This window comes from Suipraeoptans intestinalis (assembly GCF_034091795.1).
Lineage (GTDB): Bacteria > Bacillota > Clostridia > Lachnospirales > Lachnospiraceae > Suipraeoptans > Suipraeoptans intestinalis.
On the sequence record NZ_JAXFXH010000027.1, the window covers coordinates 1 to 57,671 of the forward strand.

Genomic DNA, 57,671 nt, shown 5'->3' on the forward strand with positions numbered 1-57,671 from the left:
CTTCCGTCCGGAGTGTTTTATGAACATACCACAAGTATCATAGGCAATGGTGTGGCTCTGGATATTCCCGTATTGTTTGGAGAGATCCAGTCCATCGTGGAGCAGGGGGTTCCCATGCCAAAGATTCTGGTATCGGACAGAGCCCAGATGGTCATGTCCTACCACAAGGCGCTGGACGCCTATGAGGAGGAGAGGCTGGGAGGCAAATCTTTTGGATCCACCAAGTCCGGGATCGCGCCTTTCTATTCGGATAAATATGCAAAAACAGGATTTCAGGTCAGCGAGCTGTTTGATGAGGAGCTGCTGAAAGAAAAAGTGGTCCGTGTGGCAGAGCAGAAAAATGTACTGCTGGAAAACCTGTATCACAAACCGGCGATCACACCGGAGGATCTGCTGGAAGAACTCAAAGGATACAAAAAGATGATAGAACCCTATGTGTGCAATACGTCTTTGTATCTGCATGAAGCGCTGAAGGAAGGAAAGGAAGTTTTGCTGGAAGGACAGCTGGGTTCCCTGAAGGATACAGATCACGGGATCTATCCTATGGTGACTTCCTCTTCTACACTGGCAGCCTACGGAGCGATCGGAGCGGGAATCCCTCCCTATGAGATCAAGCAGATCATCACGGTATGCAAAGCCTATTCCAGTGCAGTAGGAGCAGGGGCATTTGTCAGCGAGATCTTTGGAGAAGAAGCAGACGAGCTGAGAAGACGCGGCGGAGACGGCGGAGAGTACGGAGCGACCACAGGACGTCCCAGAAGGATGGGGTGGTTTGACTGTGTGGCCTCCAAGTACGGGTGCAGACTTCAGGGCACCACAGACGTAGCGTTTACGGTGCTGGATGTCTTGGGATATTTGAAAGAAATCCCTGTTTGCGTCGGCTATGAGATCAATGGAGAGGTGACCACCGAATTTCCTACCACACATTTGCTGGAAAAGGCAAAGCCTGTCTGGAAGGTGCTGGAGGGATGGAACTGTGACATCAGCGGCATCCGGGAATATGAAAAGCTTCCCAGACTCTGCAGAGAGTACATTGAATTTGTGGAGGAGCAGATCGGGTATCCGATCACCATGGTATCCAACGGACCGGGAAGGAACGACATTATTTACAGAAAATAGATGAAAGGAGATACGGCAGGCGACCGCCGCCGTAGAAAAAGCGATGAGCAAGACACTATTGGAGCAATGGAGAGGCATTGCCTATGACGAGACGGCAGATAAGGGACAGCTTCAGAATTTCTGGGGATCCTATTTTCAGATAGAAAAGGAGATCTACGAAAAGCTGCTGGAGCATCCGGAGGAGGAAGTCGAAGGAAGCGTAAAGGAACTGGCAGAAAAATACGGGCAGGAAGTGCTGACCATGGTAGGTTTTTTGGATGGGATCAATGAAAGTCTGAAAACGGAAAATCCGATCGAGACCATGGACGAGGATACAAAAGTCAGCCTGGCATTTGACACGGAAAAGCTGTATAAGAATATGGTGGCAGCAAAGGCAGACTGGCTGTATGAACTGCCCCAGTGGGAAAGGATCTATACAGAGGAAGAACGGAAGAAACTGTACAAGGAACAGAAGGAGTCCGGCACTATTCGCAAGGAAAAGAAGGTGGGAAGAAATGAACCATGTCCCTGCGGCAGCGGAAAGAAATATAAGAAATGCTGCGGAAAATAAGGTGTTGACAATTATGGGAACGGTGCTATAATGAGTCCTATATAATCCTGTATAAAAGAAAACACGTTGAAGAGCGAAGAGTAGGATGGGAAATCTTTACAGAGAGAAGAAGCCGCAGGCTGAGAGCTTCTTAGGCAGGAACCATTTGAAAACCACCTCTGAGTGGCTGCAAAACAGCCCGGCGGCACCGTTATCGTCACAATGAAGAGGCACCGGAATTTCCGGTGCAAGCAGGGTGGAACCGCGAGAAGTCAACTCGTCCCTTACGGCAGTATGCTGTAAGGGGCTTTTTTGTTTTATAAGAAAGAGAGACCCTGTGAAACAAGAAAGCTTCCGGTGGGAACGATATTTTGCGGAAGGAAGCTAAAGCAGACATTACAGGACGGCGAAGGATCAGATTCCAGACAGCCGAACACATAAAAAGAAAGAGAGGAAGAAGCCATGAAAGTACAATTAAAAGGCGGAGAAGTAAAAGAATATGCGCAGAGCATGTCCGTGCTGGAGATCGCAAAGGATATCAGCGAGGGACTGGCAAGGGCAGCGACAGCAGGGAAGAAAGACGGAGAGATCGTGGATCTGCGGACAGAGATCCGGGAAGACTGTCAGCTGGAGATCCTGACATTTGAACAGGAAGAAGGAAAAGGAGCATTCTGGCATACTTCTTCTCATATTCTGGCACAGGCGATTAAACGGCTGTATCCGGATACCAGGCTGGCTATCGGACCTTCTATTGAGAATGGATTTTATTATGATGTAGACAGAGAGATTCCCTTTGTAGCGGAGGATCTGGAAAAAATAGAAGCCGAAATGAAAAAGATCGTAAAGGAAAATCTCCCGATCCGGCGGTTTACAAAGCCGCGGGAGGAAGCGGTCGCATATTTTGAAGAAAAGGGAGAAAACTACAAGATAGAACTGGTTCAGGATCTTCCGGAAGGAGAGGAGATCAGCTTCTACCAGCAGGGAGAATTTGTAGATCTGTGCGCAGGGCCTCATCTGATGTCAACAAAGGCAGTAAAGGCAGTAAAGCTTACCAGTCTGGCAGGGGCCTACTGGAGAGGCAGTGAAAAGAATAAAATGCTGACTCGTATCTATGGAATCTCCTACCCAAAGAAGGCGCAGCTGGAAGAATACCTTCACCGGCTGGAGGAGGCCAAAAAGAGAGATCACAGAAAGCTAGGAAAAGAGCTGGGGCTGTTTATGATGTGTGAGGAGGGACCGGGCTTCCCCTTCTTCCTTCCCAAGGGAATGGTGCTGAAAAACACTTTGCTGGATTACTGGAGACAGTTGCATAAGGACAACGGATATGTGGAGATTTCCACTCCGGTGATCCTAAGCAGACATTTGTGGGAGACTTCAGGACACTGGTATCATTACAGAGAAAACATGTACACCACTCAGATCGACGGAGAAGACTTTGCCATCAAACCGATGAACTGTCCCGGCGGAATGCTGGTCTACAAATCGGAACCCCGCTCCTATAAGGATCTTCCGCTGCGTGCAGGAGAACTGGGACTGGTGCATCGTCATGAAAAGTCGGGAGCCCTTCACGGTCTGTTCCGTGTACGCTGCTTTACACAGGATGACGCCCATATTTTCATGACTCCGGAGCAGATCCGAGAGGAGATCAAGGGAGTGGTCAGGCTGATCGACGAGGTTTACAGTCTGTTTGGATTTAAATACCACATCGAGCTTTCCACAAGGCCGGAAAACAGCATGGGAGACGACAGGGATTGGGAGATCGCAACAGAAGGATTACAGGGAGCGTTAGACGACCTGGGACGGGACTATGTCATTAATGAAGGAGACGGAGCTTTTTATGGACCGAAGATCGACTTCCATCTGGAGGATTCTATCGGAAGGACCTGGCAATGCGGAACCATCCAGCTGGATATGCAGCTGCCCCAAAGATTTGAACTGGAATACACCGGAGCGGACGGAGAAAAGCATCGTCCCATCATGATCCACCGAGTGGCGTTTGGATCCATTGAACGGTTTATCGGAATCCTGACAGAGCATTTTGCAGGAGCCTTTCCTACCTGGCTGGCGCCGGTGCAGGTGCGGGTTCTGCCGATCTCGGAGAAGTATGTGGAATACGGAAGAAGCGTGCTGGAGCAGCTGAACCGGGCAGGCATTCGTGGAGAGATCGACGAGAGAGCAGAAAAGATTGGCTATAAGATCCGGGAGACACAGATGAACAAGGTTCCGTACATGCTGGTGGTGGGAGCCAAGGAAGAGGAAGAAGGTCTGGTAGCAGTAAGAAGCCGGTTTGCCGGAGACGAGGGACAGAGATCAACAGAAGCTTTTATATCCGGGATCCTGGAGGAAATTGAAGGAAAGATCCAAAGAGAAGTTCAGAAGGACGAATAGAGAAGAACGGAGATGATATGCAGGAAGATAAAAAAATGACGGAACAGACACAGGAGGAGCAAAAGGCTTATTATACGGCAAAGCCGAAGCTGGGAGGGGGAAAACCTTCCAAGCTTCGGCAACAGTTTGCCAGAGGTATGACCTATTTTCTGGTGATCGCAGCCAGTATCCTGTTTTATTTTGCGCTGCTTAGATTTACCAATATTTCAGATCTGACCAGAAAAATTGCAGAAGTATTAAAGCCGGTCATTTACGGATGTGTGGTGGCATATTTGCTCAATCCCATCGTAAAGCAGACGGACAAGTATTTGCTTCCCGTTCTGGAAAAGACGATGAAAAACAAAAAGAGGGCAGAAAAGCTTTCCAGGGGGACCGGAATCTTTTTGGCGCTGCTGATCATGGTAGTGGTGGTGATTACGCTGTTTAACCTGTTGATCCCGGAGCTTTACAGGAGTATCCTGAAGCTGGCTTATAATCTCCCGGGGCAAATGAACCTGCTGGTCAGGAAGGTCAGTGAGATCCAGCTGGACGATTCTACCACGGGAAAACTGCTGAAGACGGGGATCACAGAAGGAACGCAGATGTTCCAGAAGTGGATCCGGACGGATCTTCTCAGCCGTGCCAATGCCGTGATGTCCAATTTAACGGTAGGAGTTTTCAACATCCTCAACGAAATCTTTAAGTTTTTAGTGGGAGTCATTATCTCTGTATACCTATTGTCCGGAAAAGAAACATTTGCGAAGCAGTCCAAAAAAGCAGTGTATTCCATTTTCCCGTTCAGACAGGCGAACCTGATCCTGCACATCACAACAAAAAGTAATGAGATCTTCGGAGGATTTATTATCGGTAAGGTAATTGATTCTGCCATTATAGGGGTCTTGTGTTTTATCGGACTGAGCGTATTGAAGATGCCCTATGCTATACTGGTAAGTGTGATCGTGGGAACTACCAATGTGATCCCCTTTTTCGGACCTTATATCGGAGCGATCCCCAGCGCCTTTTTGATCATGCTGGAGGATCCCATGAAGGGACTGTATTTTATCATTTTCATTCTGGTACTCCAGCAGTTTGACGGAAATATCCTGGGGCCCAAGATCCTGGGAGATTCTACCGGCCTGTCGGCTTTTTGGGTGGTGGTATCCATTCTTCTGGGAGGCGGAATGTTTGGATTTGTAGGAATGATCATGGGAGTGCCCACCTTTGCGGTATTGTACTACATTGCCGATATGTGGATCAAAGGGCGGCTGGAAAAGAAGGAACTGCCTTTGGATTCTAACTATTACGATATGAAAAGCTATGTGGATGATTCCGGACAGTATTTTCATGAAGAAGGAAAAAAAGGACTGCACTTAGAAGCAGACGGCAAAGACAAAAAGGACAGCAAAATGGAGGAATAGGAAAACATGCCAATTCGAGTACAGAACGATTTGCCCGTCAAAGAGATTTTGGAACAGGAAAACATTTTTGTGATGGATGAACACCGTGCCGTCCATCAGGATATTCGTCCTATCCGGATCGGACTTTTGAATCTGATGCCATTGAAGGAGGACACGGAGCTGCAGATTCTTCGTTCCCTTTCCAATACACCCTTGCAGGTGGACGTGGTGTTTGTCAACGTGGCAAGCCATAAGTCGAAGAACACTCCTACCAGTCATCTGAATAAGTTTTATCAGCGTTTCTATGAGATCCGGGAAGAAAAGTTTGACGGCTTTATCATTACGGGAGCGCCGGTAGAGCAGATGCCCTTTGAGGAAGTGAACTATTGGGAAGAATTAAAGGAGATCATGGAGTGGACCAATGAGCATGTGACCTCTACCCTGCATCTTTGCTGGGGCGCGCAGGCAGGCTTATATTACCACTACGGGATCCAGAAGGTTCCGCTGAAAGAGAAAATGTTTGGCGTATTTCAGCACAGGGTCCTAAATCGAAAAATCCCTCTGGTCAGAGGCTTTGACGATGTATTTTTTGCGCCGCATTCCCGGCATACGGAGGTTCCCATGGAGGAAATCAGAAAGGATGAAAGGCTGACGGTGCTGGCAGAATCAGAAGAAGCGGGGCTGTTTATTGCCACGGCGAAGGAAGGACGGCAGATCTTCGTTATGGGACATCCGGAGTATGACAGAGTGACGCTGGATGCAGAATATAAAAGGGATCTGGAGAAAGGGCTGGCTATTCAGATGCCGGTGAACTATTACCCCAAGGATGACAGCAGGGAAAAACCGCTGCTCACCTGGAGGGCGGCGGCCAACAATCTGTATACGAACTGGTTGAATTATTATGTGTATCAGGCGACGCCCTACGATTGGAGCGGAACGCTTTAAGGAGGAAAGAGCCTACCGGTGTAGGCTCTTTTGTCATATCACAGAAAATACTCTGTCAGGACCGCGCTGCAGCGGTATGAAACCGTGTGGCAAAAGCGATCCGCCGCAGCATGATACGTTAAAACGAAAAACAGGATATAGAAGCAGGATAAAAACCGGAAACGGGATAGAAGAGACCGGGTACGAGAGAACAGACAGAACAGAAGGAGGAGAGAAAGTGGAAGAATTTGTAATGACATGCACCGCCTGTAGAAATCAGTGTGAAATGCGGGGAAAGGCGGAAAAGGGAGAAGTGGTGGAGCTATTGGGAAACGGCTGCATGAGAGGGCTTGCCCGGGCATCAGAGCGTGCAAAACAGATGGAACATATTGATAAAAATGAATAAAAAAACCTTCGGTTTTATGGACATTTCTATAAAAATATACTAAAATAATAAAGATGAAATCAGAAAATACAGGAAAAGAAGGAAGGGAGTTTGTCATGAAGAGAAATGTGATCGTAGGACAGTCGGGCGGACCGACTGCCGCCATTAATTCCAGTCTGGCGGGAGTGTACCGCACAGCAAAGGACAGAGGTGCAAACAAGGTATACGGGATGCTGCACGGGGTGCAGGGACTTCTTCAGGAAAAGTATATAGATCTGTCAGATCATATTAAAACGGAGCTGGATGCAGAGCTTCTGAAGCGTACACCGGCGGCTTTTTTGGGATCCTGCCGCTATAAGCTTCCGGAGATCCATGAAAACAGGGAGGTTTATGATAAGATTTTTGAAATTCTGGACAGGCTGGATATAGAAGCCTTTATCTATATCGGAGGAAACGATTCCATGGATACCATCAAAAAGCTGTCGGATTATGCCATTATCACCGGACATTCCACACGCTTCGTAGGGTGTCCCAAGACGATTGACAATGACCTGGCGTTGACGGATCATACGCCGGGATACGGAAGTGCAGCAAAATACATCGGAACCTCCATGAAGGAGATCATCCGGGATGGATTCTGTCTGGAATATGAAAAAGGTGTGGTGACGATCGTAGAGATCATGGGACGCAATGCCGGCTGGCTGACGGGTGCAACGGCGCTTTCCAAGGGAGAGGATTGCGAAGGACCGGATCTGATCTATCTTCCGGAGATCGTATTTGACCTGGAAGAATTCTGCGGGAAGGTGAAGAAGCTTCTCCAGGAAAAAACGTCTATTGTGGTTGCCGTATCCGAAGGGATTCGTGTGGCAGACGGAAGGTATGTCTGCGAGATGGGAAGCAGCATTGACTTTGTAGACGCTTTTGGGCACAAGCAGTTATCCGGAACCGCTTCCTATCTGGCAAGCTTTATCGCGGGAGAAGTAGGATGCAAGACCAGAGCTATCGAGCTTAGCACCCTGCAAAGATCAGCCTCCCATGCGGCGTCCAGAGTGGATATCCTGGAGGCGTATCAGGTGGGCGGAGCAGCGGTAAAGGCGGCGGATGAAGGAGACTCCGGAAAAATGGTAGTATTGCAGAGACTTTCAGACGATCCGTACCAGTGCGGTACAGAGGTCAAGGATGTCCACAAGATCGCCAATGACGAAAAACTGGTTCCCAGAGCATGGGTCAATGAGGAAGGAACCTACGTGACCGGAGAATTTATATCCTATGTAAGACCGCTGATTCAGGGAGACGTTTCTCCTGTTATGGTAGACGGGATCCCCAGACACCTGTATACTCCCAAGGAATTAAGTCACAGATAGAGAAGAAACAGGACGGATCGAAAGCAGTCATTTCAGAAAGTCCTGACGTTGACGGATCAATTGCCCCTCAAAGTGCACATGGCATTTGGGGGGCGACCTATTTAGAGGGATCGGGTTGCTTTGGGAGAAGGAGCTTTTTTTACAAAATCAATGTCGATTCCTTTTTTATATCCTTTGTAAAACATTCATAAAAATTGACAAATCCTGGAATTCCCTTGTGTTTTTACAAAAAATCATATACTATGAATTCATTCTTAGCAGGGAAACCTGCGTCTATCTGTTTGTCAGCAGATCCTGCCGTATGATCCATCGAAGCGGCACATCATTGTTCCCATTGCATGATCTTAATGAAGAGGTATAGCTGGTTCCCCTTGTATTGGGTTGGCGAAACGGCGTACAGTTGTTCCTATCACAGTGTTTTGGCGAAGCAGCGCATAGTTGTTCCCATTACAAGGTTTTGGCAAAGCAGTATACAGTTGCTCCCAATATAGTGTTTTGGCGAAGCGGCGTATAGTTGTTCTCATTACAAGGTTTTGGAAAAGCAGTATACAGTTGCTCCCCTTACAAGGTTTTGGCGAAACGGCATATATTTGGCCGCATTGTGTTATTTTGAGAGGGAGACGATATCTTTTGCAGCATTGGGATATTTTAGCAGAGAGACAGACAGTTGATCTCACTACATTGTTTTAACAGAGAGGTGTATCATTTGCAGACAGGTCGAAGATTTGATGTACTTCGTCTGATCCAGTGTCAGAAAACATGTCACAGAGGAATGGACAGCGTCAGAGGAAGGCGGCTGACAGACCTTCTGTCTGAAGAAAAGGAGATTTCCAAGGAAGAATTCTTTTCGTGGGTGGAAACCATGACAAAACAGCTGGATCAGTTGTACAAAGACAGGGAAGAGCCCTGCTATCAATTTTTAAATCCTTATTCTATCATCATCAGCACATCCCGGGAGTTGTTTCTTTTAGATTACTCCTCTGAAACCAATCACAAAACTATTCTTTTTATCAATCAAAGAAAGATCCGAAACTTTTTTCTTCCGGAAGGAAGCACATATTACGACAGACCCAGCCTGGCGCTGGATCTGTTTGGACTGGGCAGGACGCTACAATATATCCTGACCTATGGACAGATCACACCGGGACTTGGGAAGAGAGAGGAACTGCAGCTGCGTAAGATCATTTCTGCCTGTCTGCATCCGTCTCCGGCATTTGCATATGGGGCGTTGTTTCGGATAAAGCGAAGGATCAGCGGGCTGAGCCAAAAAAACAAAAGGCAATTGAAAAATCATCGAAAAACATCGGACTCTTCTAAGATAAAAAAAGAGATACCGCATGAAAAAGGAAGACTGGTTTCTCCCAGGAGAAAAAAAGCAGGAAAAATTATCGGGATAGGAGGAGGGATCCTTCTCATCCTGTTGGCAGGATGGCTTTTTATCCCGCAGGCGGTTGGCTTTGAAAAAAGAGAAGAGAAGGAAACGGCAGTAAGAGAAAATGTTGAAACAGGAACACAAAACCCAAAAAGGGGAGAAGACAGAAAAGGCAGAGGAGCCGGACAGAAGGAAAAGAAGAAAGACGCCGGACAGGAAGTGGAAAGGGATATGGCGATAGCATATGTGCTGGAGCAGGGGAATGAGGAGCTGGGAAAAGCGTATTTAAGGATGCTGGCAGAGCGAGGGGGAACGGGGAAAGACATTCAGATTGTAGCGGAGGGGATCCGAAGGAAAAAGGGAGGAAAACAGATAGAAACAAGTTTAAAAAGACTGGAAGGACAAGAAAAGCAAAGCAGGAGCAGATATTATCGACGATTTTTGATCCAGGGGTATCTGCAGTTAAAAAGTACAAGAGGATATGAAAAGGTTATTGAGATCGGACGGGAGTGCCAGAAGGAAACATGGAGTGAAAAAGAAATGTGGGAAATCATGGAAGCCATGGCGATTGCCTGGGAGGAGTTGGGAGAAACAGAAAAATCGGCAAAGGTGTATGAAAATCTGATCGGCCTGACAAAGGAGGAAAAGAAAAAAGAAAGTCTGTACAAGAAAGTGGATTTTTTGATGCGTCAGACCGGGCAGGAAGAGGAGAGGGGAAAGCTTTTGGAAAAAGGCACGGAGGAACTGAAAACCTCCAGGGAATTACGGAACCTTCACATTAAATGGTATTGTGACAGCAAGGAAAAAACCAGGGAAGACTGTGCCGGTGTGATCCAAAAATATTTGCAAGATTGTCCGGAGTTAAGAGAGGACAGGGGATTTCAAAAGCTGCAGGAAGAGTACGGGATACGAGAGGAGGAAGAGAAGATATGGATAGAAAAATAAGAGCGCCACATGGGAAAAAAAGAGAGGGCGTCTGGAAAAAAGCAGGAATGATTTTTTGCATCATAGTCTGTTTTTTGATGAGCCTGGGAGCAGAAGGAAAAGGAGTGGTGAAAAGCGGGGAGATGACGGGAGAAATGGGTGGTAGCGATTCTGCCGGGAGGAACCGGATGGAGGTTTTAGAGGAAGATTTGAGACAACAGCCGTCGGGGATCGAAACCGGAAAAGAAGATTGGCAGGAGGAAAAAGACCGGAAGGAAGGGGAGGGGAGAGAGGAAGAGCAGGAAAAAGAAAATCAGGAAGAAGAAAATCAGGAAGAAGCGAAAGAAAGGGAGAAGGAGCTTGTGGTGGAGGCGTCTTTGCCGGATGGAAAGGGCGGATATTACCGGACATTGCCGGAGGTAAAGATAAGCAGGCAGACCCGGGAAGGAACGATCCGATATCGGTTGATAAGGGAGGACAAAACGGAAAAGGAAGGAGAGATCCCAGAAGGGGGCGAGGGGGCGCTGACAGAAATGAAATTTCCGCAGCAGGAATGGGAAGAGGGGAGGCAGACCCTGATCCTTTGGAGAGAAGACAAGGAAAGCACAGAAAAAGAGGGAACAGACGAGGAAGGAAATTCCAAAGAAACGGGTAGATGGGAGAGAGAATTTTTGATAGATACGGTTCCGCCCCAGATACGGCTGCTGCCGCAGCCGGAGCTTTACGGGTGGCGCAAGGAACCGTTTGCATTTACGGCGTACAGCAGAGACACCGGAAGCGGGGTAGAGACAACCATTTGTTTTGAAAATGGGAAAGAAACTAAAAGAGGGAGAGAGGAAGTGAAAGGGATGGTCACAGGGGAGTCGGTGGAAGGATTACCGATACAGATCCTAATAAGAGCAGAAGATCTGGCGGGGAATATCCAGGAAAAAGGGATAGAGGCCTATGTTGACAAGAAGCCGCCGACCATCACTATCGAAGGAGGAGAGGACTATACGATCACCAGCAAGGCGCTGGAGCTGACCTGCACGATCACGGAAGAAAATCGGCTGGAAGAAGCAGGAGGCGTACTGGAAAGAGAGGAAGGAAAAGAGCAAAAGGAAAAAGTAGAAATAGGAGGTTGGGAAAAAAACAAAAAAGATGCAAAAACCTGTGTCCGGCTGGAAAAAGACGGAAAGTATCAGATAAGGCTTTGGGGAGAGGATCTGGCAGGGCATCAGGCAAAGAAGGAACTTCACGTGATCCTGGACAGCCAGAATCCGGTGATCCGATATGTGGATCAGCTAAATGGAAGCTGCCGGAAAACATTTGTGTGGGAATATCCCATGGAAGATACGATAGAAGATATGACCAGTGTTCAGTACGTGATGGAACTGGACAAAAGAGTCTATGCAGCAGGCGAGGAAGTGACGGAAGAGGGAAGGCACAGACTGACGGTAACAGCGGTGGATGCCGCCGGCAACACAGGGAGAGCACAGGCAGAGTTTATGATAGATCATACACCGCCCGTCGTAATCTGGGAAGGGGCAAACGAGGAAGGGATTTACGAAAAAGCAGTAAATCTGAAGATCCGGACAGAAAAGATGGCAGACCGGATCAGAAGGGTTTGGATCAATGGAGAACTTCAAAAAAGAAAAGGGAAAAAAGAAAGAGAAGATCTGCGGTTTCAAGATCCGGGGACCTATAAGGTGACTGTGGAGGCGGAGGATACAGCAGGCAATACTTCCGTCCAGACACGGTCATTTTCAGTGGTCCAAAGAGCAGGGTGGCTGAAAAGAACGATTCGCAGCCTGAAATATTCGAAAGGGGAGGAAGTCTGGCAGGAAAATAAGAACTTAAACAGAAAAACAGGAAAGCCTGTCAAAAGAAAATGGAATAAAATTGTCTGGACTGCAGGAATCTGTACACTGGTTTGGGGGATCTGGGGAACGGTTCTTTATAAAAAGAGAAAAAAACCGGCTCATAAAAGGGAGGATGCCGGGTAATCGACTTCGCGACACCCGGCACGTATTATGAAAAAGTTTATTCGAAAAATAGTTTGCACTATTGGTCAGTGGTCAAAAGAACGTATCAGAAGAATGAAATCAATCTTAACTGATACGTTCAGTATAAAGAGCAACTATGAAAAAAAAGTGTTTTACAAATGAAAGTTTTTTAAAGGAAAGATGAACAAAGTGTGAACGAAGCTTATCCGCTGACTTCCTTCAGACTTTCCGCCATATTCAGCCTTGAGATTTTTCCGGCCTGTAAAAACTGTACCAGCACATAGGTGGCGATCCCAAGAACAAAGGCGATCAGATACATATAAAAGGGAATAGAAGCCTCAATATATGCGTCCAGTTTACGGAAAGAAATCTGTATCAATTTTTTTGTAAAAATATCCAGCAAAGGCATCAGAAGGAGCAGGTACAGGATCACCGCATTTCTGACAGAAGCAATATAGACCCGGGAAATTTCGCCGGTCTGGAACCCGAAGATCTTTAGATAAGAAATGTCGGTGCGGGACTTATCCAGGATCAGCTTACTAAGCACATAAAGCAGGATCAGATAGAAACAAAGGGAGACTACCAGTAAAGTTGTGCTGACTGACTGGAAAGAATCCAAAAAGTGATCCATATATTTGGAAAGGCCGGCTCTGTCAATTTCTGTGATCAGAAGGTCTTTGTTGAGGGACAGCTTCGTATCAGAAAAATATGCGTTGTAATAAGAGAGATCTTTTCCAAGAAGGCGGTTCAGGTGTTTCAAGGGGAGGTAGACCTCTACGGCATGGATGTCCTTCATGATAACAGCGATCTTCAACTTTTCCGACCGGGAGGTGTAGGGAATCTTCACCTGGATCCGACTGCCTGTTTTTAGTTGGTATTTTCTGGAAAATCCTCTGGAAACAGCAACTTCTCCGGGAGCCAGCCGTCGGATATGGGCGGAGGATTCGTATTTGCTGCCGGATTCCATCCCATAGAAGGAGATTTCTTTTCCCAGAGAATCCAGATCCAGCTTAGCAACAACAGCTTTTTTTGCATCCTCTTGAACCGGCTGAGGGGATTTTATCAAAGTGATATAATTATATTTCATTTCTTTTTGGATATCATCCGTGTATTTGTGAAAGATCGGTTTAAAGGATAGTCCAAAGATCAACATAACATTTGCAAGAAACAGTCCCAAAAACAGCGTCAGGATATTCAGTTTGTTGTCCAAAAGGACGCGGATCCTGAACCGGTGAACAAAGCCCAGTTTTTCCAGAGAGAGGGTTTTCCGGTTTTTCTGTTTTACAAATTCTTTTCGCAGGAACCGCAGAGGAGTCAGGTTCAGCTTTAGGGACAGCATCAGCAGATTCACAAAAAACATAATGGAAACGGGAATGACAGTCGTCAGGATAAATGCGCGCAGACTGAATACAGGAGTAAACGGAGGCAGACTGAAGGAATTGTAATACAAAGCAGAAAACAGATGATAGACCTTGGTGTAAGCAAGGAGATTCCCCAAAGCTGAGGCAAGAATGGTCAGGGAAAGAGGAATACAAAGATAGTGAAAAAGAAGTTCTTTTTTCGTATAGCCGGAAGCCAGGAGAGTACCGATCACAGGAGCTTCGTCTTCGATCAGAGTTCTGGCCTGCATGGTGACCACAAAAGATATAGAGATCAGAATCAGAGTCATCAGTGTGATCATCATGGGGACATCCCCTCCCATATCATCCATGACATAGGTGATACACTTATTGTCGAACCGGGTCACACCGTCTGTAACGGCGGTGCTTTGGTGAACAATCTTTGTTAAGGTATTCAGCTTTTCGTGTGCCTGGGAAGCAGAGAGCTTTTCCTGTGTGTGGTAGGAATAGCAATATTTCAGGGAAGCGGGATCAAAGGTGCGAAAGCCGGAGGCAGATACCAGAGCAATCCCGAAATAGCCGGTGTCCATGACCAGATCCGAACGGTTTTTCAGCAGAGAGCTGTAATCCGGAACAGAGAAAAATCCTACGATCTTAAAGGAATTTCCTGCTAGCTTTATGGTATCGCCGATGCGCTGGTGGTTGGTGGCAGCCATATTTTGAGCAATGGCAATTTCATCCGCCTTTTTAGGCAGCCTTCCCTGAAAAAGAGATGGCAGGTTGATGGAAGTTCTGTTTTGGTAGATCCGTAGGACTTTATTTGGAGAAAAAGTTTCTTCTACATAAAAATTTTGATACAGGCGGATGTTTTCTTTTTCCAGAGAAGCAATCGTATCGGAGCTCAGCTCTTGCGCGGCGGTGAACTGGCCGCTTTCCACTTTTTTCTCCCGGAGATCTCGCTCATACAATTTTTTGATGGAGCCCTGGACGATAAAAAAGGATGACATCATTACCGTGGTTAAAAACAGCAGGAAAAATATAGGGAAATATCTTCCGGGCTGGGTCAGGAAGATTCGGGGGATTCTCTTATTTACAGGATTTTTCATTACCAATTCACCTCGTTCGCTGAAATCAAATGGTCATTTTGCAAAACCGACTGAAGAGTTCCGTCATGAAGCTTTAGTATGAGATGACACATATTTGCGATCTGGACATTATGTGTCGCAATGATGATGGTGGTGTGATAGGTCTGATTTAGATGTTCGAGCAGGCGGAGAACTTCTTTTGCACTCTCGTAATCCAGTGCGCCTGTGGGCTCATCACAGATAAGAAGAGAAGGGTTTTTGATCATGGCTCTTCCGATAGAAGTCCGTTGAGCCTGTCCGCCGGAAATCTGATTCGGATATTTAGACAGGTGCTGCTTCAGCCCCAGAGAAGCGGTCAGCTGATCCAGAGGAAGCGGAGAGTCGGACAAATAGGCGCCTACCTCGATATTTTCTTTCACGGTAAGATTGCTGACCAGGTTATAGAATTGAAATACGAAGCCCAGATGCTTTCGGCGATATAAACTCAGCTCTTTCCGGGTCATATGTTCCAGAGATTCCCCATTTACCTGGACGCTTCCGGCATCGATCTCTTCGATTCCGCCAAGAATATTCAGCAGAGTGGATTTTCCGGAGCCGGAAGGTCCAAGCAGGCAGATGAGCCTCCCATCGGGGAGTTCCAGGTTGAGTCCTTTTAATACTTCTACACGATTTTTGCTGGTTCCATAGTATTTGTGTAAATCCGTAATCTTAATCATGATGGTTCCCTCCTTGAGGGAAGTATAGCATAAAAAAGACGTATTGAGAATTATTTTCAATTAAAAAGATATTATTTTCTATAGGCAAAAAGCGGAATCCCGTTTTTTGTAGGAAGTTCTACATAGCCCTGGGTTAAGGGGCGGACATAGTCGATAAAAGAATCGCTGATGTCAGAGCCATCCTGCGTGATCCATTCGGAAGGAACGGATTTTTCCCGGTTACATACCAGATCTACATCGACAGTCCCATAAGAGAGTTCATAAGGGATGCTTCTGTTCCGGCAGAAGGTGATCATTTTTCCGGTTTGCCCCTGGAGGGCGCAGTGAAGTGCAAAAATTCCGGCATTTTCTGCTTCGTCCAGATCTACGCGGGAAAGATGAGAGCAGGAACAGCGCTGGCAGACGTTCAGTTCAATGGAACGTACTTTGACATGCAATCTCTCCCGGATCAGATTTTCCAGATATTTTCCCGCGCCGGCAAGCATCTTGTGTCCAAAGGAATCTACGCCTGCACTCTGGGTATATTCACAGATGAAGGTCTTGTTCTTATCATGGATCCCCTCGGAGATACAGACCACCAGATTAGGCGTAGACGCTAAGGAAGCTTCTACTTTTGCTACAAAATCTTCAGTGGAAAAGTCCGATTCCGGCAGATAGATCAGCACAGGATTATCTCCCTTGAATTTTCTGGCAAGGATGGAGGAGGCGGTCAGCCACCCGGCATGCCGTCCCATGATCTCCACGATCGTAACAGATTTCAGATTATCATAGACGTTAGCGTCCGTGGCAATTTCCCTGACGGTGGTGGCTACATATTTTGCGGCGCTTCCGTACCCCGGCGTATGATCTGTTTCCATCAGATCATTGTCTATAGTCTTGGGGATACCGATAAAGCGGATGGTGCTGTTTACAGAAGAGGCATATTTTGAAAGCTTGCTCACTGTGTCCATGGAATCATTGCCGCCAATATAGAAAAAATATCCGATATCCAGGGCAGAAAATTTCTGGAACAATGTTTGATAGACAGGATCGGTGAGATCCTCCGGAAGCTTATACCGGCAGGAACCAAGATAAGCGCCGGGAGTGGTGCGAATCAGATCCAGCTGATGAAGATGTTCCTCCTTCCGGATATCTGCAACGGTGTCGTGGAGAAACCCCTCGATCCCATTGATCATTCCATAGATCTTATCAATGTGAGAAGTGCTTTTTAGTCCCTCGGTGATCACTCCGTACAGACTGCTGTTGATGACGGCGGTGGGACCGCCGGACTGACCTACGATCATATTCTTTTTCATAAGAATCCTCCTGTTTTGCATTATGTCCTCTACTATAACGGAAGAAGGGAAAAATGACAAATCTTTTTCATGGGGATTGGAAAGGAAGAGAAAATGTTTTATACTGTCATGGAAGCAGACGTCAGTTTCGGCAGGAGCAGAAAACGGAGACACCTTGTATGAAAAGAATACAGGCGTCGGGGAAAGGATGTCCCTGAGCGGGACAGGCTTTGACAGAACAAGAAGAGAGAGGGGAAAGGTATGAAGTATATTTCATTTGCGATTCCATGCTTTAATTCAGAAGCTTATATGGAAAAGGCAATCGAAAGTATTCTCAAAGGAGGGGAAGAGGTTGAGATCATTATCGTAAATGACGGCTCAAAAGATAACACTTCGCAGATCGCGCACCGGTATGAAGCAGACTACCCGGGAATCGTCCGGGTGATCGACAAAGAAAACGGAGGCCATGGGGATGCGGTAAACGCAGGTCTTGACAATGCAACAGGAAAATATTTTAAAGTGGTTGACAGCGATGACTGGGTAGATGAATACAGCCTTTTTACGATCCTGGACTTTTTCAGGAAGCTGGAAGCAAACGGACAGTCGGTAGATATGCTGATCTCCAACTATGTGTATGAAAAAGAGGGTGCGCCCCGGAAAAAGGTCATCCATTACAGAAATGCTCTGCCTCAGGACACCTTCTTTAAGTGGGAGGACACCAACAGGTTCCGCCTGGATCAGTATATTCTGATGCACTCCGTGATCTATAGGACAGATCTTTTGAAGGTAGGACAGCTCAGACTGCCCAAGCACACGTTTTACGTGGATAATATCTATGTGTATTATCCGCTGCCATGGGTACGCAGGATGTATTATCTGGATGTGGATTTTTATCGGTATTTTATCGGACGGGAGGACCAGTCCGTCAATGAGGCAAACATGATCCGGCGTGTGGACCAGCAGATCTTTGTGACCAAGTCCATGATCGATCAATATGAGATGGGGGAAATCCGAAATAAAAAGCTGCGGCGGTATATGACCAACTATCTGGCGATCATGATGACCATCTCCTCCATTCTTTTGATCCGATCCAAGGATGAAGAAAATCTGCAGAAAAAAAAGGAATTGTGGCAGTATCTGAAACGAAAGGATCTGCGTACTTATTTTAAGATCCGTTATGGAATTTTGGGGCAGACGATGAACATTCCCGGAAGCTCCGGAAGGAAGATTTCTTCTCTGGCTTACAACGTGGCAAGGCGGCTGGTGGGCTTTAATTAGAAAAACGGCAGGTTTTGCGAGGATGCAGCAAAGAAAGGAGGAAGAGATGGAACAGAATGTGAGTCTGAGTACCCTTTGTTATCTGGAAAAAGACGATGCCTATCTGATGCTCCACCGAATCAAGAAGAAAGAGGATGTAAACGAAGGGAAATGGATTGGAGTCGGCGGTCATTTTGAGGCGAATGAAAGCCCGGAAGAGTGCCTGATCCGGGAAGTCCGGGAGGAGACAGGATACGAGCTGTACTCTTTTCGGTTTCGGGGGCTGGTCACCTTTGTTTCAGGGAAGGGTGTAACGGAGTATATGTCGCTGTTTACCGGAGACGGATTTACCGGACAGGAGATTTCCTGCGATGAGGGAGAGTTGAAATGGGTTCCGCTGGAAGAGATCGACAGTCTTAGCCTTTGGGAGGGAGACAGGATCTTTCTGAAGCTGCTGCGAGAAAGAGACAGCTTTTTTTCTCTGAAGCTGGTCTATGATGCCAAGGATCGCCTGCTGGAAGCGCAGCTGGATGGAAAAAATCTACAATTGTGACCAAATCACAGTTTTTTCATAAAAATGTGCTATAATGGGTGGCAGATAACAACAATCACAAGGATTCAAACAAGAAAGGAAGATAGAGATGGCAGTAGTTCATGTAAATAACGATAATTTTCAGGCAGAGGTGTTAGAGGCGAAAGTTCCGGTGCTGGTAGATTTCTGGGCAACCTGGTGCGGACCATGTCAGGCATTGGGACCGGTGATCGATGAATTGGCCGGAGAGGTAACGGACGCAAAGATCTGTAAGCTGGATGTGGATGAGAGTCCGGAGCTGGCAAGAAAGTTCAGAGTGATGTCTGTACCCACTCTTATCGTGTTCCGTAACGGTGAGGCGGTAAAGAGAGTGGTAGGCGGAAAAAGCAAGGGAGAGCTTTTGGAGCTTTTACAGCAGGAGGCTTAAATGACGGAAGGCTAAAGAGCCGGATGGAAAAAGATAGAAGCAGGACAAAGGAAGTCGACGCAGGAAGCACAGGGTGTCGTGGAGGATTCCACACCTCTGTCTTTTTGCGGTTATAAAGAGTCAAAGCTCCGGATTTTGCGGAGAGCCTTGGCAGCCGTCTATGACCCGGTAATGTACTTTTGGCATTTCCGGGGAGCGTAATGGAAAACAGGAGGGGGAGTATAGCGATGAGGAGAGAATTTACGTATCTTTCAGCAGACAAGGTGACCAGGATCCACGGGATAGAATGGAAACCGGAAGGTCAGGTGACAGGAGTTCTTCAGATCAGCCATGGGATGAAGGAGTATATCGGAAGATATGATGAATTTGCAAAAGTCTGTGCAAAACATGGATATTATGTGGTAGGAAATGATCATCTGGGACATGGAAGATCAGTGACAGATGAAACGTGTTACGGGTATTTTCATGAAACCCGGGGCAATGCCTTTGTGCTGCAGGATCTTCACAGACTGCATCAGATCACGAAGGAAAAGTATCCCAATGTCCCGTATATTCTTCTTGGCCACAGCATGGGTTCTTTTCTGGCCAGACAATATGCCTCTATGTATGGGAGACAGTTGTCGGGGCTGATTGTAATGGGATCAGGCTGGCAGCCGCTGCCTGCCATCTGGGCAGGAAAAGCGTTGAGCCAGATACTTGTAGCAATCAAAGGCTGGAAACACAGAAGCAATCTCCTGGAAAAAATTGCATTTGCAGGATATTTATCCAGAATTTCTCCCAAAAGGACAGAGATGGACTGGCTGACCAAAGAAGAGGAGATCGTGGACGCTTACCTGGAGAATCCGTGGTGCAGTTTTCAGTTTACAGTAAACGGATACTATAATCTGTTCCACAGCATAGAGCAGGCGCAGAAGCTGAGTAACATAGGGAGAATCCCCAAAAGACTGCCTCTTTTGCTGGTATCCGGCGAGGCTGACCCGGTGGGAGGGTACGGAAAAGGGATTCAGAAGCTGTCAGACGTCTATCAGAACGCAAAGATGCGCCAGGTGCAGATGAAGCTTTATCCGGAGGACAGACATGAGATCCTAAATGAGACGGACCGCAGAGAGGTCTTCCAGGATATTCTGAGCTGGATGGATCAGGTGGTATCCGGCGAGGCGAAACAGACAAGCCTTGAAGAAGCTTCTTTTGAGGAAGAATGGGATTAGAAAGAAAAGTGCGTATGGGAACCCCGGACTGTGGAAGACTATAAAAGCTTCCGCAGTCCGGGGTTGTCGGTTAATCTGACGATTCCGCGGGACAGCTCTACGTAACCTTCCGAGGAAAAGTAATGCAGCATACGGGTCACGACCTCACGGGCAGTTCCCATAAGTCTAGCGATCTGCTGGTGCGTCATGTAGAGTTCGTCCGACTGATACATCGCCGATTCATCCAGAAGGAAGATGGCGAGGCGCTTGTCAAAGCTCATAAACAGGATCTGCTGCATGGCCCACATCACGTCAGAGAAGCGTTCTGTTGCCATCTTGTAGGAGAAGCATTCTGCATGGATATTTTCTTTTACGATCCGATTCAGGGAAGAGGCGGTCAGCTGCAGAACCTGGCAGTCCTCCACAGCGTCGATAAACACATCGAACGTAATGGATTTTAAGACGCAGGAGGCAGACAGCACGCAGACTTCATCCTGATAGATCCGATACAATGTGATCTCTCTGCCTTCCTCAGACAGCAGATAGACCCGCAGAGAACCGGATAACACCAGCAGCATCCCGATACACTGGGAGTCGGTGCTGTGCAGGGTAGCATCTGCAGAGTAGGAAAGGCAGGAAGTGCCGGATATCAGAATCGAGCGTTGCTGTTCTGTTAATTGCTTCCAAAAAGGCAGATGTTCGGCGAGTACGGTAGGAATATGAGGCTGTTCCATAAAGATCTCCTTTGATAATATGTTTGGTTTTATAAAAGTAAACAGGATGTTTTTTTTGTAAAAACAGTATTGACTGGCACTAGTATAAGGGAAGAAGCCGGCAGTTTTCAAGAAAAAAGTAGACAGCCGAAGGGAATCTGTGCTATGATGGCACAGGAAAATGTAGGTACTCTTTACCTGGTTCGGGTAGAGGGTATTTTTATTTCATGGGAAATTGCATCCCATAGGACGAAAATTCCGTCAAGCTTTGTGCATCTTGCGGAGAACGAGTGTTGAAAAATATGAAAGATATGATGCATCTGCCGTTTTTTGGGATGCGGCATGGAAAGATATGAGAAAGCAGGCAGGAGAGAAAGCTTTAGGATGGCATGAATGATCTGCGCCAAAGGATGGCGTCAGGATCGAAATGAGGTAGAAGGATCTCGTTGGAAAGGAAGAAACAGGTTAGAGAATGGAAACAGTAAGATTTGAGGAACTGGGGATTTGCCCCGAAATTTTAAAGGCAGTGAAAAAAATGGGCTTTGAGGAGGCTTCGCCGATTCAGACACAGGCGATTCCGGCTGTCATGGAAGGACAGGATGTGATCGGTCAGGCGCAGACAGGAACCGGAAAAACGGCTGCGTTCGGAATCCCGCTTTTGGAGAAGATAGACCCCAAAAATAAGAAGCTGCAGGCGGTGGTCTTATGTCCGACTCGTGAGCTGGCGATCCAGGTGGCAGATGAGATCAGAAATCTGGCAGCCTATCTGCATGGAATAAAGATCCTGCCGGTATACGGGGGACAGGAGATCGTGAAACAGATCCGTTCCCTGAAACAAGGGGCTCAGCTGGTAGTAGGGACCCCGGGGCGTGTGATGGACCATATGCGGCGCCGGACCATGAAAATGGACGGGGTTCATACAGTGGTGCTGGATGAGGCAGACGAGATGTTAAATATGGGATTCAGGGAAGACATTGAGACGATTCTGGAGGGAGTTCCGGAAGAAAGGCAGACTGTCCTGTTTTCTGCTACAATGCCAAAGCCCATTCTGGATCTGACAAAACGCTTCCAGAAACAGGCCAGGATCATCAAAGTGACAAAAAAGGAACTGACCGTCCCCAATATTGAACAATTCTACTATGAAGTCAGACCGAAGAACAAAGAGGAAGTGCTTTCCAGACTGCTGGATATCTATACTCCGAAGCTCTCGGTAGTATTTTGTAATACGAAAAAGCAGGTGGATCTTTTGGTAAATGGACTGCTGGGAAGAGGCTATTTTGCAGCAGGTCTTCACGGAGACATGAAACAGACGCAGAGAGACCGGGTGATGGAAGGGTTCCGAAAAGGAAAGACAGATATTTTGGTAGCGACAGATGTGGCGGCCAGAGGAATCGATGTAGATGAAGTAGAAGCGGTGTTCAACTATGATCTTCCGCAGGACGATGAATATTATGTGCACAGGATCGGGAGAACAGGCAGGGCCGGAAGAGTGGGGCGCTCCTTCTCTTTTGTAACAGGCAAAGAAGTATACAAGCTGAGGGAGATCCAAAAGTATTGTAAAACCAGGATCCTGGCACAAAAAGTTCCGTCGTTGGACGATGTGGCGAACACAAAGCTGGAGCTTTTAATGGACAAGGTGGAAGGAGTCATAGAAGAAGGGGAGTTGACATCTTATCTGAATTTGATACAATCCAAGATAAATGAATCAGAATATACCAGTATGGATATGGCTGCCGCTCTGCTGAAGATCTGCTTTGGAGAAAGAGCGGATGGAGAGGAAGAAGGATTTGGAGATACAGGAGCAGAAGAACCGGGAATGGTAAGGCTCTTTATCAATATCGGGAAAAAGAACAAGGCAAGACCGGGGGATATCCTGGGAGCGCTGACCGGTGAAAGCAATATTCCCGGAGATCTGGTAGGAACCATTGATATGTATGACAAATATACATTTGTAGAGGTTCCGGAGTCCTACGCAAGAGAGATCCTTTCCAACATGAACCGGACAAAGATCAAAGGGAAATCAGTGGCGGTAGAGCCGGCAAATCAGAAATAGTTTCCCCGGCGGAAGGCAGGATTTCCATGGGGAAGGAGAGAGTGCTGTGATAGAAACAGGTGTGGTAAACGGAAGGTTTCAGGTGTTGAATTTGAAGCATATGGAATATATTCTGGCGGCAAAGATGAAGTGCTCCAAGCTCTTTATTGGGATCAATAACCCGGATGCACTGCATACAAAGGAGTCGGAGGCAGATAGGAACCGGTCGGAGAAATCGGCAAATCCCTTTACCTATTTTGAACGGTATGAAATGCTGCGGATGGCTCTTCGGGAATTCAGAGTTCCGGAGAATGAATTTGATATTATTCCGTTTCCCATCAACCTTCCCGAATATATTTTACAGTATGCACCAAAGGACGCCACATATTTTTTAGGGCTGTATGAAGAATGGGATGCAGAAAAGCTTGGGATACTGGAAGGCCTGGGAGTCAGAACGGAGATCCTGTGGAGAAAAACGCCGGAGCAAAAAGGCGTATCTTCTTCCTGTATCCGGCGAAAGATAGCGCTGGGAGAGGAGTGGGCAGACTATGTACCCCCCAGCGTATATCAGTACATGAAAGAACATCATCTAGATGAAAGAGTACGCCGTCTGGAGAAAATGCGGATGGATGAAAAATCATTGATCTGATAAAAGAGGCGGCGACAAAGAACAAAGACCCGTCCGGATCAGCGTCGTATGTCTGTGATAGGAAAAGAGAGAGCCCTGCAAGTACGCGACAACTTGCAGGGCTCTCTCTTGAAATTTTTTGTTGATCAGAAAAACTGCTCCAAAGGCCGCAACATTTTGTGACCGGATTATTCTACAAATTTTACGGCTGTTCCGTAGGCCATAACTTCAGAAGCATTCTGAACGATCTGACTGGAAGCGTAACGGATGTTGATAACGGCATCAGCTCCCATGGAAGCGGCGTCTTCTGCCATACGGCGCGTGGCGGTGGCGCGGGATTCGTTCATCATTTCCGTATAGGAGGTCAATTCGCCGCCTACGATGGTTTTGAAAGAATTCAGGATATCCTTTCCAATGTGTACAGACTGTACCATGGTTCCTCTGACCAGACCGATGATCTCAAACTTCTTTCCGGGGATGTAATCTGTATTTACTAGTATCATGAGATTCCTCCTTTGTTCGCCTGTATTATAAATTTGATACAATTATAGATCCTTGTAAAATAAAAAGCAAGAAAATATTTTTGGAAGTTTTGCCATGTGCTATAATTTTACCAAAGGGATCCGAAAACAAAGAAAAGACGGGAGGGAAGAAAGATGAATGTGATTGTGATAGGACCGAGAGGAAAAATGGGAAAGCTGATCATACAGGCGGCAGCACAGAGAGAGGATATGATTCTGGTGGGAGGAGTCGCCCCCAAAGGAAGAGACTATGTAGGCAAAGACCTGGGACAGGCGGCTATGCTGGGGGAAAATCTGGGAAAGCTGGTCTACGATGATCTGGAGGAGATCATAGAGGACTGTGATGTGATCATTGATTTTTCTACCAGAGAGACCTCTATGAATGTCCTGGACGCCGCACGCAGGCATAAAAAAGCGCTGGTATGTGGAACTACCGGATTTTCAGAAGAAGAGAGAAATAAATTTGTACAGGCCGCGGGAGAAATCCCTATTCTTTACGCAGCAAATACATCCAGGATGGTCAATGTTATGCGAAAGCTTCTGGAAACAGCAGTCCGACTACTGCCGGAGGCGGATGTCGAAATCCTGGAAATGCATGATCAATGGAAGATCGACGCTCCCAGCGGGACATCCAGAGAGCTGGGAGAGGCGATGGCAAAGGCGCTGGGAAAGGAATGGGAAAAAATAGCTGTTTTTGGACGGGAAGGAGCATTTCCCAGAGAAAAGGGAACCATGGGATACCATTCCCTGCGGGCAGGCAATATCCCCAGCAGTCATACTGTATTTTTGGGAGGAATGGGAGAGCGTTTGGAAATTACCCACCACTCCTATAACTGGGAATGCTTTGCAAGAGGAGCCTGCGACTGTGCGGTGTTTCTGGAAGGGAAGCCGGCAGGTTATTATACGATAGAAGATGTGATTCAATTATAGCGGGGAGCGGAAGAGAAGAGGCCGCATGGAGCAGCAGTAGTTTTGCTGACAACAAAAAAGAGCATCAGACAAAAGTGTGTGATGCTCTCTTTACAGTCGGGGTAACAGGATTCGAACCTGCGACCTCACGGCCCCCAGCCGTGCGCTCTGACCAAGCTGAGCCATACCCCGATAGACCTATTCTAGCGAATTTGGAAAAAGAATGCAAGTATTATTTTTCATTAAGAGGTATGTTATAATCATTTTCAATAGAAACGGCATGACAGAAAGCTGTGAGGAGGAACGCAAATGAAGAAAAGAGCGGTACTGGCACTGGGACACAGGGCGTTGGGAATCACCCTGCCGGATCAACAAAAGGCAGTAACAAAGACGGCGGAAGCGATCGCAGATCTGATAGAAGAAGGCTATCAGGTGGCGATTACCCACAGCAACGCACCTCAGGTGGGGATGATCCATACAGCCATGAATGAATTTGGCAAAGCGCATCAGGATTATACAGCGGCTCCCATGTCGGTGTGTTCGGCTATGAGTCAGGGATACATCGGATACGACCTGCAGAAGGCCATTCGAGAAGCATTGTTAAATAGAGGTCTTTATCGGACGGTCAGTACCGTATTGACCCAGGTGATCGTAGATCCCTATGACGAGGCTTTTTACACGCCTACAAAAGTGTTGGGACGTTATCTGAACGCAGAAGAGGCTGCAAAGGAGAGGAAGAAGGGAAATTATGTGGTGGAAGAGCCGGGAAAAGGTTTCCGCAGAATCGTGGCGGCCCCCAATCCGGTTGCCATTGTGGAGATTGATGCGATAAAAGCGCTCCTGGATGCAGATCAGGTGGTGATCGCAGCTGGAGGCGGAGGGATCCCTGTGCTGGAGCAGGAGCATCATCTGAAGGGAGCCAGCGCGGTAGTGGAGAAAGATCTGGCGGCCGGGAAGCTGGCGGAAGAGACGGATGCAGACGAACTGATTATCCTGACCAGCGTGGAAAAGGTAAAGATCCACATGGGGACAGACAGAGAGGAGCAGTTGGGGGAGATCAGCGTGGAGGAGGCGAAAGGCTATATGGAGGAAGGACACTTTGGAGTATATAATATGCTTCCGAAGTTTCGGGCGTCCATTTCCTTTTTGGAGAAACGGGAGGGAAGAAGGGCGATCATCACCTCCTTCGATCATGTAAAAGCTGCGATCCAGGGAAAAACAGGGACAAGGATCCTGTAAAAAGCCATCAAATATCAAACATGCCAGAAACATTGGAAATAATAGGATCAATCAGAAACCATCAGCAGTGAAGGCCTCTTTTGTCAGACGGAACCTGACGAAAGGAGTTCACCTCATAGGGCTGATGGTTCTGTTTTACAGGAAATTGTATGTGAGTATGAAAATCAAAGAAAATCCCTGCAAACACCCGGAAAAGTGCAGAGGAAGCCAGAGGGAAGGAAGCGGGGTGTCCGGAGCATCTCCGGGGAAGAAAAAGAGGTTGACAAGAAAAAAGAGAGGAAGTATGATTGTATCAACAAAGCAATACAATAAGACAATGCAAGAAACGAGCAGGAAGAGGGGTGTACAGATGATAGAAATCAAAAATCTGACGAAGGTGTATCGTCTGAACAAGAAGCAGATGATGGAGTTAAAGACGAAGGATCCTAAAAAGACGGCGGTAGGAAATCTGAGCTTTCAGGCGAAAGAGGGAGAGATCTATGGCCTTCTGGGACCAAACGGTGCGGGAAAGACGACCACGCTCCGCTGTATCGCCACCTTGATTCCTCCTACCGAAGGAGAGATTTATGTGAATGGATACGAGGTGCAGAAGGAGCCCAAGAAAGTCAGGACGCAGATTGGATTTCTGACCAGTGACATTAAACTGGATGAGCAGTTTACAGTAGATTATATGTTTGATTTTTTCGGACGGCTGCATGAAGTGGAAAAAGATACTCTTCAACAGAGAAAAGAGGAATTGTTTTCCTATTTTGGGATCGAAGGCTTTGCCCATAAGCAGATCAAGGAGCTTTCCACAGGAATGAAGCAGAAAGCAGCCATTGCAGTGAGTCTGGTACATGATCCCAGGATCGTTATTTTTGACGAACCTACCAACGGATTGGATATCATCACGGCAAGAGGGGTAACAGACTATCTGAAAAAGCTGCGGAATGAAGGAAAGCTGATCGTGGTTTCCACCCATATTATGTCGGAAGCACAAAAACTGTGTGACAGGATCGGAATCATTGTGGATGGAGAAATGGTGGCAGAAGGTACGGTGGCAGAACTTCTGCAACAGACCGGAGCACAGGATCTGGAAGACGCATTTTTTGAATTTTACAGGGAAAAGAAGGGGGAGTAGCGGCATGAAAGGAATCAGAGAAATATTCGGGAAAGAAATGGCGCGGATATTCAGGGACAAAAAAATGGTATTTTCTGTCTTTGTATTGCCGGTGGTGATCATGCTGGTTATTTTTTCGGTTGTGGGAATGATGGCGGAACGGAAGCAGAAAGACATCGAGGCACACAAATCCAGGATTTATACACTTCACGCGCCGACAGACTTTCAGCAACAGATGGAAGCGTCAGGATTTTTGGCCGAATATACACAGATGGAATCTGAAAAAGAATTTGAGGCGGCAAAGAAAAAGATCAAAGAGGGAGAGATCGATCTGATCGTAAGATTTTCCGATGGATTTGAAGAGCAGACAAAGGCTTACAAAGAAGGGGAGCCTCTTCCCTGGGTCAATACCTACGAAAATCCGTCAGAAGAATATTCGGCCAAGACGTCCTCCTTTGTGAAAACGATGCTGGAATCTTATCGTCAGACGCTTTTGGCAGAGCGAGTGGGAGATCTGAGGCAATTGACGGTTTTTGAAGTAAACACAGACAACTCTCAGATGTACATTCAGGATAAGGCGAAGGCGACAGGCAAGATGGCGGGAACCATGCTGCCCTACTTTGTAACCGTCTTTTTGTTTGCAGGGGCGATGGGAATCGGAACGGATATGATAGCAGGAGAGAAGGAAAGAGGAACCATGTACAGCCTTCTGGTGACGCCGATCCAGAGAAGCTCTATTGTACTGGGGAAGGTGTTTTCGCTTATGACGATCTCCGGAATTTCCGCAATTGTATATGTGACGGCCCTGGCAGTGGCGGCGAATACGATTTTTAAAGACAAGCTGTCGGGAGCAAACTTCCACCTGGATATTCAGGCGGGGCAGATCGCTATGCTGGGAGTACTGCTATTGTTTATGTCCTTCCTGTATTCTACCATCATTGCACTGATCTCTGTGTTTGCAAAGACGGTGAAAGAAGCAGGAACTTATATTATGCCGGCCTATATGCTAGTTTTGATCATCGGTCTGATCTCCATGTTTTCAACAGGAAAACCCCAGGAAAACCTCTGGTTTGTCCCGTTTTATAACAATGCCATGGCAATCCAGGGAATCATGAGTCAGGAGATCACCTTGTTCCAGTACGGGATCACGGTGGCGGAAACACTGGCATTGGGAGTGATTTTGACAGGGGTGATCGTGAAGGCATTTGAGAGTGAGAAGGTCATGTCTAAATAGGAGGATATTTGAAGGAAGAAAAACGGAAGGAACCGGAACTGTAAGGGACAATGGATTGACTTCACGAACCGGACAGGCTATACTGAAACCAACAAAATGAGAAGAGGTTAGACAACATGAAATGTCCTTATTGCAATCACCCGGATACAAAAGTAGTGGATTCCAGACCGACGGAGGACGGGAATTCCATCCGAAGACGGAGAGCCTGTGAAATCTGCAAAAAGAGGTTCACCACTTATGAAAAAGTGGAGACGATCCCACTCATCATTATCAAAAAGGATAATAACAGGGAACAGTATGATCGTGGCAAAATAGAAAACGGAGTGTTGCGCGCCTGTTATAAAAGGCCGATTTCAGCAGAAGCCATCAAGGCGGCAGTAGACCGGATCGAGACGCAGGTGTTCAGCCTGGAAGAAAAGGAAATTCCCAGCAACCGTATCGGTGAGATGGTCATGGAGGAGCTTAAGAGGCTGGATGAGGTGGCGTATGTGCGGTTTGCCTCTGTGTACAGAGAGTTTAAAGATGTGAATACCTTTATGGACGAGCTGAAGAAGATCTTGGGTTAAGACAGAAAAGAGTCGGTGAGAACCTCCTTGCTGCAAGGCTTGGGGCAGGTTCGGAACAGCCCTGGATCAAGCTCCGGAGCGGGCTTAACAAGTATTTGCGAATCCCGGAAAAAGGTGGTAGAATGATGAAAGAAGTGTACGATAAGGTATGCTTCTTTCTTTTTACTGTAAATGGAAAAGAGGCAAGGTGAATATAGATGAGAACATATAAACTGACGATTTCCTATGACGGAAGCAGGTTTCAAGGATGGCAGAGACAGTCTACCACGGACAATACCATCCAGTTTATCCTGGAGCGGAGCATCGGAAAGCTGGTGGGATATCGGGTGCATGTGGACGGCTCGGGACGAACGGATGCGGGCGTACACGCAAGAGGACAGGTGGCAAGTGTTCAGCTGGGCAGGCTGTATGACACGCAGGAATTCAGAGAATCCCTGAATCGTTACCTTCCGGAAGACATCCGGGTCATCAAGGTAGAGCTGATGAAAAACGGATTTCATGCCAGAAAAAGCGCAAAAGGAAAAAAGTACGAATATTATATTGACTGCAGGGAAAAGCCGGATGTATTTTCCCGAAGATATTGTTATCATTATCCGGAAAAGCTGGATATCCAGGCCATGCGAAAAGCGGCCTCCTATCTGATCGGGGCAAGAAATTTCACCAGTTTTACAGATGATAAGGATTGTAGCGATCCGGTCCGGCAGATTACTAACATCAAGATCCTGAGTTCGGGAGAAAAGGTGCGGATCACTTACTACGGATCAGGATTTTTGTATCACATGGTACGGATCCTGACAGGGACTCTTCTGGAAGTGGGAACGGGAAAACGGGACCCGGCGATGCTTCCTGTAGTGATTGCGGCAGAAGATCGTCGGCTGGCAGGATTTTTGGCGCCGGCAAGAGGATTGTTCCTGCGTAAGGTATATTATTAGAATCTATATATAGGAAAACAGAAAGTGAGGACATAGATGAAGTTTGTTTCGTGGAATGTGAATGGGATCAGAGCGTGCGTACAGAAGGGATTTTTGGAATTTTTTCAGGAGGCGGATGCGGATATTTTCTGTATCCAGGAGTCTAAAATGCAGGAGGGACAGCTGGAGCTTGCGACTCCGGGATACTATCAGTACTGGAATTACGCGAAGAAGAAAGGGTATTCGGGCACCGCGATCTTCACAAAGGAAGAGCCGCTGTCGGTACAGTATGGAATCGGGATAGAAGCGCATGATCAGGAGGGGCGGGTGATTACCCTGGAATTCGAGGAATACTATTTTATCACCGTTTATACGCCCAATTCGCAGAGTGAACTGGCAAGGCTTTCTTACCGGATGGAGTGGGAAAAAGACTTTCTTGCCTATCTGAAACGACTGGAGGAGATGAAGCCGGTGATCTTCTGTGGCGACCTGAATGTGGCGCACCGGGAGATCGATCTGAAAAATCCCAAGACCAACCGTAAGAATGCAGGCTTTACCGATGAGGAAAGGCAAAAATTCACAGAACTGACAGAGGCAGGTTTTATTGATACTTTCCGTTATTTTTATCCGGATCAGACAGAGATCTATTCCTGGTGGTCTTACAGATTTCGTGCCAGAGAAAAAAATGCAGGGTGGCGGATCGATTATTTCTGTGTATCAGAGGAACTGAAAGACAGGCTGGAGGATGCACAGATACTGACAGATGTGATGGGATCGGATCATTGTCCGGTGGTGCTGCAGATGAAATAAGGGCGACAGGCAAAGCAGAAGTGACAGGCAAAGAAGGTTTCTGCAGGAAGGAAGCGGAAACGGTATAAAATCATAACAAAAGAGCCGATACACAGCAAAGCAAGGAAATTGTGGGGAAAAGCCAGAAATGGGAGTGAACCGACGGATCAGGGAGGAAACGTGAAAAAAGGAAACTGGAAAAAGAGAGGGATGGCAATCATACTGGCAGCTGCAGTGGCTGCCGGAGGAGTGCAGGCACTGCCGGCATATGCGGAAGACAGCGGAGTGGGAGGCGTGACAGAGGATGTGGGAGCAGAGACAGGAGGAGTGACTTCCGAACCGGGAATGGATCTGCGGGAGGCGACCGGCGAAACAGAAACGATCCCACAAGCGACAGATACTGTCAGTACTGAGAGCATGCCGGGAATTGTAAAGATTCATATGGTTACTTCTTTTCAGAGTACAAATGCTTTTATCATAGAATGCGATGGACATTTTGCTGTGGTAGATTCGGGAGAAGATAGTGATTATCCAAAGAATCCCAGGCAGGGAGTGACGATAGGCCAGGGAATTGAAGAGAAAGTGATTGCTTATATGTATCGGTTAGGCATCAATGAAGAGAATTTTGATTATTATATAGGGACACATGCACATTCGGATCACATAGGGTCGGCAGATGAGGTGATCAGGGAATTTGAACCCAGGACAGTAATAGCCCCAAAATATGAAGATGAGTTTATGGATAATGAAAGAGTTTTGTATGATAATCTTTATGTACAAGAAAGAATGGTAGAGGCTGCTCAGGAAGTCGGAGCGAACCTTCTTCTAAATACACCGGTAGATCCGTATGAAATTCATTTGGGAAGTGCCAGGATCCAAATTTTTAACGGGGCACGGGATATAAAGCCCAAGTCACTATATGATGCGAATGAGATTTCTTTGGGAGTGAAAGTTACCGGATCGAATGGAAGGTCGGCTTTTATTGGCGGAGATATCAACGATTATTGGGGAGTAGAGTCCAGATTGAAGGACGAGGTGGGAAAGGTGGATGTGTGTACACTGAACCATCACGGAGGAACTGGTTCTAATTCATATCAGTACATGATGGCCCTAAATCCCAGAATCATTCTGGCCCCCAGAACCACGCCTGTTGTAGCTTCGTTGGAACCGGATGTACACGATCCGGAGCACAGTGCCTATGGCGGGATTTTGGAATTGTTGAGAAATGGGACGCAGATCGTGGCAGCAGGGGATATGGCATCAGATTTTGCCGTTGTAGTGTGCCTGGATGAACAACTGACTAATAATATTCCAGAAGACTTGGAAAGCTCTTTTTCAGATGTGGAAATGCGAATGGAAGAATCTTCAAGAGTAGCATTGAAGGGGGGAAGGTTAAAAGAGGCGATCCGGGAAGGGAGTTGGATTCGCATGGACAATAGATGGCGCTATATGGTTCAGGGGAAATTTTTGAATCAAGGGTTTGCAGATATAAACGGAGTTCGTTGCTATTTTGATACCGATGGATATCTGGTGACAGGCTGGATTTTACATGAAGATAAATGGTATTGTGCACATTTGGACGGAAGTCTGGCAAAATCAAAGTGGGTGGAATCTGGAGGGAAATGGTACTACCTGGATGCTAATTATGAAATGGCAGTAAGTACAACGGTGGATGGTGGATATTATGTAGATGAGACCGGGGTGTGGGTTCAGGAAGGAACCTGGATCAAAGATGGGATCGGTTGGTGGTATCGGTATCCGAACGGTTCCTGGCCGCAGGATTGTATAGCTTTGATCGGTGGCGAAAGATACAGCTTTGATGCAAGAGGCTATATGCAGACCGGATGGATCAAAAGAGGGGAAAGCTGGTACTATGCAGAGTCAAGCGGAGCTTTTCGGAAAAGTCAGTGGCTGTTCTACCGGGGAGTTTGGTATTACTTGAAGGCAGATGGAAGGATGGCAGTCAGTGAGATGACTCCCGATGGATACAAAGTGGACGAAGAAGGACGCTACATGGAGATCCAGGGGGATAAATGGGTAAAAGATACAGTGGGTTGGTGGTACTGCTATGCAGACGGATCCTGGCCCAGCAATAAGTTTGTTACTATCGAAGGAAAGGTTTATTATTTTAGTGAAGAAGGTTACCGCCAAAGCGGCTGGATCAAGGTGGGAGAAGACTGGTATTATGCAGAGACAGATGGAAGCATAGTTTTTTCAAAGTGGATTCCATATAAAGGAACATGGTACTATCTGCTGCCGGATGGAAAAATGATGAAACCATACAGGAAAAATAATACACAACTGGTGGAAAGTGAGTTTACGCCTTAGTTGAACCGGAGGCACGGAAGGAGGATCCTAAGCAGAAAAAGGAACAGGATATCCTCCATACAGCAAGGGAAGTTGCAGGATTCAAAAAGCCGGTTGCGGTGTAAAAGAATACTATTTGCGTGGGAGCAGGTTTCCGGAGTACGTTCAAGTGATCCGGAAGCCTGTTTTGTCATCGGCCCGGAATCCTGTCAAGGAAGGTTGCAACATTCTGTCTGGCAGGTGCATAATGGAATAAAGAATCCGAAGCCGAGTAGTTCTATCCGGTTTCGGAATATCCGACGAGATCAGTTGGAACGGAGGAAGAAACAAAGTATCTGCGGAGCGGAGTTTTGGGAACAAACAGAACAAACATTCGATTCATTCTATACATTTTCTTTGGATTCTGATATAATGGCAACAGAAAATGCAGATAGCAGATTCATAGGAGGATTTCATGGAGCATTTTGAATTAGTATCAGAATACGCCCCCACCGGCGACCAGCCGCAGGCGATTGAACAACTGGTGAAGGGCTTTCAGGAAGGTAACCAGTGCCAGACACTACTGGGAGTAACCGGCTCCGGAAAGACCTTTACCATGGCAAATGTTATTCAGCAGCTTAACAGACCGACGCTGGTCATTGCACACAATAAGACCTTAGCGGCACAGCTTTACGGAGAATTCAAAGAATTTTTCCCGAATAACGCAGTGGAATATTTCGTGTCCTATTATGATTACTACCAGCCGGAGGCCTATGTACCTTCTTCTGACACTTATATTGCAAAAGATTCGTCCATCAATGATGAGATCGATAAGCTGCGCCATTCGGCTACGGCGGCTCTGTCTGAACGAAGAGATGTGATCATCGTAGCCAGCGTATCCTGTATTTACGGACTGGGTTCTCCCATCGACTATCAGGAGATGGTGCTGTCTCTCAGGCCGGGGATGGAAAGAGACCGGGATGATGTGATACGAAAGCTGATAGATATCCAGTATGACAGAAACGAGATGGACTTCAAACGGGGCACCTTCCGGGTACGGGGAGATGTGCTGGAGGTTTTTCCGGCAGGTTCGGGAGAAGAGGCGGTCCGGATAGAGTTTTTTGGAGATGAGATAGACAGGATCACTCAGATAGACGTTTTGACAGGGGCGGTAAAAAGCGAACTGAGTCATGTGGCGGTTTTCCCGGCTTCCCACTATGTGGTTTCCAGAGAAAGTATGGAACGGGCAATCCGCTGCATTGAAGAGGAGCTGCAGGAGCGGATCGGATATTTCAAGCGGGAAGGGAAGCTGCTGGAAGCCCAGAGGATTGAAGAGCGGACAAATTTTGATATAGAGATGATGCGGGAGACCGGTTTTTGTTCCGGAATCGAAAATTATTCCCGGCATCTGACGGGGCTTCAGGCGGGCTGTCCGCCCCATACGCTGATAGATTATTTTCCGGATGACTTCATGATCATGGTCGATGAATCCCACAAAACCATTCCGCAGATCAGTGGAATGTACCACGGAGACCAGTCCAGGAAATCCACTTTGGTGGAGTACGGATTTCGCCTTCCGTCTGCAAAAGACAACAGACCTCTCAGCTTCGTGGAATTTGAAGGGAAAGTGAATCAGATGCTGTTTGTGTCAGCGACTCCCGGCGTCTATGAACAGGAGCAGGAGCTTTTGCGGGTACAGCAGGTGATCCGACCTACCGGTCTTTTGGATCCGGAGGTAGAAGTGGTGCCGGTGGAAGGACAGATCGATCACCTGCTGGGAGAAGTAAGAAAAGAGGTGGCCGGTGGACATAAGGTGCTGGTCACGACGCTGACCAAACGGATGGCAGAGGATCTGACAGATTATATGCGGGAGGTAGGGATTCGGGTCCGGTACCTCCACTCAGATATTGATACGCTGGAAAGGACGGAGATCGTCCGGGACATGCGGATGGATGTATTTGATGTGCTGGTAGGGATCAATCTCCTGCGGGAGGGGTTGGATATTCCGGAGATCACGCTGGTGGCAATTCTGGATGCGGATAAGGAGGGATTTTTGCGTTCAGAAACGTCTCTGGTGCAGACAATTGGGCGAGCAGCCAGAAATGCTGAAGGAAGAGTCCTGATGTATGCAGACAAGATCACTGATTCCATGGATCTGGCTATCCGAGAAACCATGCGAAGAAGAAAGATACAGATGGATTACAACCAGAAACATGGGATCACGCCGGCCACCATCAAAAAAGGAGTGAGGGATCTGATCGCAGTGTCGAAAAAGCTGACGGCAGAAGAGAATCTTCCGGATAAGGATCTGGAATCCATGAGCCAGAAGGAGCTGGAAAAACGGATAAAAGACCTGCAGAAGCATATGAAAAAGGCCGCAGCGGAACTGGATTTTGAGCGAGCAGCCATCCTAAGGGACCAGTTGGTCGAAGCCAAGAAATTTTTAGAAGAAAACCAATAAGGGAAAGGAATTGCAGCACAATTCGTGCAGCACAGGACAAAACATGGCAAAAAAACAGGAACAAAAGCAATGGATCCGGATAAGAGGAGCCAATGAACATAATTTAAAACAGATCGACCTGGACATTCCCAGGGAAGAGCTGGTGGTGCTGACCGGGCTGAGCGGATCAGGAAAATCGTCTCTGGCATTTGACACGATCTATGCGGAAGGGCAGAGGCGGTATATGGAATCCCTGTCCTCCTATGCCAGGCAGTTTCTGGGACAGATGGAAAAACCGGAAGTAGAAAGTATCGAAGGGCTGTCTCCGGCGATCTCTATCGACCAGAAATCCACGAACAAAAACCCCAGATCAACGGTGGGGACCGTGACAGAGGTGTATGACTATTTTCGTCTGCTCTACGCTAGAGCAGGTGTTCCTCATTGTCCAAAATGCGGGAAAGAGATCCGGAAACAGACGGTAGACCAGATGGTAGATCAGATCATGGAACTTCCGGAAAAAACCAGGATCCAGCTTCTGGCTCCGGTGGTCAGGGGAAGAAAGGGAACCCATGCCAAAATCCTGGAAAGAGTGAAAAAAAGCGGATATATCCGGGTGAGGATCGACGGAAATCTTTATGAACTCTCAGAGGAGATCCAGCTGGATAAAAATATCAAGCACAGCATAGATGTGGTGGTAGACCGTCTGGTCATCCGGGAGGGAATGGAAAAACGACTGACAGATTCGGTGGAAACGGTACTTCATCTGGCAGAAGGTTCTTTGACGGTGGAAGTGATAGGAGGAACAGAGATCCATTTCAGTCAAAGCTTTTCCTGTCCGGATTGCGAGATCAGCATTGATGAGATAGAACCGAGAAGTTTTTCGTTCAACAATCCATTCGGGGCCTGCCCGGACTGTTATGGCTTGGGATATAAGATGGAGTTTGACGTGGATCTGATGATCCCGGATCAGAGCCTGAGCATACAGGAAGGTGCGATCGCCGTAATGGGATGGCAGTCCTGCACGGATAAAAAAAGCTTTACCTATGCCGTGTTAAGCGCCTTAAGTAAGGAATACCGGTTTTCTCTGGACACGCCGTTTAGAGACTATCCCCAGGAGATCTATGACGTGCTGATCCATGGGACAAACGGAAAAGAACTGAAAGTGCATTACAAGGGGCAACGGGGGGAAGGGGTTTATGATGTAGCTTTTGAAGGACTGATCCGAAATGTGGAGAGAAGATACAGGGAGACGGCATCGGAAACGATGAAGGCAGAATACGAGGAGTTTATGAGGATCACCCCCTGTCATACCTGTAAGGGTCAGAGGTTAAAGCCGGGAGCTTTGGCGGTGACGATCGGAGATAAAAATATTTCAGAGGTAACGGCGCTGTCTATAGAAAAGCTGAACACCTTCCTGGAGGAACTGAAGCTGTCACAGCAGCAAAAGCTGATCGGGGAACAGATTCTAAAGGAAATCCGCTCCCGCATCCGGTTTCTGATGGATGTGGGGCTGGACTATCTGACCCTGGCAAGAGCGACAGGAAGCCTGTCAGGGGGAGAAGCGCAGAGAATCCGTCTGGCGACCCAGATCGGCTCCGGTCTGGTGGGGGTTGCCTATATTCTAGACGAACCTAGTATTGGCCTGCATCAGCGGGATAATGACAAGCTGCTGGGCACATTAAAACATCTCCGGGATCTGGGCAATACCGTGATCGTGGTGGAGCATGATGAAGATACGATGAAAGAGGCTGACTATATCGTGGATATCGGTCCGGGAGCAGGAGAACACGGAGGAGAAGTGGTGGCTGTAGGAACGGCCAAAGAGATCATGAAGAACCGCAGATCCATTACCGGAGATTATCTAAGCGGAAGAAAGCGGATACCGGTACCCGAAGTACGGAAAAGTCCGCAGGGCTGGATTGAGGTGAAAGGAGCCTGTGAAAATAATCTGAAGGACATAGACGTATCTTTTCCGCTGGGAGTGATGACCTGCGTAACAGGAGTTTCCGGCTCCGGAAAAAGCTCCCTGGTAAATGAGATCCTCTACAAGAAACTGGCGAGGGAACTGAACCGTGCAAGGGTGATTCCGGGAAAACACCGGGAAGTAACAGGGCTAGAGCAGCTGGATAAAGTGATCAATATCGATCAGTCACCGATAGGGAGAACGCCCAGGTCGAATCCTGCTACCTATACGGGAGTGTTTGATCTGATCAGAGATCTGTTCGCGGCAACGGCAGATGCAAAGGCCAGAGGATACAAGAAGGGGAGGTTCAGCTTTAATGTAAAGGGCGGCAGGTGCGAGGCCTGCAGCGGAGATGGGATCCTGAAAATCGAAATGCATTTTATGCCGGACGTCTATGTTCCCTGTGAGGTATGCAAGGGAAAAAGGTACAACAGAGAGACTCTGGAGGTAAAATACAAGGGGAAAAATATTTATGATGTGTTAAATATGACGGTGGAGGAGGCGCTGGCATTTTTTGAAAATGTTCCGTCTATCCGCAGAAAGATGGAAACACTTCACGACGTGGGGCTGTCCTATATCCGTCTGGGACAGCCGTCTACGACACTATCGGGCGGGGAAGCCCAGAGGATCAAGCTGGCGACAGAGCTGAGTAAGAGAAGCACGGGGAAAACCATATATATTTTGGATGAACCTACTACAGGGCTTCATTTCGCAGATGTGCATAAACTGACAGAGATCCTGCAGAGGCTGTCTGCAGATGGAAACACCGTGATCGTGATCGAACATAATCTGGATATGATCAAAACGGCGGATTACATCATTGATATCGGCCCGGAGGGCGGCGACAGGGGAGGAACAGTGATTGCCTCCGGAACACCGGAAGAGATCATCCTGTGCGAAAGATCCTATACCGGTCATTATATTGCGCCTCTTCTGAAGCATTAGAAAACGAAAAGGCTAGAAGGAGAACGGAAACCAAAAGGGGGATCCGGATGCTGTGCCAGAGCGGATGAAAAGAAAAAACCTCTTTTTATTTCGTGGATTTTTTTCTATAATAGCAGTTGGGATGACAGAACCAATTCCGGAGTGCCGGAAATTCAGAGGATTTTAAGAAAGAGAGAAGCAGATGATAGCAGATATAGGGATAGATTTGGGAACCTCCAGCATTCTGGTGTATGTAAGAGGCAAAGGTGTGATCATAAAAGAACCTTCTTTGGTAGCGTTTGACAAGGATAGCAATACGGTAAAGGCTATTGGAGAGGAGGCGAGGCAGCTTCTGGCAAGAACGGCGGGAAACGTAGTGCCGATGCGGCCCCTTCTCCATGGAACCATATCCGATTATTCCGTGACGGAAAAGGTGCTGAAATATTTTGTACAGAAGGCTATGGGAAAAAGGATGCTGAAAAAGCCTTTTATGAGCATTTGCATTCCCAGCCAGGTGACTGAAGTGGAAAAAAAGGCGGTAGAAGAAGCGGCTTATGCGGCAGGAGCAAGATCCATCAGCCTGGTGGAAGAACCGGTGGCGGCAGCCATAGGAGCCGGGATCGATATCTCAAAGCCGGCAGGGAGCATGGTGGTAGATATCGGAGGAGGAACAACGGATATTGCCGTCATTTCTCTGGGAGGGACGGTGGCAAGCAAGTCCCTCAGGGTAGCGGGGGATGATTTTGACGAGGCGATCATCCGTTACATCAAAAAGGAACATCATATGCTGATCGGAGACAAGACGGCAGAACATATCAAGATTCATGCAGGAGCAGTATACCCTTTGATCGAGGAAGAGGTGATAGAGATCAGAGGAAGGAGTCTGGATACGGGACTTCCCAAGCAGGTATCCGTCTCTTCCAGAGAAATCGAAGGAGCTTTGCATGAAGTAACGGAAGAGCTGATCCAGTCGGTAGTAGGGGTTCTGGAAAAGACTCCTCCAGAGCTGTGCGCGGATATTCTGGAAAGAGGGATCCTTCTGACGGGAGGAGGAGCACTGCTGCGCGGACTGGAAGAACTGATCCAGGAGAGGACGGGAGTCAATACCATTGTGGCAGATGATCCTATGAAGGTGGTAGCCATCGGAACAGGGAGATATGAGGAAGTGATCGGAGGAAGAAGACAGCCGAGGTAACAGCATGGAAACGATAAAAGGATATGTGGATCACATCGTATATCGAAATGAGGCAAATGGATATACAGTGTTCCAATTGGAACAGAAAGAAGAGCAGCTCACCTGTGTAGGAGAACTTTCTTACCTGGAAGAAGGCGAGCTGGTAGAGCTGGATGGGCATTTTACCGTTCACAAGATGTATGGAAGTCAGTTTCAGGTAGAGACATCCAGAGTGTGCTCCCCGACAGACACCCTTTCCATAGAAAAATATCTGGGATCGGGGGCAATCAGAGGATTAAGAGAAGCTATGGCGCGCAAGATCGTGGAGGCATTCGGAGAAGAGACCTTCCGCATCATAGAGGAAGAACCGGAACGGTTGGCGGAGATCAAGGGAATCAGCGAGAGGAAGGCCAGGGAGATCGCAGAGCAGCTGGAGGAGAAAAGAGAGATGCGGCAGTCCATGCTGTACATGCAGAAGTACGGCATTTCTCCCAAATTGGCGGCGAAGATCTTTCAGTATTATGGCAACAGAGTGTATCGGATCCTGGAGGAAAATCCCTATCAGATGGCAGACAAGGTAGAGGGAGTAGGATTCAAAACGGTAGATGAGATCGCCATGCGGGCAGGGATTCATGTAGATTCGGATTATCGGATCCGATGCGGAATGGTTTATGTCCTGCTTCAGGGAGTGGGAGAGGGACATATCTACCTGAGAGAAGAGGTTTTGCTCTATCGGACGGAGCAGATTCTGGGTGTGGTGATTGAGCAGCCCGGGCTTCATCTGCAAGAATTGTCTGTGGAAAAAAAGATTGTGGTAAAAAATGTGGGGGATGAGACAAGAGTATATGCATCCGCATATTACCAGATGGAATGGAATGTGGCGGGAATGCTGAAGGCGCTGGATATCCGATTTGAAATAACGGAAGAGGTTCTGAGGCAGAGGCTGGAGGAAGTGGAAGTCTGCGAAGATATGAAGCTGGATCAGATGCAGTGGGAAGCGGTGAGACAGGCGGTCAGGAAGGGCGTTCTGGTTCTGACCGGAGGGCCGGGAACAGGAAAGACCACCACCATTAATGCCATGATCCATTTTTTCAGAAGAGAAGGGCTGGATATCTGTCTAGCAGCGCCTACCGGAAGAGCAGCCAAGCGGATGACGGAGGCCACAGGCTACGAAGCGCAGACCATTCACAGACTGTTGGAGATCAACGGGGATCCGGAAAAGGGAGCACGGGGATTCCAAAGGAATGAGGAGCAGCCTCTGGAGACCGATGTAGTCATTGTAGATGAAATGTCTATGGTAGATCTTCCTCTGATGAGTGCTCTCTTAAAAGCGATGGTGACGGGGACGCGGCTGATCCTGGTAGGAGATTGTGATCAGCTTCCAAGTGTCGGCCCGGGAAGTGTATTGAAGGATATTGTGGATTCAGGCTGCTATGCCGTGGTCAAGTTGACACAGATATTCAGACAGATGATGGAAAGTGACATCATTGTAAATGCCCATAAGATTAACCAGGGGCTTCCTGTTCATCTGGATAACAAAAGCAAGGATTTCTTTTTTTTGAAAAGGATGGAGCCGGAACTGGTGATGCGGGTGATCCTTGCATTGGTACAGGAAAAGCTGCCTGCCTATGTACAGGCGAAACCGTTTGATATCCAGGTGCTGACGCCTACGCGAAAGGGAGTGTTGGGAGTAGAAAAACTGAACGAGATGCTACAGAAATACCTGAATCCGCCTTCCGAAAAGAAGAAGGAAAAGCTACAGGGAGATCGAATCTTTCGGGAAGGCGATAAGGTGATGCAGATCAAAAATAACTATCAGATGCCCTGGGAGATCAGGACTTCCAAAGGGATGGCGGTAGATAAAGGAGAGGGGATTTTCAACGGAGATATGGGGATCATAAAAGAGATCCCTGTCTACGGGGATGAGATTGTGATCGAGTTTGAAGACGGGAAACTTGTGCGGTATTCCTATGAACTGCTGGACGAGCTGGAATTGGCCTATGCTATTACCATCCATAAGTCGCAGGGAAGCGAATATCCTGCCGTTGTGATCCCGCTTTTGAACGGGCCAAGGCAGTTGTATCACAGGAATCTGTTGTATACGGCAGTTACAAGGGCAAGACGATGCGTGACCTTGGTGGGGAGTGAAGTGGTGTTTGATCAGATGGTTCAAAATGGAAATGAACAGAGACGAAATACCAGTTTAACCGAACGGATCCGGGAATTGGAAGAGTGGAAAACGGGCGTGTAAAACAAAAGAAAGACAGGAGAGGGATCGGAAAAAAGCTCTTGTGCCTGCTATGGCCTACCGTCTGTGTGTTTTGTGGAGCACCAAACAGCAATGGAATCTGTGAGAGATGCAAAGAAACGGAAGAGAGGCTGAGGATCAGGCAGCCTGTCTGCATGAAGTGTGGGAGATCGATCCTGTCGGAAGAAAAAGAATATTGCAGGGAATGTGAAGGACATATATATTCCTTTGAACAGGGGGCGGCCGTGTGGAAACATGTGCCGCCTGTTAGTACGTCTATCTACCGATTTAAGTACAAAAATCAAAGAGCCTATGCAGAGATCTACGGACGGGAGCTGGCAAAAAACTACAGGGAACTGCTCCGCCAATGGAAGATCGATTATCTGGTTCCCATTCCTATTCATCACAGGCGAAAAAAAGCGCGGGGATATAACCAGAGTGAACTGTTGGCAAAAGAGCTGGAAAAATATGTGGGGATTCCTGTGCTGTCTGTGCTGGAACGGTGGAAGAATACGATACCTCAGAAAAGACTGACGGCTGCCGGGAGACGAAAAAACCTAAAGGAGGCATTTCGAATAACGGCAGGAGACATAAGGGGCAGGAATCTGCTTCTGGTGGACGACATCTATACGACGGGAAGTACAATGGAAGAAGCTTCAAGGATCCTGCGGAAATCCGGTGTAGGAAAGGTCTTTTTTTTGACGCTAAGTATTGGACAATATAATTGATATTTGCTATACTGAAACTACTATTGTTCGGATCAGTGGGAGATTGAGGTGGGATATGCTGGATGAAAGAAAAGTGAAAATCATGACGTACTTGTCTCATTATGAGGAGACCAAAGGAAAAGAAGACTTCAAGGTCAGCGGGTTTTACAGAAAAGATTATGTAGGTCTGCACAATATCTGCGCATTTCTATGGGTGACGGCAGGATACGGAATCCTGATGGGACTACTTGGCATTGTCTTTTTGGATGTGCTGCTGAAGCATCTGTCGGTATCTTTGGCGGCGGTGCTGGGGCTTGCTGCGATTGCAGGATACGTGGCGGTTTTGACCGTGTATCTGCTGCTTTCCGCAGGGATATACAACCGCAGGCACCGGGATGCCAGAAAGCGCGTGAAACGATACCATTACCACCTGACCAGACTGATCAAGCTGTACGAAAGGGAGAAAGAGTAGATGGATACAATTTTTATGATAAGAGAAAATGTGCAGAGGATATACGCAAAGAACTCAAAGATCTATGAAAAGGCGATACAGTTTTTACTCGCTTTTATCGTTTTTTTGGTGATCAATCAAACCTTCGGATTTATGAAGATACTGGCGTCTCCCGTAGTGTCCCTGGGATTGGCGGTCATTTGCGCATTTCTGCCTCTGACAATGACGGTGATTGCGGGGACGGCATTGGTCCTGATCCATGTATTTGCATTGTCTCCGATGCTGTTTGTGCTGACGGCTGCCGTGTTTTTGGTCATGTACATTTTTTACTTTCGGCTGACACCAAAGATGGCGGTGGTAGTGCTTCTGACACCTATTGCATTTGCTCTTAAGATTCCTTATGTGATCCCGGTGGTATTTGGACTGATGGCGACGCCTGTCTGCCTGGTGGCGATCATCTGCGGGACGATCGCTTTTTATATGTTGAGCTATCTCAAAAAGGCTGCAGCAGTGGCGCAGGGAGCCGGTCTTGAAAATATGATAGGACAGTCGGCCGACTATCTGAAGCAGGTGTTTCAAAGCAAGGAAATGTGGGTCATGATCGTAGCATTGGCCATTAGTTTTCTGGTAGTGTATACCCTGCGGAAGCAGGCGATGGACCATGCCTGGAAGATAGGAGCGGCTGGAGGAGTTGTTGCAGGGATCGTGGCAACGGCGGCAGGAGATATTGCTCTGGGAATCCATGTTTCTTATGGAATGATGATCTTTTCAGGTCTGCTGGCAGTTCTCCTGGGGCTGGGACTGGAACTGTTCTTCTTTGCGGTGGATTATACCAGGAGCGAGACGCTGGAGTTTGAAGATGACGAGTATCATTACTATGTGAAGGCGGTTCCGAAGATTTCTCTTTCCTCCTCAGAAAAAGAGGTAAAGAAGATCCATGAAAGACAGGAGACGGCAGAAATCACCAGGGAAGAAACAAGAAACAGCGCTGCGGAAGAAGAGATAGATAGGGCTCTGATAGAAGAGAGTCTGAAAAAAGAACTGGGAATGAAGGAATAGAACAAAGAACTTTGACCACGGCAGGACATAGCGGAGAAAACGTAAAAATTGATCCAAAGGAGGAGGTGACAGGATGGAACAAAGGATTTTGGGATTTATTACAAAATATATCGCAGGGGCGTTTTATATCCCAAGGATCCAGGTGATGGATGTTGTAGAAGTCCTGATACTGACGTTCCTGATCTACCGGGTCATCCTCTGGATCAAAAATACGAAGGCCTGGATGCTCTTAAAGGGAATTCTGGTATTGGCTGCATTTATTCTGGTGGCGGCGATCTTCCGGATGAACACCATCTTGTACCTGGCTAAGAACTCTGTTACGGTGATGGCAACGGCGGCGATCATCGTGTTTCAGCCGGAGCTTCGGAGAGCGCTGGAAAAACTGGGAGAGAGGAAGCTTTTGGCTTCGGTCCTTCCTTTTGAGCCGGGCAAAGAAAAGGTCAGGTTCAGCGGCAGTACCAGAGAGAATATCGTGGAAGCTGCTTTTGCTATGGGAAAGGCGAAGACAGGTGCTCTCATCGTGGTGGAACGGGAAATCCAGCTGACAGAGTACGCAGCGACAGGGATCCATATGGATTGCCTTCTTTCCAGCCAGGTTCTGTTGAATATTTTTGAACATAATACTCCTCTTCATGACGGAGCTATTATAGTGCGCGGCAACAGGATCGTATCCGCCACCTGTTATCTTCCCTTATCCAATAATATGGGGATCAGTAAGGAATTGGGTACGAGACATCGGGCGGCTATCGGGATGAGCGAAGTCAGCGACGCTCTGGTGATCGTGGTTTCGGAAGAGACCGGAGCCGTTTCTGTGGCACAGGGAGGCAGTATTTTCTGGGGCATTACGGAAGAAGAGTTGCGTAGCCGACTGGTTTTGGCACAGGAGAAAAAAGAAAGCAGATCCGCGGTTTCCGGTTGGAAGGTGGCTGAATGGTGGAAAGGAAGGCGAAAAGATGAAAAAAAGACTGACAAATAATCTGAGTCTTAAGATTCTGGCTTTCCTGATCGCAGGGTTTATGTGGTTTATGGTGGTGAACATTGACGATCCGGTCTCCGACAAAACGTATGTAGGTATTGCGGTAAAAGTGCTCAATGAAGAAGTGGTGCAAGACAGTAACCGTACGTATCAGATCGTGGACGGCACCGGAGAGGTCAACGTAACGGTCACTGCAAAAAGGTCGCTGCTGAACAAAATAAAAGCAGAAGATATCCAGGCAACGGCGGATATGAAGGAGCTCCTTTTGGGAACACAGATTCCTATTCAGGTGACGGTCAAGGGATATGAGGGCAGATACGAAAGCGCTGTCTCTTCTCCCGGGAATCTCCAGGTTAAGATCGACGATGAAACCAAAAATAATTTCCCCATTACACCCACCGTCACAGGAACGGTACGGGATGGCTATACCATTGGCAGTCTGAAGGCAGATCCGGAAAAAGTAACCATAAGAGGTCCTAAGACGGTGATCGACAGCATCAATCGGGTAGCGGCAGAAATAGACGTGTCGGGATTATCGGAAAGCACAGATTTGGAAGCACGGCTGGTGCTTTACGACAGTAATGACAATGTGATCGATCAGACGATCCTGGCCAATAATCTGGGAAAAGACGGTGTCAGTGTAAAAGTAAAACTAAATAAAGTAAAAAGGGTTCCCATTGCGCTGGATACTTCCGGGATCCAGGCGAAAGAAGGATATAACATTGCCAAGGTGACTCCGGAGCCGAAAGAGATCCTGGTATCCGGAACGGAAAAGAATCTGGAAAGTCTGGATGAGATCATGGTTCCGGCAGAGGAGCTGAGTTTTACGGATCTGACAGAACGGACAGAAAAACAGGTGGATATTTCTGCCTATCTGCCGGAGGGGATTTCACTTCTGGATGAAAATGCGAAAAACATCGTAGTTTCTATTCTGGTGGAGCAGCCCGGTGTAAAGATTTATGAAGTGTCAACCAGTTCTCTGACAGTCAATAATCTGGCAGACGGACTGGAGGTAAGTTATGGGCATGTGGTGGATCTGGAGCTTCAGATTCAGGGACCGGAGGAGGTGCTGCAAAGCCTGAAGCTGGCGAAAAAGGCAAGTATTGATCTGAAAGGATATACGGAGCCGGGCAGTTATGTGGTACCGGTTTTCGTGGAACTTCCGGCCGGGTGCGCATTGGTGAATGAGGTAAAGGCTGACATTACCCTGGAGAAAAAGTAGTAACGAAGGGAGGCATTCGTATGGTAGCACAGAAAGTTACGATCATAAATCCTACAGGACTGCATCTGAGACCGGCCGGCGTTTTCTGCAATGCAGCCAGTAGTTTCAGGTGCAAGGTAGAGTTTCGATATAAGGAAACGACAGCCAATGCAAAAAGTGTGCTGAGTGTACTGGGCGCATGCATCAAGAAGGGAGATACTATTGAACTGGTATGTGACGGAGAAGATGAAACGGAAGCTTTGCATACGATGGTGTCTTTGATCGAAGAAGGCCTGGGAGAATAGAGGAGGATGAAAAAACTATGGGGAAGGCAACTTTGGTGGTCATGGCGGCAGGGATCGGAAGCCGTTTTGGCGGAGGAATCAAGCAGCTGGAGCCGGTAGGACCCAGTGGAGAGCTGATCATTGACTATTCCATTTATGATGCGAAAGAAGCGGGGTTTGACAAGGTGGTCTTTGTGATCCGAAAAGATCTGGAAGAAGAATTTAAAGCGAGGATCGGAGACCGGATCGCAAAAACTATTGCAGTAGAATACGCGTTTCAGGAAGTGGAGGATATTCCGCAGCCATTTCGTCAGAAGTATGCAGGCAGAAAGAAGCCATGGGGAACGGGACAGGCCATCCTGGTATGCAAGGATCTGGTGCAGGAACCGTTTCTTGTGATCAATGCAGATGATTATTATGGGAGATCTGCCTACCGGAAAGCATATGAGCATCTGACAGGGATGAAGCGGCAGAAAGATGTGCTTTCGGCATGCATGGTAGCGTTTCAGCTGAAGCATACCGTCAGTGAGAACGGAGCAGTGACGAGAGGGCTTTGCAGGATGAACCAGAAGCATCAGTTGATCGGACTGGATGAAACAGGCCATATTGTAAAGACACCTCAGGGAATCGGGATTCAGACGGACGCTTTTTACAGCCTGGATGGCGATATGGAAGTCTCCATGAATATGTGGGGGTTTTCACCGGAAATTTTTGAAAGGCTACAGCAGGGATTTGAAAGGTTTTTGGAAACAGTGGATCCCTGGGACAAAAAAGAGTATCTTCTGCCCGACATTGTAGATGCCTTTTTGCGCTCCGGACAGATAGAGGTGACGGTTCTGCGTTCGGAGGATGAATGGTTTGGAGTGACTTACAAAGAAGATAAGGATACGGTGGTAAAAGCGATCCAAAAACTTTTGCAGGAAGGAAAGTATCCCTCCTCTCTTTAAAAAAGAATACATACAAAAAAGAACCCCTACAGACAGTTCGGTGAAAGGAAAGCAGAAAACCGAAATTGTTTGTGGGGGATTTTTATGGAGAATTTCCGAAATTCCATGATTGACAAATCGGAAAGGAAGGAATAGAATGAGATTGTTCACAAAAATAAAGGAGAATAATTACATGAACATATCGAAATATGATCTGCTGAACATGATCTTAAAAAAGTCGGAGAAGAATCAAAGGAAGCTGGCTGCCCTGACAGGACTTTCCTTAGGGAAGGTGAACAGCTGTCTGAGAGAACTGATAGAAGACGGGTATTTGAACGAGCAGCTGGAGATCAGTGAACAGGCGCAAAAAAAAGCAGAGAAGCAACGTCCGAGGCATGCGGTCATCCTGGCAGCAGGCTATGGGATGCGGATGGTACCCATTAATGTAGAGGTGCCAAAGGGACTGCTTGAGATTGGCGGAGAGAGGCTGATCGAGCGACTGATCCGCCAGCTCCGGGAGGCGGGTGTACATCAGATCGATGTGGTAGTGGGATTTATGAAAGAGCGATATGAATATCTGATAGACAAGTGGAATGTCCGTCTGATCTTTAATGAAGAATACGGAAGAAAGAACAATCTCTCCTCTTTAAACAAAGTGGCAGACAGAATCGGAAACAGCTATATTCTCCCCTGTGATATCTGGTGCAGGGAAAATCCCTTTTCCGGTTACGAGTGGTATTCCTGGTATATGATGACGGAAGAAGAGTCAAAGGACAGTGGAGTAAGGGTCAATCGAAAAAGAGAGCTGGTCCGGGTCAAGGTAGAAAAGTCGGGGCACCGCATGGTGGGAATCGCTTATATACAGGATCAGGAGGCAGATCGGCTGAAACAGTTGCTTGGTCTATACGCATCGCAGAGAACCTACGATCAAAAGTTCTGGGAAGAAGTGCTGTTTGCGGAATCGAAAATGTGGATCGCATCCAGGATCGCAAAAGAAGAGGATGTCTACGAGATCAATACCTACGAGCAGTTGAGGGAGATCGACAGCCATTCGGGACATCTGCAGACAGATATCCTGGAGAAGATCGCAGAGGTACTGTCATGCAAACTGGAGGAGATCCAGGAGATCCAGGCGCTGAAGAAGGGAATGACGAACCGCTCTTTTGAATTTTCCTGCAGAGGAGAACGCTATATTGCCAGGATCCCGGGAGAGGGGACAGACAGGCTGATCAACAGGCGACAGGAATTTGAAGTATATGAAGCCTTGAAAGGGACAGACATCTGTGATCCGGTGGTCTACATATCTCCGGAGAGCGGGTATAAGATCACAAAGTTTATAGAGAATGCACGACCCTGCAGAAAAGAAAACAAAAAAGAGGTAGAGGACTGTATGAGGTACCTGAAAGCCTTCCATGATCGTAAGCTTCAGGTGGGACACACATTCCAGCTGTTTGAACAGATCGAATACTATGAGAGATTAAGGGGAGATTACCCTTCGGACTATGAAGACTATGAGGAAACAAAGAAAAAAGTATTCGAATTGAAAGCGTACATTGACAGGCAGCCGAAAACAATCGCGCTGAGTCACATTGATGCAGTCTGTGACAATTTTCTCCTTGCGCCGGAAAAAATGTATCTGATCGACTGGGAATATGCGGGCATGCAGGATGTTCATGTAGATATCGCCATGTTTGCCATCTATGCCATGTATTCCAAGGAGGAGGTGGACTGGCTGATCGCGTGCTATTTCCAGGGAGAGCCTTCTGCGGCGGTTCGGGTAAAGATCTACTGCTACATTGCCGTTTGCGGTTTGCTGTGGAGCAACTGGTGCGAATATAAGAAGACCTGTGGAATCGAGTTTGGGGAATATTCCCTGAGGCAATACCGATATGCAAAGGAGTATTACCGGTATGCGAAGGCGGAAATGGAGGCAGAGTAACATGATAGAAGTAGAAAATGCGATTTTGATGGCGGCAGGAATGTCCACAAGGATGGCGCCCCTGTCTTATGAAATACCGAAAGCTCTTCTGAAAATAGAGGGAGAGGTGCTGATCGAGCGGCAGATCCTTCAGCTGAGAGAAAGCGGGATCAGGGATATTACCATAGTCGTGGGATACAAAAAAGAACAATTTGCGTATCTGAAAGAGAAATTTGAAGTCAAACTGATCGAAAATCCCTACTACATGGAACGAAACAATCATTCCAGCCTGTTTGTGGCAAGAAAAGAACTGAAAAATACCTATATTTCCTGCGGAGATTACTATTTTGCACAAAATCCATTCCAAAGAAAAGAAGAGGTTCCCTACTATGGGCTGACCTATCAGGAGGGAGAAACCCCCGAGTGGTGTGTGGAAACAGATGAGTCCGGGAAAATCCAAAAAGTGGTGATCGGAGGGAAGGATGCCTGGGTCATGCAGGGAGAAGTCCTGTTTGACAGAACATTTTCCCGGCAGCTGATCCCTCTCTTAGAGTCGGCCATGGAGCGGGAGGAAGAAAAGCAGACATACTGGGAAGATTTGTATGTGTCCTCCCTGGGAACCATGGATCTTTACGGGAAGCAAAAGAAAAAGGGAGAGGTGCTGGAGTTTGACAGTCTGGATGAATTAAGAGAAACATTTCCCTGGTACCGGGCAGCGAAAGACAGCCGGATCTTTCAGAAGCTCCTGGCGACTCTGAACTGTGAAGAAGGGGAGCTGACAGGATTTGTCCCGCTGAAGGAAAACGGGGTGGCAAAAGGCGTAACATTTTCGCTGCGGGAACAGGCCTACCGATATTTTTATGAATCAGGCAAGCTGGAGCGCTGCCGGATCTGAGAAGGCGCATTCTGAAAAGGCGGGAGCAGGAGAAAATGTCGGCAAAAGAGAAGCGGCTAAGGTCGCATACTAAAGGAAGGAAAGCCAAGCATGAAAGAAAACAATCAGTTAAAGAGAATTGAAAAACAGATGGACAAGGAGATTATGATCATTCCGTTGCTGCTGATCATCGGGCTTTGTATCACATTTATGAAATTTCCGGAAGCATCTAAGGTGACACTGCAGTCTGTCCGAAATTTTCTGGGGGATGACCTGGGGCTTTATTATGTGTTTCTGGGAGTGGCAGCCGTGATCTGTTCCATGTATATGGCATTTTCCAAATATGGAAAAATCCGTTTAGGAGGAGAGGAGAAGCCCAAATATACTACGTTTCAGTGGGGAACGATGATTTTTACCTCTACCATGGCAGCAGATATTTTATTCTATTCCCTGTGTGAGTGGGCGATCTATGCCAGGGAAGCCTACGTAAAGGAATTGGGCGGAATGCAGAAATGGGCGCCCACCTTCTCTTTGTTTCACTGGGGACCGATTGCCTGGAGCTTTTATATTGTGCTGGCAGTAGCGTTTGGATTCATGATCCATGTCCGTGGAAGGAAAAAACAGAAGTTTTCAGAGGCCTGCCGTCCCATTCTGGGAGACAGGGTGGACGGAATCCTGGGAAAGATGATCGATCTGCTGGCAGTTTTGGCGCTGCTGGCGGGAACAGCGACAACTTTTTCCCTTGCCACTCCTCTTCTTGCAGCTGCTTTGGGATATGTGTTTGGTCTGCCAATGGGATTTGGGCTTACCATCTCTATTTTGGTGACCATTGCAATCGTTTATACTTTGACGGTATGGTTTGGGATGGAAGGAGTGTTCCGGCTGGCTACAGTTTGTGCGTACCTGTTCTTTTTTTTACTGGCGTATGTGTTGCTTGCCGGAGGGGAATGCAGGTACATCCTGGAAACAGGATTTTCTTCCACAGGAAATCTGATCCAGAATTTTGTGGGACTGGCTACCTGGATGGATCCGGCGCGGGAAACAGCCTTTGTACAAAACTGGAGTGTCTTTTACTGGGCTTATTGGATGGCATGGTGCGTGGCAACTCCGTTTTTCATCGGAATGATCAGTAAGGGAAGAACTATAAAAAACACAGTGCTGGGTGCCTATGGCTGGGGGCTGGGAGGAACCTTCCTGTCTTTTATCATCCTGGGAAATTATGGGATGTCCCAGCAGGTGAGGGGAAAGATAGACGCCGTGACCATGCTGGGAAAAGGAGAAGAGATATCCAAAGTGATATTGAATATTTTAAAGACGCTTCCGGCAGCTAAGCTGGTGCTGGTGGTACTGGTCATTACCATGATAGCTTTTTACGCTACGACCTTTGACGCACTGACGATGGTGGTTTCTTCCTATTCCTACCGGTATCTGAAGCCGGAGGAGGAGCCGGATAAGAGAGTTCGGACCTTTTGGGCGATCCTGTTTATTCTCTTCCCCATTGCCCTGATCTTTTCGGAGAGTTCCATGAACAACCTCCAGTCAGTAGCGATCATAGCGGCGTTTCCTGTGGGGATCATTGTGATATTGATCGTGGCTTCCTTTTTCAAGGATGCAAGGAAATATCTGCAGGAAGGACAGAAATAGAAGGAAAAGAAGAACCGTAAAAGTTTACGAAAGAAACCTGGAAAATAGAAAAAAAACAGAGGAAAAACAGGCGGGTATCAGAGGGCAGCCTTGAAAACAAGTGCGCAACTGTGCTATACTCAGCAAATATAGAAAGTGTTATCAAAAGGAAAAGGGAGAAGCTGCTTTTGGTAAAGGGACTGAAAGCAAGAGGGAGAGCTATAAACCATCAGGGATTTTTACGGGAAAGGGGTGTAGGATGTTCGTTGGGAGAGAACATCCGTGAAAAGTATGAAACGAGACAGAAGAAGGATGAAGGCGTTGACAGGGATTCTGTTAATGCTGGCGATTGTATTTTCCGCATTCGGGCAGCACCGTGTACTGGCGGAGGAGCGACCGGAAGAAAGTATATCGGGCGGAATGATGGAAGAAAGGGCATTTGAGTATCTTTTAGTGGAAAAACCCTATCTGACTACGCCCGACACACAGCGGATCGTGCTTTCTTTGAAAGACGGAATGACGGCAGAGAGCGCAGTTCTTTTTTATAAGAATCAGGAAACGGGAGAGACAGGAGAGATAGCTGCATCCCGCATCGAAGGGGAGGCGGCGCTTTTTGAGAAAGAGTATGCGGACGAGAAGGAAAGTGGAGTTTATTCTCTGACAGGAGCAAAGATTATAAGTCAGGGAAAAGAGACGGAGTTTTCTCTCAAGGAGGAGGACGTACAAGGAAAATATGGCGTCAATCGACAGGTAGAAACGAAGCCGGACGCTTACATAGAGCAGGATGGAGAAATTCAGACGGCAGAGAAGGCGGAAAAATCTTCCGAACAACCGCTGGAAACCGGAATGACAGAATTATCGCTTACCATGCAGGATGCCAACGGAGAAATGATCAGTGATAGTGTGGCAGGAAAAAGTGTGGAGGAAGTTTCTGCTAAGATAGCGACTTCACTTCCTGCTCCGGCTCCACCGGAAAATTTAGGAAAGACGACGGTGATCGTGCTGGATCCGGGACATGGAGGCGGAGACCCGGGAGCAGCTTATTTTGGCGAAACGGAAAAAGATCTGGCATTAAAGATCGCACGTTATTGCAAGGCGGCGTTGGAACGGAATCAGGGAGTCAAAGTTTACCTGACCAGAGACAGTGACAGATGGGTAGGCGAAGGCGTAACAAGAGCCAGAGATGATCTGGAGCCAAGGATCGCTTTTGCAAAAAGTGTAAATGCTGATATTTTTGTCAGCCTTCATTTGAATGCCACAGGAACTGGTGCAGGAAAAGGAGCAGAGATCTACTATCCGGCAGCTTACTATAATTCTGATGCAGGGACAGTCGGAAAAGAATTGGCACAAAGTATTCAGAAAGAATTGGTGGCGTTGGGACTGTATAACCGTGGCATCAAAGCTGGTGACATCTATTATGTGATAAGAGAAGGAGCGCAGGCGGGAATCCCAAGTATATTGATCGAGCATGCGTTTCTGGATAATGAAGGAGATTATGAAAAGTTTTTAAACTCTGATGACAAGCTGAAAAAGCTGGGAGAGGCGGACGCAAAAGGAATTGCAAGCTGTTTGAATCTGGTAGGAGGAAAGAACGGCGGCGAGTGGATACAGGATTCCAATGGATGGTGGTACAAATATCGGGACGGATCATATCCGGTAAATCAGTGGCTTCAAATAAATGGTATCTGGTATTACTTTAATGGAAGGGGATATTGTCATACCGGTTGGTTGACTTACGGAAATAAGACATTTTATCTGCAAAGCAGCGGGGCAATGCAGACCGGCTGGCTGAATCTGGGAAAAGCCTGGTATTATTTCTCGGAAGAAGGAGAAATGGCGACCGGCTGGACAGAGGTACTGGGATTCTGGTATTATTTTCGGACAGCGAAAGACAGTTCTGGGAACAAGGGACAGATGTGTACCGGTCTGATTACGGAAAGAGGAAACAAATATTATCTGAATCCGACAAAGAACCAGTATGGATCCGAGGGGATTATGAGGACCGGATGGGTCTTGGAGGGCGGAAAATGGTACTTTTTCAATACAGGGATCGTGGCAGAGAAGTCGGTAGGAGCCGCTGCGACCGGTTGGCTGCTGCAGGATCAGATTTGGTATTATCTGAATAGCGATGGCACGATGAAGACTGGCTGGCTGGAAGTAAGTGGGAGTTGGTATTATTTGCTTTCAACGGGGCAGATGGTGACCGGCACCAGAACGATCGATGGAAAGACCCATGGATTTGATGCGCTGGGACGATGGACCGGAGAAAAGGAAGCGGTCAGATCGGGTTGGGTGTTTTCCGGAGACAAGTGGTATTACTATAGCGATCAAGGTGTCCTGCAGACCGGCTGGCTTTACGAAGGAGGCAGATGGTATTATCTGATGCCGACTGGAAGCAGAGGAGCAATGTGTACCGGTTGGCTGAACCTGGGGAAAGAATGGTATTATCTGAATCCGCAGACGGATCAGGCCGGACCCAAAGGAGCTATGTGCACCGGAATCATTACAGAAAGAGGCAACAAGTATTACCTGAATCCTAAAGCAGATCAGCGTGGATCGCAGGGAGCTATGATAACCGGCTGGGTCCAGGAGGAAGGGAAATGGTACTTCTTCAACACAGGAATCACAGCAGAAAAACCGGCAGGCGCTGCTGTGACCGGTTGGCTGTTACAAGATCAGATCTGGTATTATCTGAACAGTGACGGTACGATGAAGACCGGCTGGCTAGAAGCGGGCGGAAAAAAGTACTATCTGCTTCCGACGGGACAAATGGTAACCGGCACTAGAAATATTGACGGAAAAGTGCATGTTTTCAATGATCTGGGTCAGTGGATCAAAGAAGAAAAGCAGGAAGACGGTCAGACAAAGACCGGCTGGAAGAAGCAGGGAGACGACTGGTATTATTACAACATGCAGGGCGTCTTGCAGACAGGCTGGCTTTATGAAGGAAATGCATGGTACTACATGAACCCGGAAGGCAATACATATGGAAAAAAAGGATTGATGCGTACCGGCTGGGTTCTGGAAGGAAATGACTGGTATTTTATGAATCAGCAATCAGATGGATATGGTCCGATAGGCTCCATGCGTACCGGGTGGGTGCAGATAGCAGGAAATAAGTACTACATGAACCCACAGACAGATCTGAACGGACAAGCAGGCTCTATGCGCACCGGTTGGGTAAAAATAGGAGAACTGTGGCACTATTTTAATAAAGGAAAAGAGCCGGAAGGACTCCTGACATTTTCGGGACATACTATCATGGGACAGACAGGCGTGACGGTAGATCAGATGGTCAGAATGTATCAAAAAAGCGGGAAGAGTTATCCTTCGGAAGCACTGGCTCTCGGAAATGCTGGGACGATCCAGGAGTTTTGCCGGATTGTCTACGAAGAGGCAAAGGCAGAAGGAGTAAAAGCGGAAGTTGTATTTGCTCAGGCGATGAAAGAGACGGGATATCTTCAATTTGGAGGCGATGTGAAGATTCAGCAATTTAATTTTGCTGGACTTGGAGCAACCGGAAATGGAGTGCCGGGAGAGCAGTTTGCAGATGTTAGAACGGGGATCCGGGCACAGGTGCAGCACCTAAAAGCATATGCTTCGGTAGAGCCGTTAAAGAATGCCGTCGTAGACGGAAGGTTTCAGTATGTGTCTCCCAGAGGAAGTGCACCGTGTGTGGAAGCTCTCGGAATTCAGGATAATCCGGCTGGCAGGCTGGGATGGGCAATGGCCAAAGGATATGGATTCAGCCTCTATTCTAGCTATATAGAGCCAATATATGGTCTGTAAGATCCCCGGGAAGAAAAAAGAAGATTTTAGCAAGAAAAAGAAAGACGTGGGAGACCATAGAGAAATTAATAGAACATTCTGCAGAGAAATGCGGAAAAGGGAAGGAGCTGCGAGAAAAGAAAAACATCAGACTCGGCAGCTTCTTCTTTGTATATTTGAACTTGAAATGGTAAAACGAAAGTGGAAGAAGATAAAAAAATTCTGTAAAAAGGCGGAAAAAGAGAGCGGAGAAGGAAGAGAGCAAATTTGACAGATGAATCCATTTGTTTTAAAATGAACAAAGGAGTGTGCCTAAAAATTTCAATAAGTATTTCGCAGGATGCGAAGAACTTTGATCAAATAGAGGGAGAGGAAAGAAGGAATGAAATTATCGGAGTGTCCTACAAGAAGTAACAACCTGCAGCTTTTTCGTTTTGTTGCGTCCATACTGGTTATAGTTTCCCATTCTTTTGTGATTTCTACAGGAGATGCCAGCGGAGAATGGCTTTCCTGGATCACAAACCAACAGTTGTCCATGGGAGGCTTGGCAGTTGCAGTTTTTTTCTGTGCGGGAGGATACTTGATCGCCAGAAGTATGGATCGTATAAAAGATGGGAGAGAGTATTTTAAAATACGAGCTCTTCGTATTTTTCCGGCGTTGGCGATCGTCATCCTGCTATCGGCCTTTGTACTGGGACCATGTATGACGGAATACAGAGTGCAGGAATACTTTTCAGATATCGGAGTATACCGGTATCTCCTGAATGGAGTTTTGATCCTACAACATGAGCTTCCGGGAGTCTTTCAACATAATCCGTATTTGGCTACGGTAAACGGGTCCTTGTGGACATTACCGGTGGAATTTCTTTGCTACGTCGGCTGCTACGTAATGTGGAAGATAGGGTTTTTCGCAAAAAAAAGAGCAAAGTACAGCGTGCCTATCGTCGCGGTAGGACTGGCAGGAGTTGTAGCACTCGTAAAACACCTGGAATTATCCCTGGAGCTGACCTCTTTGGTTCGTCCAATGATCCTGTTCTACGTGGGCATCCTGTTTTACATATACAGAGAACACATTTTGCTCACCAAAAGAGGGGCGCTTTTATGCGCTGCCGGACTGATCCTTTTCAATCTGTTTAAGCTCACAAATGTAGGGATGGTGCTCTGTTTTCCGTACCTGTTGATGTATCTTTGTTTTGCTGTTTCACAGATTCCTGAAAAAATAGGGAAAAGCGGCAATATCTCCTATGGAGTATATTTGTGTGCGTTTCCAATTCAGCAGCTATTGGTGGTGCTTTTTGGAGGAAGGATGCACCCGGCGTACAATACGTTTCTTGCGGTCCCCTTGTCCATTCTCGGAGGATATCTTTTGTATCTGTTTGTGGAGGAACCGGTAACAAAACTGATAAGTAGGAAAAAATGAAAAAGAAGCAATTGTCCATTATCGAAAATTTAATTTGGAATTCAGCAGGGTCCTTCACCTATCTGATTTGTCAGTGGCTTTTAACCTGGATCATTGTTGTACATTCTAAGGATCTTGGAAATGCAGGGAACCTGGCTTTGGCAATTTCCATTACCAATATATTTTTCAACCTGGCGTGTTTTAACATTCGTCCCTATTTGGTTTCTGACCTGAAACAGTGCTACAGATCGGAGCAGTACAGTGCATTCAGGCTTTTTACCTGCCTGGCGTCGCTGATTTTATGTCTGATTTATACCTGTATGTTTGGGTACACGATGGATCAGATCATCTGCGTGATGTTGTACATGGTTTTCAAACTGGGAGAGGCCTGGGTGGATCTGCTTCACGGATTTGAGCAGAGAAAGATGCGAATGGATATTGGGGGAATTTCCCTGTTTATAAGGGGAATTCTTTCCGTACTCAGCTTTATGGCAGGGGTTCGCTTCAGCGGCAGTGTAAATACAGGAATCATATTTATGACAGTCTGTACCTGGAGCTTTATTTTTTTATATGATATGCCTCAGGCAAGAAAATTTGAGAAAATCGCTCCTGTTTTTACCAAAGA

Annotated in this window: 46 protein-coding genes, 1 tRNA gene and 1 other annotated feature (1 of these 48 running past the window's edge); of the genes, 41 read left to right on the plus strand and 6 right to left on the minus strand. The window is 47.3% G+C overall.

Going from position 1 to position 57,671, the window contains the following annotated elements; translation table 11 throughout:
- From SOW26_RS09250 to SOW26_RS09295, 10 genes are all read left to right on the plus strand, one after another.
- Positions 1-1,119, plus strand: a 1,119-nt coding sequence (locus SOW26_RS09250) for an adenylosuccinate synthetase (protein WP_320652284.1), incomplete at its 5' end; no start/stop codon positions are given.
- 43 nt (positions 1,120-1,162) lie between these two features.
- The gene (locus tag SOW26_RS09255) at positions 1,163-1,669 is read left to right on the plus strand and encodes an SEC-C metal-binding domain-containing protein (protein WP_154475935.1); all 507 of its coding nucleotides are present in this window, start codon (positions 1,163-1,165) and stop codon (positions 1,667-1,669) included.
- A gap of 57 nt (positions 1,670-1,726) precedes the next feature.
- Positions 1,727-1,936 (plus strand) — a binding site (T-box leader).
- A 174-nt stretch (positions 1,937-2,110) separates the two neighbouring features.
- Positions 2,111-4,036 carry a threonine--tRNA ligase gene (gene thrS / locus SOW26_RS09260; RefSeq protein WP_320652285.1) on the plus strand — a complete coding sequence of 642 codons (1,926 nt, stop codon included), beginning with the start codon at positions 2,111-2,113 and terminating at the stop codon, positions 4,034-4,036.
- A gap of 35 nt (positions 4,037-4,071) precedes the next feature.
- Positions 4,072-5,433 carry an AI-2E family transporter gene (locus tag SOW26_RS09265; protein WP_235899192.1) on the plus strand — a complete coding sequence of 454 codons (1,362 nt, stop codon included), beginning with the start codon at positions 4,072-4,074 and terminating at the stop codon, positions 5,431-5,433.
- Positions 5,434-5,439: 6 nt separating this feature from the next.
- Complete coding sequence (gene metA / locus SOW26_RS09270; RefSeq protein ID WP_276958670.1) at positions 5,440-6,357, plus strand: homoserine O-acetyltransferase MetA; 918 nt, start codon at positions 5,440-5,442, stop codon at positions 6,355-6,357.
- Between the two features lie 217 nt (positions 6,358-6,574).
- On the plus strand, positions 6,575-6,742 hold the full coding sequence (locus SOW26_RS09275) for a hypothetical protein (RefSeq protein ID WP_154475927.1): 168 nt from the start codon (positions 6,575-6,577) through the stop codon (positions 6,740-6,742).
- A 95-nt stretch (positions 6,743-6,837) separates the two neighbouring features.
- A complete protein-coding gene (locus SOW26_RS09280; protein WP_154475925.1) occupies positions 6,838-8,085 on the plus strand; it encodes a 6-phosphofructokinase in 1,248 nt (415 codons plus the stop codon).
- Positions 8,086-8,302: 217 nt separating this feature from the next.
- A complete protein-coding gene (locus SOW26_RS09285; protein ID WP_320652286.1) occupies positions 8,303-8,446 on the plus strand; it encodes a hypothetical protein in 144 nt (47 codons plus the stop codon).
- Between the two features lie 345 nt (positions 8,447-8,791).
- On the plus strand, positions 8,792-10,402 hold the full coding sequence (locus SOW26_RS09290) for a hypothetical protein (protein WP_320652287.1): 1,611 nt from the start codon (positions 8,792-8,794) through the stop codon (positions 10,400-10,402).
- On the plus strand, positions 10,387-12,366 hold the full coding sequence (locus tag SOW26_RS09295; RefSeq protein ID WP_320652288.1) for an Ig-like domain-containing protein: 1,980 nt from the start codon (positions 10,387-10,389) through the stop codon (positions 12,364-12,366). The genes SOW26_RS09290 and SOW26_RS09295 overlap by 16 nt, the downstream gene beginning before the upstream one ends.
- A gap of 202 nt (positions 12,367-12,568) precedes the next feature.
- Here SOW26_RS09295 and SOW26_RS09300 read toward each other — a convergent pair whose 3' ends face one another.
- The 3 genes from SOW26_RS09300 to SOW26_RS09310 form a co-directional block, all read right to left on the minus strand.
- Entirely contained in the window at positions 12,569-14,812 is a 2,244-nt protein-coding gene (locus SOW26_RS09300) for an ABC transporter permease (RefSeq protein ID WP_320652289.1), read from the minus strand.
- Positions 14,812-15,510, minus strand: coding sequence for an ABC transporter ATP-binding protein (locus tag SOW26_RS09305; protein ID WP_334305143.1), 699 nt, complete (start codon positions 15,508-15,510; stop codon positions 14,812-14,814). Before SOW26_RS09305 ends, SOW26_RS09300 begins: the two co-directional genes overlap by 1 nt.
- A 68-nt stretch (positions 15,511-15,578) precedes the next feature.
- Complete coding sequence (locus tag SOW26_RS09310; RefSeq protein ID WP_276960044.1) at positions 15,579-16,802, minus strand: 6-phosphofructokinase; 1,224 nt, start codon at positions 16,800-16,802, stop codon at positions 15,579-15,581.
- A 240-nt stretch (positions 16,803-17,042) separates the two neighbouring features.
- Here SOW26_RS09310 and SOW26_RS09315 point away from each other — a divergent pair, with 240 nt between their 5' ends.
- The 4 genes from SOW26_RS09315 to SOW26_RS09330 all read left to right on the plus strand — a co-directional run bounded on the left by SOW26_RS09315 (position 17,043) and on the right by SOW26_RS09330 (position 20,205).
- Positions 17,043-18,059 carry a glycosyltransferase family 2 protein gene (locus SOW26_RS09315; RefSeq protein WP_154475913.1) on the plus strand — a complete coding sequence of 339 codons (1,017 nt, stop codon included), beginning with the start codon at positions 17,043-17,045 and terminating at the stop codon, positions 18,057-18,059.
- Positions 18,060-18,105: 46 nt separating this feature from the next.
- Positions 18,106-18,591 (plus strand): NUDIX hydrolase, encoded by a 486-nt coding sequence (locus SOW26_RS09320; protein WP_276960043.1) that lies wholly within the window; start codon positions 18,106-18,108, stop codon positions 18,589-18,591.
- Between the two features lie 88 nt (positions 18,592-18,679).
- Positions 18,680-18,997 (plus strand): thioredoxin, encoded by a 318-nt coding sequence (gene trxA / locus SOW26_RS09325; RefSeq protein ID WP_154475909.1) that lies wholly within the window; start codon positions 18,680-18,682, stop codon positions 18,995-18,997.
- Positions 18,998-19,224: 227 nt separating this feature from the next.
- The gene (locus SOW26_RS09330; RefSeq protein ID WP_276960042.1) at positions 19,225-20,205 is read left to right on the plus strand and encodes an alpha/beta fold hydrolase; all 981 of its coding nucleotides are present in this window, start codon (positions 19,225-19,227) and stop codon (positions 20,203-20,205) included.
- A 38-nt stretch (positions 20,206-20,243) separates the two neighbouring features.
- On the opposite strand, the gene SOW26_RS09335 is transcribed toward SOW26_RS09330, so the two are convergent.
- Positions 20,244-20,918: a Crp/Fnr family transcriptional regulator gene (locus tag SOW26_RS09335; protein ID WP_276960041.1), complete on the minus strand. Its 675-nt coding sequence runs from the start codon at positions 20,916-20,918 to the stop codon at positions 20,244-20,246.
- Between the two features lie 451 nt (positions 20,919-21,369).
- Between SOW26_RS09335 and SOW26_RS09340 the strand changes: the two genes are divergently transcribed.
- Positions 21,370-22,950, plus strand: coding sequence for a DEAD/DEAH box helicase (locus SOW26_RS09340; RefSeq protein WP_276960040.1), 1,581 nt, complete (start codon positions 21,370-21,372; stop codon positions 22,948-22,950).
- Positions 22,951-22,996: 46 nt separating this feature from the next.
- Complete coding sequence (locus SOW26_RS09345; protein WP_276960039.1) at positions 22,997-23,578, plus strand: nucleotidyl transferase family protein; 582 nt, start codon at positions 22,997-22,999, stop codon at positions 23,576-23,578.
- Positions 23,579-23,745: 167 nt separating this feature from the next.
- Here the strand turns inward: SOW26_RS09345 and SOW26_RS09350 are convergent, their stop codons facing one another.
- Positions 23,746-24,060 (minus strand): YbjQ family protein, encoded by a 315-nt coding sequence (locus SOW26_RS09350; RefSeq protein WP_154475903.1) that lies wholly within the window; start codon positions 24,058-24,060, stop codon positions 23,746-23,748.
- Positions 24,061-24,213: 153 nt separating this feature from the next.
- Between SOW26_RS09350 and dapB the strand changes: the two genes are divergently transcribed.
- Positions 24,214-25,008 carry a 4-hydroxy-tetrahydrodipicolinate reductase gene (gene dapB, locus SOW26_RS09355; protein WP_320652290.1) on the plus strand — a complete coding sequence of 265 codons (795 nt, stop codon included), beginning with the start codon at positions 24,214-24,216 and terminating at the stop codon, positions 25,006-25,008.
- A 96-nt stretch (positions 25,009-25,104) separates the two neighbouring features.
- Here the strand turns inward: dapB and SOW26_RS09360 are convergent.
- Positions 25,105-25,179, minus strand: a tRNA-Pro gene (locus SOW26_RS09360).
- A 117-nt stretch (positions 25,180-25,296) separates the two neighbouring features.
- On the opposite strand from SOW26_RS09360, the gene arcC reads away from it, so the two are divergent.
- The 24 genes from arcC to SOW26_RS09480 all read left to right on the plus strand — a co-directional run.
- Positions 25,297-26,226, plus strand: a complete 930-nt coding sequence (arcC, locus tag SOW26_RS09365; RefSeq protein ID WP_276960258.1) for a carbamate kinase — start codon at positions 25,297-25,299, stop codon at positions 26,224-26,226.
- Between the two features lie 349 nt (positions 26,227-26,575).
- Complete coding sequence (locus SOW26_RS09370) at positions 26,576-27,346, plus strand: ABC transporter ATP-binding protein (RefSeq protein WP_154475897.1); 771 nt, start codon at positions 26,576-26,578, stop codon at positions 27,344-27,346.
- Between the two features lie 4 nt (positions 27,347-27,350).
- The gene (locus SOW26_RS09375) at positions 27,351-28,559 is read left to right on the plus strand and encodes an ABC transporter permease (protein ID WP_276960260.1); all 1,209 of its coding nucleotides are present in this window, start codon (positions 27,351-27,353) and stop codon (positions 28,557-28,559) included.
- A gap of 116 nt (positions 28,560-28,675) precedes the next feature.
- Positions 28,676-29,125, plus strand: a complete 450-nt coding sequence (nrdR, locus tag SOW26_RS09380; protein WP_154475893.1) for a transcriptional regulator NrdR — start codon at positions 28,676-28,678, stop codon at positions 29,123-29,125.
- Positions 29,126-29,322: 197 nt separating this feature from the next.
- Positions 29,323-30,057, plus strand: a complete 735-nt coding sequence (gene truA, locus SOW26_RS09385) for a tRNA pseudouridine(38-40) synthase TruA (protein WP_320652291.1) — start codon at positions 29,323-29,325, stop codon at positions 30,055-30,057.
- A 36-nt stretch (positions 30,058-30,093) separates the two neighbouring features.
- Entirely contained in the window at positions 30,094-30,846 is a 753-nt protein-coding gene (locus SOW26_RS09390) for an exodeoxyribonuclease III (RefSeq protein WP_276959506.1), read from the plus strand.
- 159 nt (positions 30,847-31,005) lie between these two features.
- Entirely contained in the window at positions 31,006-33,153 is a 2,148-nt protein-coding gene (locus SOW26_RS09395) for an MBL fold metallo-hydrolase (RefSeq protein ID WP_320652292.1), read from the plus strand.
- A gap of 433 nt (positions 33,154-33,586) precedes the next feature.
- Positions 33,587-35,572: an excinuclease ABC subunit UvrB gene (uvrB, locus tag SOW26_RS09400; protein WP_276959510.1), complete on the plus strand. Its 1,986-nt coding sequence runs from the start codon at positions 33,587-33,589 to the stop codon at positions 35,570-35,572.
- Between the two features lie 43 nt (positions 35,573-35,615).
- A complete protein-coding gene (uvrA, locus tag SOW26_RS09405; RefSeq protein ID WP_154475883.1) occupies positions 35,616-38,459 on the plus strand; it encodes an excinuclease ABC subunit UvrA in 2,844 nt (947 codons plus the stop codon).
- A 181-nt stretch (positions 38,460-38,640) separates the two neighbouring features.
- The gene (mreB, locus tag SOW26_RS09410; RefSeq protein ID WP_276959511.1) at positions 38,641-39,633 is read left to right on the plus strand and encodes a rod shape-determining protein; all 993 of its coding nucleotides are present in this window, start codon (positions 38,641-38,643) and stop codon (positions 39,631-39,633) included.
- Between the two features lie 4 nt (positions 39,634-39,637).
- Positions 39,638-41,863 carry an SF1B family DNA helicase RecD2 gene (recD2, locus tag SOW26_RS09415; protein WP_276959514.1) on the plus strand — a complete coding sequence of 742 codons (2,226 nt, stop codon included), beginning with the start codon at positions 39,638-39,640 and terminating at the stop codon, positions 41,861-41,863.
- A complete protein-coding gene (locus SOW26_RS09420; RefSeq protein ID WP_320652293.1) occupies positions 41,845-42,588 on the plus strand; it encodes a ComF family protein in 744 nt (247 codons plus the stop codon). The genes recD2 and SOW26_RS09420 overlap by 19 nt, the downstream gene beginning before the upstream one ends.
- Before the next feature lie 55 nt (positions 42,589-42,643).
- Positions 42,644-43,039 (plus strand): hypothetical protein, encoded by a 396-nt coding sequence (locus SOW26_RS09425; RefSeq protein ID WP_320652294.1) that lies wholly within the window; start codon positions 42,644-42,646, stop codon positions 43,037-43,039.
- The gene (locus SOW26_RS09430) at positions 43,040-44,077 is read left to right on the plus strand and encodes a hypothetical protein (RefSeq protein ID WP_320652295.1); all 1,038 of its coding nucleotides are present in this window, start codon (positions 43,040-43,042) and stop codon (positions 44,075-44,077) included.
- Between the two features lie 73 nt (positions 44,078-44,150).
- A complete protein-coding gene (gene cdaA / locus SOW26_RS09435; protein WP_154475871.1) occupies positions 44,151-45,053 on the plus strand; it encodes a diadenylate cyclase CdaA in 903 nt (300 codons plus the stop codon).
- The gene (locus SOW26_RS09440; RefSeq protein ID WP_276959520.1) at positions 45,031-46,275 is read left to right on the plus strand and encodes a CdaR family protein; all 1,245 of its coding nucleotides are present in this window, start codon (positions 45,031-45,033) and stop codon (positions 46,273-46,275) included. The genes cdaA and SOW26_RS09440 overlap by 23 nt, the downstream gene beginning before the upstream one ends.
- A 20-nt stretch (positions 46,276-46,295) precedes the next feature.
- Positions 46,296-46,559: an HPr family phosphocarrier protein gene (locus SOW26_RS09445; RefSeq protein ID WP_154475867.1), complete on the plus strand. Its 264-nt coding sequence runs from the start codon at positions 46,296-46,298 to the stop codon at positions 46,557-46,559.
- 17 nt (positions 46,560-46,576) lie between these two features.
- Entirely contained in the window at positions 46,577-47,485 is a 909-nt protein-coding gene (locus tag SOW26_RS09450; RefSeq protein WP_276959521.1) for a nucleotidyltransferase family protein, read from the plus strand.
- A 172-nt stretch (positions 47,486-47,657) separates the two neighbouring features.
- A complete protein-coding gene (locus SOW26_RS09455; protein WP_320652296.1) occupies positions 47,658-49,403 on the plus strand; it encodes an NTP transferase domain-containing protein in 1,746 nt (581 codons plus the stop codon).
- 1 nt (position 49,404) lies between these two features.
- Positions 49,405-50,277 (plus strand): NTP transferase domain-containing protein, encoded by an 873-nt coding sequence (locus tag SOW26_RS09460; protein WP_320652297.1) that lies wholly within the window; start codon positions 49,405-49,407, stop codon positions 50,275-50,277.
- A gap of 90 nt (positions 50,278-50,367) precedes the next feature.
- The gene (locus SOW26_RS09465) at positions 50,368-51,900 is read left to right on the plus strand and encodes a BCCT family transporter (RefSeq protein ID WP_320652298.1); all 1,533 of its coding nucleotides are present in this window, start codon (positions 50,368-50,370) and stop codon (positions 51,898-51,900) included.
- Between the two features lie 270 nt (positions 51,901-52,170).
- Positions 52,171-55,668: an N-acetylmuramoyl-L-alanine amidase gene (locus SOW26_RS09470; protein WP_320652304.1), complete on the plus strand. Its 3,498-nt coding sequence runs from the start codon at positions 52,171-52,173 to the stop codon at positions 55,666-55,668.
- Positions 55,669-56,029: 361 nt separating this feature from the next.
- Positions 56,030-57,067: an acyltransferase family protein gene (locus tag SOW26_RS09475; protein WP_276959529.1), complete on the plus strand. Its 1,038-nt coding sequence runs from the start codon at positions 56,030-56,032 to the stop codon at positions 57,065-57,067.
- On the plus strand, positions 57,064-57,671 hold the 5' end (the start) of the coding sequence (locus SOW26_RS09480) for a lipopolysaccharide biosynthesis protein (protein ID WP_320652299.1). It continues 631 nt past the right edge of the window; the window shows 608 of its 1,239 coding nt (coding positions 1-608); the start codon lies at positions 57,064-57,066; its stop codon lies off the right edge, out of view. The genes SOW26_RS09475 and SOW26_RS09480 overlap by 4 nt, the downstream gene beginning before the upstream one ends.

Bases quoted from the DNA above. Each gene is read 5' to 3' on its own strand.
- SOW26_RS09255 (WP_154475935.1), top strand. From the start codon at position 1,163: ATGAGCAAGACACTATTGGAGCAATGGAGAGGCATTGCCTATGACGAG.
- thrS (WP_320652285.1), top strand. From the start codon at position 2,111: ATGAAAGTACAATTAAAAGGCGGAGAAGTAAAAGAATATGCGCAGAGC.
- SOW26_RS09265 (WP_235899192.1), top strand. From the start codon at position 4,072: ATGACGGAACAGACACAGGAGGAGCAAAAGGCTTATTATACGGCAAAG.
- metA (WP_276958670.1), top strand. From the start codon at position 5,440: ATGCCAATTCGAGTACAGAACGATTTGCCCGTCAAAGAGATTTTGGAA.
- SOW26_RS09280 (WP_154475925.1), top strand. From the start codon at position 6,838: ATGAAGAGAAATGTGATCGTAGGACAGTCGGGCGGACCGACTGCCGCC.
- SOW26_RS09295 (WP_320652288.1), top strand. From the start codon at position 10,387: ATGGATAGAAAAATAAGAGCGCCACATGGGAAAAAAAGAGAGGGCGTC.
- SOW26_RS09300 (WP_320652289.1), bottom strand. From the start codon at position 14,812: ATGAAAAATCCTGTAAATAAGAGAATCCCCCGAATCTTCCTGACCCAG.
- SOW26_RS09310 (WP_276960044.1), bottom strand. From the start codon at position 16,802: ATGAAAAAGAATATGATCGTAGGTCAGTCCGGCGGTCCCACCGCCGTC.
- SOW26_RS09315 (WP_154475913.1), top strand. From the start codon at position 17,043: ATGAAGTATATTTCATTTGCGATTCCATGCTTTAATTCAGAAGCTTAT.
- SOW26_RS09320 (WP_276960043.1), top strand. From the start codon at position 18,106: ATGGAACAGAATGTGAGTCTGAGTACCCTTTGTTATCTGGAAAAAGAC.
- trxA (WP_154475909.1), top strand. From the start codon at position 18,680: ATGGCAGTAGTTCATGTAAATAACGATAATTTTCAGGCAGAGGTGTTA.
- SOW26_RS09330 (WP_276960042.1), top strand. From the start codon at position 19,225: ATGAGGAGAGAATTTACGTATCTTTCAGCAGACAAGGTGACCAGGATC.
- SOW26_RS09335 (WP_276960041.1), bottom strand. From the start codon at position 20,918: ATGGAACAGCCTCATATTCCTACCGTACTCGCCGAACATCTGCCTTTT.
- SOW26_RS09340 (WP_276960040.1), top strand. From the start codon at position 21,370: ATGGAAACAGTAAGATTTGAGGAACTGGGGATTTGCCCCGAAATTTTA.
- SOW26_RS09350 (WP_154475903.1), bottom strand. From the start codon at position 24,060: ATGATACTAGTAAATACAGATTACATCCCCGGAAAGAAGTTTGAGATC.
- dapB (WP_320652290.1), top strand. From the start codon at position 24,214: ATGAATGTGATTGTGATAGGACCGAGAGGAAAAATGGGAAAGCTGATC.
- arcC (WP_276960258.1), top strand. From the start codon at position 25,297: ATGAAGAAAAGAGCGGTACTGGCACTGGGACACAGGGCGTTGGGAATC.
- SOW26_RS09370 (WP_154475897.1), top strand. From the start codon at position 26,576: ATGATAGAAATCAAAAATCTGACGAAGGTGTATCGTCTGAACAAGAAG.
- SOW26_RS09375 (WP_276960260.1), top strand. From the start codon at position 27,351: ATGAAAGGAATCAGAGAAATATTCGGGAAAGAAATGGCGCGGATATTC.
- nrdR (WP_154475893.1), top strand. From the start codon at position 28,676: ATGAAATGTCCTTATTGCAATCACCCGGATACAAAAGTAGTGGATTCC.
- truA (WP_320652291.1), top strand. From the start codon at position 29,323: ATGAGAACATATAAACTGACGATTTCCTATGACGGAAGCAGGTTTCAA.
- SOW26_RS09390 (WP_276959506.1), top strand. From the start codon at position 30,094: ATGAAGTTTGTTTCGTGGAATGTGAATGGGATCAGAGCGTGCGTACAG.
- uvrB (WP_276959510.1), top strand. From the start codon at position 33,587: ATGGAGCATTTTGAATTAGTATCAGAATACGCCCCCACCGGCGACCAG.
- uvrA (WP_154475883.1), top strand. From the start codon at position 35,616: ATGGCAAAAAAACAGGAACAAAAGCAATGGATCCGGATAAGAGGAGCC.
- mreB (WP_276959511.1), top strand. From the start codon at position 38,641: ATGATAGCAGATATAGGGATAGATTTGGGAACCTCCAGCATTCTGGTG.
- recD2 (WP_276959514.1), top strand. From the start codon at position 39,638: ATGGAAACGATAAAAGGATATGTGGATCACATCGTATATCGAAATGAG.
- SOW26_RS09425 (WP_320652294.1), top strand. From the start codon at position 42,644: ATGCTGGATGAAAGAAAAGTGAAAATCATGACGTACTTGTCTCATTAT.
- SOW26_RS09430 (WP_320652295.1), top strand. From the start codon at position 43,040: ATGGATACAATTTTTATGATAAGAGAAAATGTGCAGAGGATATACGCA.
- cdaA (WP_154475871.1), top strand. From the start codon at position 44,151: ATGGAACAAAGGATTTTGGGATTTATTACAAAATATATCGCAGGGGCG.
- SOW26_RS09440 (WP_276959520.1), top strand. From the start codon at position 45,031: ATGAAAAAAAGACTGACAAATAATCTGAGTCTTAAGATTCTGGCTTTC.
- SOW26_RS09445 (WP_154475867.1), top strand. From the start codon at position 46,296: ATGGTAGCACAGAAAGTTACGATCATAAATCCTACAGGACTGCATCTG.
- SOW26_RS09450 (WP_276959521.1), top strand. From the start codon at position 46,577: ATGGGGAAGGCAACTTTGGTGGTCATGGCGGCAGGGATCGGAAGCCGT.
- SOW26_RS09455 (WP_320652296.1), top strand. From the start codon at position 47,658: ATGAACATATCGAAATATGATCTGCTGAACATGATCTTAAAAAAGTCG.
- SOW26_RS09460 (WP_320652297.1), top strand. From the start codon at position 49,405: ATGATAGAAGTAGAAAATGCGATTTTGATGGCGGCAGGAATGTCCACA.
- SOW26_RS09465 (WP_320652298.1), top strand. From the start codon at position 50,368: ATGAAAGAAAACAATCAGTTAAAGAGAATTGAAAAACAGATGGACAAG.
- SOW26_RS09470 (WP_320652304.1), top strand. From the start codon at position 52,171: ATGAAACGAGACAGAAGAAGGATGAAGGCGTTGACAGGGATTCTGTTA.
- SOW26_RS09475 (WP_276959529.1), top strand. From the start codon at position 56,030: ATGAAATTATCGGAGTGTCCTACAAGAAGTAACAACCTGCAGCTTTTT.